Raw genomic sequence first — 57,313 nt, 5'->3', positions numbered from 1 at the left:
AAAGCATTGGGGGCGTCAGGCAGATTGCTTAAAGAACAGCGCTTAGCGCGCCATGATCATTCCCACCAGCTCATCAGCTAAGTCATCGGGGGTTCGCGACCCGTTAGGGTCATACCAGCGTACAGTCCAGTTCAGAGCGCCTAGAATAAATCGTGAAACGAGAAAGCGATCACCGTGAATCAGCCCGGCTTGTAGGGCCCCATCAATTACTTCTACCCATAAAGCCTCATAGGCGTCGCGCAAATGGCTAAGATGTGCGCTAGCAGCCGGATCCAGCCGGCGCCATTCAAAAAGTGCCACCACATGAGCGTTACGGTCAGCAAACAGGGTTTCCAGATGGGCACGAGCCATTGCCCGCAATCGTGCCTCGGGTTCGGCAGGGCATTGCTCTATCGATCGACGGGCGATGACCAGGGCATTGTGTGTGCCCTCTTCAATGACAGCCGCAAGAATTTCCTGTTTATCTTTAAAATGGTGAAACAGGCTGCCTGACTTGATGCCCATCTCTTGTGCCAGCATGCGCACGGTAGTGCGATCAAACCCTTCCTGAACGAATAGCTGGGCAGCCAGCCGTGTCAGCTCCTTGCGGCGAGGTGATTCATTCATTACATTCATATCATTCACACTAGCGCTTGCTTGGTTATTCAGGAGAAAACCACAGCCTTTGCAGTGGGTCAACGCATCGCTGGTCACTTCACACGATAATCACAATAAATCTGAGGAGTTAGTCCATGAGCACCGCAACCGACATCGTGTTTCTCGCCGCCACGCGCACACCAATGGGGGGCATGATGGGCAGCTTATCCACCATGAGCGCCCCTGAGCTTGGTGCGGCTGCCATTAAGGAAGCCATTAAGCGAGCGGCCATCGAACCCGGCGTTATTGATGAAGGCATAATGGGCTGCGTTCTACCAGCCGGTGCCAAACAGGGGCCTGCTCGCCAAGCCATGCGCCAGGCGGGCATTCCGGATGCGTGCGGCGCCACCACTATCAACAAGCTATGCGGTTCAGGCATGAAAGCAGCCATGCTCGCCCATGACCTGATTAAAGCGGGCAGCGGTGAGATTCTTCTAGCCGGCGGCATGGAGTCGATGTCGAATGCGCCCCATGTACTTACCAAGGCACGTGGCGGCTATCGGCTGGGACATGGCGAACTCAAGGACCATATGTTTCTGGATGGCCTGGAAGACGCTGAAACAGGCAAGCTGATGGGCGTATTTGCCCAGGATATTGCAACCCAGCGCGACTACACACGCGAGCGACTGGATGATTTCGCGATTGCTTCGCTTGAGCGCGCTATGGCGGCTACTAATGCCGGCCACCTAGCGGCTGAAATGGCCCCTGTCACGGTATCCACGCGCCAGGGCGAAACGCTGGTTGAGCACGACGAGCAGCCGTTTCAGGCAAAGCCGGACAAAATCCGCCAGCTGCGACCAGCGTTTGCTAAAGACGGCACGATTACCGCCGCCAATGCCAGCTCGATTTCCGATGGCGCCTCGGCACTTATTCTGGCAAGCCAGGCCGCGGCAGAACGGCATGGCCTGAAACCGCTAGCCAAGATGCTGGGGCACGCCACCCACTCACGTCATCCCAGCGAGTTTACCATTGCCCCCGTAGGCGCCATTGAAAAGCTGATGAAAAAGCTTAACTGGAGAGTAAGCGACGTTGATCTCTTCGAAATCAATGAAGCCTTTGCCGTGGTTACCCTGATAGCAATGGATGACCTGGGGCTACCCCATGACAAGGTTAACGTCTTTGGCGGCGCCTGCGCCCAGGGACATCCAATTGGCTCAACCGGCTCGCGCATTATTGCTACGCTGATTCACGCATTGCGCACTAAAGGCGGTAAACGGGGCATCGCCAGCCTGTGTATTGGGGGCGGAGAAGCCACCGCGGTTGCCATAGAGCTCGTTGACTGAACCGCACCGCGCATCTATCAGCGCCTCTTTAAGGAGGCGCTGATAGATACTTGCTTACCCAAACCGTCCGGTAATGTAGTCGTGGGTGCGCTGGTCCTGAGGGTTGGTAAATATCTGGTCTGTTGTATCGACCTCAACCAGATCTCCCATATGGAAGAACGCGGTGCGGTCAGCCACCCGGGCGGCCTGCTGCATGTTGTGAGTAACCATTACGATGGTATAGCTCTCACTCAGCTCATCAATCAATTGCTCCACCTTGGCAGTGGCAATAGGATCAAGTGCCGAGCACGGCTCATCCATCAGGATAATATCGGGGCTTACCGCGACCGTACGCGCAATACACAAGCGCTGCTGCTGGCCCCCCGACAGTCCCGTACCGGGCTTATCCAGACGATCTTTCACTTCCTCCCAGAGCCCCGCGCGACGCAGACTACTCTCGACGATATCATCAAGCTCCGCCTTGCGCCGGGCCAAGCCGTGCAGACGTGGTCCGTAGGCGATGTTTTCGTAGATCGACTTCGGGAACGGGTTGGGCTTCTGGAACACGATGCCTACCTGAGCGCGGAGCAATACTACGTCGCGGTCCGGGGCATAGATATCGTTTTGATCCAGCGTGATCTTGCCCTCGACCCGGCAGATATCGATGGTGTCGTTCATGCGGTTCAGGCAGCGTAGAAAGGTCGATTTACCGCAGCCGGACGGGCCGATAAACGCCAGCACCTCGTTTTCATAGATATCCAGATCAATGCCGTTGATGGCTTGCGCATCACCGTAGAAGACTTTGACGTCCTGGGCATTCATCTTCACCTTGTCCTTGGCTTTGCTTACACGGCTCTCGCCACTGCCAACGCTTACTGAAGATGTTGCCATGGGCTGTGCAGGAATATTCACTTACCACCTCGTCTCGAATTTTTTACGCAACCAGATCGCCAACGCATTGAGGCTTAGCATCAAGCCTAGCAGCACAATAATGGCCGCTGAAGTGCGCGCTTCAAAGAAATTACGCAGCTCGTTACCCTGCCACAGGTAGATCTGAACCGGCAGTGCGGTTGACTGTTCAAGCGGCGTGCCCGGCACGTTAGCCACAAACGCATTCATGCCAATCAGCAACAGTGGCGCGGTCTCGCCCAACGCCTGGGCAACGCCCAGAATGGAGCCGGTTAAGATACCGGGCAGCGCCAATGGCAGTACATGATGAAATACCGTTTGCACCCTTGATGCACCAATCCCCAGTGCCGCCTGACGAATGGAGGGCGGAATGGAGCGCAGCGACGCCCGGGTCGCAATAATAATGGTCGGCAGAGTCATTAGCGTCAGCACCAGGCCACCTACTAACGGCGCCGACAGGGGCAGCCGTAAATAGCCGATAAAGATCGACGCGCCTAGCAAGCCAAACACGATAGAAGGCACCGCCGCCAGGTTGTTGATGTTGATTTCAATCAGGTCGGTCAGGCGGTTTTTAGGCGCAAACTCTTCCAGGTAAATCGCGCTTGAGACACCCAGCGGCACCGATAACCCAATCACCACCACCATCATGAACAGCGACCCCATAAACGCCCCGGCAAGACCGGCCGATGCCTGCGAGCTGCGCGAGTCGGTGTTCAAAAACAGCGAGGTGCTGAACGCGTTACTAATAACGCCCTGCTCTTCAAGCTGGTCTGCCCAGGTACGCGTTTGCGCGCTTAACTGCTGGCGGGCATCCGGTAGGTCGCGATCAATATTGCCCTTGATCCATACGTCTACGTTGGCACTGGCCAGCATCTTGAGTTCGACTGTTTGACCAAGTAGCGCAGGATCTTCGACAAACCGGTCGCGTAGCGCATAGCGTTCACCTGACGTTACCAGCGCTCGCAAGTCTCTTAACTGGCGCGGCTCAACCTCTTCACCCAGAGCCTCTTCCAACGCGTTATCAATCAGCGTTTGCCAATTGACCAGCCCGGCACGGGTCAGCCACTGAGAGTAGCGCTCGTTAAAGGCAAACTGGCTCTCGCCGCTTTCACGTTCAGGCTTTGGCTCTAGCTGAACCACCTCAGGATCAAAATAGACATCCATGTAGAACGTTGCTTGCCAGAACGCGGGCACCCCGCGCATTAAAATGCTTACAAACAGGATAGCGACCAGCGTCATGCCGGTAACAACCGCCATCAACCCCATTCGCCGGAAGGCGTTTTCCTTGCGATGCCGCTTCGCCAGCGATTTTTCAATCGTCATAAGCCGATGCTGACGACGCTGCTCAATCGATATGGACATGGTCACTTACTCGTATTGCTGGCGATATTTGCGCACTACTACCAGTGCGATGACGTTTAACCCTAATGTGATGACAAAAAGGGTTAGACCGAGGGCAAATGCAACCAGCGACTGCGGACTCGCAAAATCCATATCCCCTGTCAATTGGTTGACGATGGTGACGGTAATGGTCGAAACGGCCTCAAAGGGATTGGCATGCAGCACGGGGTTATTACCGGCAGCCAGCACCACGATCATGGTTTCACCAATTGCTCGGCTCGCCGCCAGCAAAAAGGCGCCCACGATGCCAGGGAGTGCGGCTGGCAGCACTACCTGACGAATCGTTTCTGATTTGGTCGCCCCCAAGCCAAGCGCGCCGTCCCGAAGTGATTTAGGTACCTGGGTAATAATGTCGTCAGAGAGAGAGGAGACGAACGGAATGATCATAATCCCCATTACCAAGCCCGCCGTCAGTGCGCTGGTCGTGCGAATATTGATACCGATAAGATCGCCGACGCTCGACAGGAACGGCCCCACCACAATCAGCGCGAAAAAGCCGTAAACGATGGTTGGTATACCTGCCAGAATTTCGATCACAGGCTTGGCCACGTTACGCAGCCACGGGGGCGCGTATTCTGCCATGTAAATGGCGGTCATTAGGCCCACAGGAATGGCGACCAGGAGCGCGATGGTACTTACCATCATCGTTCCCCATAAAAGCGGCAACAAACCAAAATCACCCTGGCTTGAAGCACCCGCCGTGCTAAATCGGGGATTCCAGACCGTGCCAAAAAAGAACTCTGCGGGACTAATAAAGCTAAAAAAGCGGAGCGCCTCACCGAGCATGGAAAGCACAATACCAATGGTGGTAAAGATGGCTACTGCTGAGCTTGCCGCCAAGGCAAACATGATAACGCGCTCTACCTGGTTACGGGCACGCCAATTAGGTGAGATGCGACGTCGGGCGAAAATCAGACCGACTACTACCAGCACGGCCATCAAGGCAACCAGGCTAAAGTTCTCAATGGTCTGAAGCCTTGCCATGTGCCCCGCTGCGGCTAGCTCTTCAGGGCTCCCCCCACCGGAGACTCCCTGTTCGTTGGCCAGGGCGGTTACACGACGCAACAAGGTTTGTAACTCACGATCACTAAGCCCTGCCACCAGATCGGCTGGCAACTGCTGAGTGACCAGCATATCGATTAACTGCGGCGCCAAAAATGACCATAACAAGAATATGGCAAGCGCAGGTAATCCACACCAGAGGGCTACCAGCACGCCATAATAACCGGGCCGAGAATGCATCCGTACATCATGCTCTGCCGCAACCGCGCGACTGCGTGTCAAGCCCAGGTGGTATGCCAAGGCCATCATTACCAGCAGCGTGGCTATCAAGGCAAGGTTGCTCATTATTTCTCCGCCTTTGACTTCCTACGTTTAAACGCCAGCATCAACTATGCGATGCTGGCGCAAAAACAGACTTGATTAACTTAAAAACCTGAACCGTTCAGCTTACTCGCCAGTGGCTACCGTGCGAGACTGAAACTGCTCCAGCGCTTCGGCGCGCTCTTCTTCATCCATGGGAATCAAGCCAGCGTCTTCCAGCGGGCTGCCGTAGCCAGAAGTCATTTCGTTCAGGAAGAATTCAGTGTATTCAGCCAGACCAGGAATCACATCCAGGTGCTCGCCTTTCACGTAGAAGAACAGCGGACGAGAAACCGGGTACTCGCCAGAACCGATGGTTTCCAAGCTCGGCGTTACGCCATCAACGGTTGCAACTTGCAGACGGTCACGGTTCTGGTCGTAGAAGCTCAGACCGAAAACACCTACCGCGTCTTCCTGAGCATCCAGGCGAGCCAGCGTTTCAGTGTAGTCGCCAGCGATCTCTACGATACGGCCGTCGCCACGCAGGTTGTTACAGGCGTCGTCTTCCACTTCGGCTACGGTATCGCAGCCTGGGTGTACGACTTTCTCTTCGAATACTTCACGGGTACCGTGGTTGGAAGCCGGGATGACCAGTACGATTTCCTGATCCGGCAGGCTGCTATCGATTTCAGACCAACGGGTGTAGGGGTTAGCAACTAGCTCGCCATCCTGCGGCAACTGGGCAGCGGCTGCCTTGAATACGTGCTCAGGTGTCAGGGCAAACTCGGCACGATCAAGACGCGAGGCAAATACAATGCCGTCATAGCCGAATTTCACTTCAAGAATTTCGTTAACGCCGTTCTCACCACAGCTTTCGATTTCGCCGCTGCGGATAGGGCGCGAGGCATTAGCGATATCGATAGTGTTTTCGCCAACGCCTTGGCAGAACTGACGAAGACCGCCGCTTGAACCACCAGAACCAACGACCGGCGTGTTGAACTCAGAGTAAGTATTACCGAACTCTTCCGCTACGATACTTGCAAACGGCAGCACGGTAGAGGAGCCAGCAATCTGGATAGTGTCACGAGCCATGGCGGCGGTTGAGACACTGGCGGCGAGACCGGCTACTACTGCAACACTTAGCATCTGCTTTTTCACGTCGTGTTCCCCTTTGGTTTGATATTCGGTTAGCCACTGCTTACCGAAAATTTGGCCGTCTGGCCTTCCACAAAGAGGAGTTTGCACACAAACGATTGCAGAAATATGACAGTCGAAAAAATCTTGCTGTAAGGCCCTAACGGTCTACAGCAACAGTGCAATAGCTGCCGCTGAACATAGCCCAAGGGAGGCATATTGAAGCATGCGCCTATCAAGACGATGGGCAATTTTATCAGCGACCAGGTTACCGAGTAACACGGCGGGCAGCAGGGTAAGTGCCACCTGAAAGTGCCATAGATGCACCTGTTCGGCGATCGCCAGCGTGGCCAAGGTGAGCAATGAAGTCACAATAAAGAAGGCAGCGAGACTACCCCGCATGCGATCGGGTGGGAAGCCATGCATCAAAAGCACCATGGGTGGACCCCCAATGGCCGCTACAGTGCCAAAAATCCCCGACAGCACTCCCGCCATCAAAAGCGTTATGCGGTTCACCGGCAGTTTGAAACGACATAGCGTTACCAGCACGGCAAACAGCACGATAGCCGCAATCAGCTTTTCAAGTATTACCATGGGCGCGGCCAACAGCAGCCAAACGCCCAGCGCATTGCCGGGTAGCCGCCCGATCAACGCCACTCCTATCGCATCAAAGCGGATTTCATGCCAGTAGTGGCGCACCATTAAAAGTGAAATGGTCAGCCCGAAAAGAACTAGGACCACCGGCACCAGCCGCGGCTCCAGCATCAATAAGAGCGGCGCGCCCACCACAGCCAGACCGAAACCGGTAGCTCGCTGTACAAAAGCGCCCAGCGCCAGCACGGCTGCGCACCCTGCCCAGGTAGCTGGCGGCATATCAAGCCAAGTAAAAACGCTATGCATAGCCTGTAGGTTTTACCGTCAGTAGGCGCACGCCGACATTACCCAGCACAGATGCTCCCAGCATGGTCAGCACCATGGGCCACAGGTGCGCCACTTCAAACGCCCCAACCAGAAAGCCTGCCAGCGCCCCACAGCTGAATTGAATTCCTCCCAGCAGCGCTGTTGCGGTAGCACTGATATGCCCAAAGTGGTCAAGCAGCGAGGAGATTGCATTAGGGGTAATAAGGCCAATCATCCCGGTAAACAGCATAATCAGCGGCACCACCGTATACAGCGTCGCCATATTCAGCGAGGTAACCAGTACAAGGCCTAGCGCGGCCACAAGCTGTACGGTTAATCCCAATCGCAGATTCTGCTGCGGTGTGCGCTTGCGCAACAGGTGAATGTTGACCCGGTTGGAGAGTGCAATCACCACAACGTTGACGCCAAACACCAGCGGATAGATGCCGGGTGATAGCCCAAAGTAATCTAGGTAAATAAAGGGTGACGCCGTCACAAAAGCGAAAAGCCCGGCAAACGAAGCGGCAACAGCACAGATATACCCCATTCCCTCCCGATGGCGCAGTACGCTGGCGTAATTTCTGATCACCTGCCGAGGTGAAGCCGCGGGCAGCGTCATATCACGGGTTTCTGGCAGTCGTGTGCCCAAGAGCCAGAGTAAAAAACCGGCATATACGGCAAGGAACACAAAAATCAGCCACCAGCCAGCAATATGCAACAGTACACTTCCCACCGCTGGAGCTACCAAAGGCGCCAACATCATGATCATAGCCATAGTGGACATCACCTTGGCAGCTTCACGGCCACTAAAGCAGTCTCGCACGATAGCGGCAGAGTTAACGACGCAGGCGCCGCCCCCCAGAGCCTGAAGAAAACGCCAGACTAGCAGCGTAGCCAGGCTATCGGCGGTCGTGATCATCAGGCTGGTCAGCATAAATACCGCCAATCCTCCCAACAGTACCGGCTTGCGCCCTACCCGATCAGAAAGCGGGCCAAAGCAGAGCTGGCCAATCGCGAAGCCCAGCAAAAATATGCTGATGGAAAGCTCGGTATGATGAATGCTGGCATTAATGGAGTCCGCTAGCACGCCAATGGCGGGCAGATAGGCATCAATCGCAAACGGGGCAAGCGCCGTATTGGCTGCAACCAACAAGGCGACCCGGCGAGGGCTGAGTTCCATGAGGTTCCTTGAGTTATTCGGCAATCATCAAGCGAAGCTAATGATAGATAGGCCGCTAATAATACAGTTACTGCATAAATTTAGCACTGCACACGCTAAAAACTGCAACATAACCTGCTTAACCTTTGCCTCATAAGCCCTTTCTAATACTGATCCTTGGGGGACATTTATGAGCGTTAACGCATTGAAAAATTTCTCATTACGCTGGTTAAGTCTATCGGCGCTAGTGTTGGTCGCGCTATGCGTGCTGATGTTTGCATTTTTAACCTGGAAAGTAATGCAACAAAGCCAACATGACTTGACTGCGCTTGAGCAGGTTAACGTTCAACAGTCATCATCGCTCAACCGGCTGCATATTGCAGGGCTTGAAGGACTACATCGTCTGGATCGAGCGTTGGAGCGGCAGTTACGCCCTTCTCTAGGCGACCCCGCAGAGGCGCTTCAGGCGGTTGAAAACGAGCTTTCTGAAATGGCGATGTCACTGACCAGTTTCCTTGAGGCAACTGCCAATACTTCCTATGAAACGCGGCGCGACGCTATTGAACAGCAGGCACAATCACTTATCACCACCATGCATGAACAACTAAAAGCCGTACAGACGGGTGATCGCGGCGGTTATCGACAGTTAACGCTGGATGCATTGGCACATAGCCAGGCATTTAGCGAGGAAGCCCGTACCTTTTACCAACTGGCCGACCGCCAGGGTATCGATCTAATGACCCGGGCAGAAAACCGAGCGCAATCTATCGGGCAATTGCTGTTGCTGGGGATAGGCCTGGCTTTTGGGTTCCTTGGTTTGATGGCCTGGATAGGACAGCGTCATATTTTGCTGCCTATTAATCGTTTGATCAGCCATTTTCGCACCATGGCCGGGGGCGATTTAAGCGTTGCGGTCCCCCAGCAGGGAAATAATGAAATAGGCCAGCTCTATCAGGCGCTTGACCATATGCAGCGGGCATTAATTGACACCGTTTCAGAGCTGCACGGCAATAGCCGCCATATTTTCGATAGCGCTCAACGTCTGGCGTTAGGCAATGAAGATTTGGCCATTCGTACCCGCCAGCAAAATGCGTCTCACGAAGCGACCGCCGCCAACCTGGATGAATTGACCGAGAACGTGGCCACCACGGCGGGTTACGCCGCAGATGCTACTCAGTTGACCTCAATGGCTGCCGCGCAGTCGAAGGAAGGCAGCCAGACCATGGCCGACTTTCTCACGACCATGCAAGAAATCCATACGCGGTCCAAAAAGGTTGACGAAATTGTCAACGTTATCGATGCCATCGCGTTTCAAACCAATATTCTAGCCTTGAATGCCTCCGTTGAGGCCGCACGCGCGGGTGAGCAAGGTAAGGGCTTTGCGGTAGTGGCCGGTGAAGTGCGCGGGCTCGCCTCACGTAGCGCAGAAGCTGCACGTCAGATTCAAACCCTGCTAGCCACGTCAGCCAGCAGTATTGAACGCGGTCACACACTATCGAATCAGGCAAGCCAGGGCATGCAAGCCATTGTGGCATCAACCGAACAAGCCAATAGCCTCATGCTACAGATTGCCGATGCTGCCATGGAGCAGCATCAGCATATAGAGCACCTGAATAAGACCCTGCACGAACAGACGCAGGTGAACCGGGCCAATGCTTGCCAGGTTGAAACGACAGCAAAAGATGCGATGTCACTTGAAGCCGCCGCGGAACGCATGCGTGAACAGGCAGCACGCTTTAAGGTCGCCAACACTATGGCCTGCGACGATTTTGTTTGGCAGGCGGCACCGGAGGAACATCCATCGGATAATATTCAGCACGCTCAAGCCTTGCTACAGTAAGAGACCATTTACGCAAGGAGCACTGCATGGCCACTAGCTTACTGACCCAACTTAAAGAAATGACGTCGGTTGTCGCTGACACCGGCGACCTTGAAGCCATTCGTCGTTTTGCGCCTCAGGATGCAACCACCAACCCTTCACTGATACTCCAGGCAGCTCAACAGGAGCAGCGCCGGGCACGCCTTGCCGTTATTGCCAAGGAAAGCACCGATATTGATGATGCAGCTGACCGGGTGGCCGTTGAGATCGGTAGTGAAATCAGTGAACTGGTGCCAGGTTATGTGTCAACGGAAGTCAGTGCCCGCCTCTCTTTTGATCGTGATGCCACCATCGCGCGTGCGCATTCGCTAATTGAACGCTATGCCCAGAAAGGCGTTGGTGCAGAACGTATTCTGATCAAGATGGCGTCCACCTGGGAAGGCATTCAGGCGGCACAACAGCTTGAGCGTGAAGGCATCCGCACCAACCTTACGCTGCTGTTCGGTTTTGCCCAGGCGCAGGCATGTGCCGATGCCGGGGTGACCCTGATCTCCCCCTTTGTCGGCCGCATTCTGGATTGGCATAAGGCGCGCAAGCCCGACGCCGACTTTTCCGGTGACAACGACCCGGGCGTGCAGTCGGTGAAGCAGATCTACAACTACTACAAGGGGCATGGCTACGCCACCATTGTGATGGGCGCAAGCTTTCGCAATATTGGTGAGATTCAGGCACTGGCCGGTTGTGATAGGCTAACCATTTCCCCGGCGCTGCTTAACGAGCTTGATGAGCAGCAAGGCGAACTGCCACGCAAGCTGACCCCCATGGGGGCTAGCAGTTCAAAAGCCGAAACGCTGACGCAGGGCGATTTTCGCTGGGCCATGAACGAAGATGAAATGGCATCTGACAAGCTGGCGGAAGGTATCCGCAAGTTCATGGCAGATCAGCGCCAGCTGGAAACGCTCCTAGAGACGTTACGCAAAGCGTGATGTGCTATCAAAGAGACAGGATATAAAGACGTAAAGATGCGAAAGCCCTAGTAAGGGCTTTCGTGTTGAGGTTCGATGTTTTGTGCTTCCAGCATTTCCACCAGCGGTTGAAACTGCTCGCGATTATGCTCATTCATATGCATCAGGATACGGTGCGCTTCAAGAATACGCTCGCGCAGCCCTACTTCGTCTGCGGGCTCCTCGGGTAGCTCAATCAGTGCATCATTGAGTACCGAGCTTTGCTGAAGCGGTGCTTCCATTAGCGTAAAAAAACGCGCAAACCCCATCACATCAAGCATTTTTCGAACATCGGGGTTATCAGCAATAATCGTGGGTGGATGTACCAACCGCCCTCTCACCGCCATGGCGACCTTAGCCAGAAAACCCAGCGCGGTTGAGTCAACGTTCGTTGCTTCCCGCAGGTCAATCATGACGGCACGCAACCCCGGCGTTTCGGCAAGACGCTGCGCCTGGGAATCAAGCGTTGTGCAAAGCGTTAGGCGCACATCACCACACAATTTTAGGACAAAAACACCAGAGTCGAACGCCGCCTTGATACGGCCTTCTTCAATCAGCATGACCAAATCCGCTCACCATCATGATTGTCAGATCATCGGGTAAAGCATCGCGGTCTTGGTTCGCCTCATCAATTGCGCCTCCTTCTGCCAGGAGCGCATTTGTTTTGGCTAGCCGGTCGCGCAACTGCTCAAGCGTGACACTTTCGCTTACTAATTGCTCAAGTTCCTTGAGCCGCGTGTCGAGCGTTTTACCCGGCAAGCATTCCAATACACCGTCTGAACACAGCCATAAACGAAATTCAGCCGGTAAAGCACAGCTGAGCGAAGGATACTCTATATCCGGGAAAAGACCTACCGGCATTCCCTCTCCTTCAAGCCGAACGAGCTTGCCGTTGGCGGCCAATAAAGGCATCGGCAGCTGTGCGCCGAGCGAATAGTGAAGGGTATACGACTGATGGTCAATAACCCCGACAAACAGGGTTGCATGTTTACCGATGTCAGTTCCCTGCAACTCTCGGTTCATGGCGGCCAGCCAATTAGGCGCCAACTGCTCTGGCTGCTGACCATCCCACTCATGAAGCCAGCGGTTACACAGGTACTTCAAGAGCACTGTCACAAATGCTGAAGACGCTCCATGCCCCGAAACGTCGGCAAAGTAGAAAGTACTGTAACGCTCGTTATAGCGCTGGTAGTCAAGAAAATCACCGGACAAATAAAGCGAGGGTGCAAACCAGTAATCATAATAGACGTTATTGATTACCTTGGGGCGTGCTGGCAATAGTCGCCTTTGAATATGCCCTCCGCTCTGCTGATCCATACGCAATAACGCAAGATGTGTCTCCAAGCTCTCATTCAACTCCGCAAGCCGTTCATGGTCACGGTCGCGCTCAATTGCCAGCGCATTTAACTCGATAGCTTTACGGATCATTCGCCGCAGCAGTTCAGCATGGCGCAGTGGATGCACAATGTAGTCGACAAGGCCTACATCAATCGCCTTGATCAGATCAGCATCTTCACGGGAATCGCTGACCACCAAGGTAGGCAGGCGGCCAGCCAACTGTGACCACTGCTGACGCGGTACCGAATGCGCATGGGCTACAATCAGAGCGGTTTCTGCAGGCAGGTGGTCAATATCAGCTGCCGCGAATACCCACATGTCATCACAGGTGATCGCTTCTGCCAACGCGTTACGCTCCGGACCCGGCTCGTCGATCACCGCAATCAGCTGCTTGGAATGATCCATGTTACGCCTCAATCGGCAAAATCGTCGTCACTAAAGTCGCTATCGTCGAAGTCAAAGCTGTCCATTGCAAATGGATCATCGCCTAACTGGCCATCGTTAATTTCAAACTGGCGGCGCTGCAGGAAAGCATCGCGTATAAACCGGTACCGATCCCCCTGAATCAGGTCTTCCTGGTCGAGCAGGCCTGCACGAATATCAACGACATTGAGTGCCATCAGCCCCAGCCGGGTAGCATCATCTTCAATATAAAACGTTGGGTAAGAAGCCATATCCGCGGGCAACCCGGTGGTATCACGCAACGTACTGGGTCCTAACAAGGGCAAGACCAGGTAACGCGAGTCCTCCCATCCCCAAGCGGCCAGCGTTTGCCCGAAATCTTCATCGTCTGCGGTGATTTCCATCAGCGTTGCGTAATCGAGCAGTCCGCCAATACCCACCGTTGTGTTGATCAGAAACCGAGAGGTGGCAAGTCCCGCATTGGCAGGTTTGCCCTGAAGCAGGCTATTGATGACCGTGCGTATTTCCCCCAAGTTGGAAAAGAAATTGCCAATGCCGGTTTGCACGGGGTCAGGTGTCACGGTGCGATAGCCTTTTGCCACAGGCTTTAATGCATAACGGTCCAGCACATCGTTAAATACAAACACCCGGCGGTTAAAGCCTTCCCAGGGATCTTCCGGGTGCGCCTCTTGCGCCATTTGCGTACTGGCACAGCCGCTAGCTGCCAGCGTGGTAAGCAGCATGACAGGCAGCGCTGCCTTAGGCATGGAGATAGTGTGCTTCTGCCTGGCTAGTAACCGCAGCATGATCTTTCCTCTTGTAAAACCTGAATGCTATAACTGGCGCCGAACTACGACGCTACCAGCGCTGTAACCTGCGCCGAAAGAACAGATCACGCCGATATCGCCTTTCTCCAACCCACTGCGGCGCAGGTGAAAGGCAATAATGGAACCTGCCGAACTGGTATTAGCGTAGCGGTCCAGAATAATCGGCGCTTGCGCTTCGCTCGGCTCAAAGCCCAGCACCTTGCGCGCGATAAGATCGTTCATATGACGATTTGCCTGGTGCAGCCACATTGTCTTGAGATCGCTTCCCGATAGCTCAAGCGATGCCAGATGCTCGACAATCAGCTTGGCGACCATGGGGCACACTTCCTTGAAAACCCGACGCCCTTCCTGCACAAACAACTTGTCGAGCGCCAACGGATCGCTGTCCGTCACGCGGTTTAAAAACCCGGCATTATTACGAATGGCGTTGGAAAACTGGGTAATCAGGCGTGTGCCTAGAATTTCAAAGCGTTCATCACTAACGGCTTCTGCGCTATTTTCTAATACCACTGCAGTACAAGCATCGCCGAAAATAAAGTGGCTGTCACGGTCTTGAAAGTTTAAATGTGCCGAACAGATCTCGGGATTGACCACCAGCGCACGTTTTATACGGCCAGATGCAATCGCATTGGCAGCCGTTTCCAGAGCAAAAGTAGCGGAGCTGCAGGCAACGTTCATATCAAACCCGTAGCCGCTCGTGCCCAACGCCTGCTGCACTTCCACGGCCACCGCCGGGTAGGCTCTTTCCAGATTGGAACAGCCCACGATTACCAGGTCGATATCTTTAGCCGCAACCTTGGCATTATCCAGCGCCTGGCGAGCAGCGGCAGTGGCCATTTCACACTGGATGGAAGGTTCGTCATTTTGCCGTTGAGGTAGCCGGGGCCGCATACGCTCGGGGTCAAGAATCCCTTCAGCGTCCAATACATAACGGCTTTTAATACCCGAGGCTTTTTCAATGAACTCGCTGCTTGAATGGGCTAATGGCTCACGTTCGCCCCTGGCGATTTCAGCGCTATATCGCGCATTCTGGTTATCCACCCATGTATTAAATGCGCCGACCAGCGCCGCATTATCGATGGCGTGCTCCGGCGTATAAAGCCCCGTGCCGGTTATCACCACATCATTCATGCCTATCTCCTCTAAGCGGCTTACTGCCCATTATCGCTATTGGGACCCAGGACCCGGCTTATGGTTACTGTGTGCGTTATTGGAATGTTTTACCAGTCGCTGTCTAAACGCTAATTATCTCTTGCCAACGTTTTTCAAGACGTTTAGCCGATACCGGCATCAGCGTGCCCAACTGCTGAGCAAACAGCGATACGCGAAGCTCCTGCAACCACCAGCCAAATTCCACCAGTTCAGGATCTTCTACACGGCCGCGTCGTTCGCTTTTACGCCTTGCATCAAAGCGCGCTTCAAGCGCTTGAACGTCATGCATCATCATTTGGTCGCGCCCCCGCTCTCGGGCGGCTTTTTCAAGTCGAATAAGCGCGGCTTCCGTGTAACGGGGATACTCCGTCAGCCATTTCCCGGCATCGCGAATGAAGCCAGGATAGACCAACCGCTGCATCTGTGCGCTGATATCGCTATAGGCCAAAGCAAGCGCAAAGTTGAGCTTGCCTTTGAGTACTTTGCTGACTGCCAGATGCCCTTTTAATGCTGCTTCAACCTTTTTTAAAAGTGACGTGGCATGTTCAACAAGCTCTGCCTTAGTGGTTTCCAGACGCGTGACAAGCTCAGCAGAAGAACGCGGTAGCGGATGCTGGGCCACCACCTGGGTAAATACGGCCAGCAGCAAGTCATCTATCAGTTCCTGCTTGCTGCCTACCTTGGCAAATAGAAGTGCGCACTTCTCCACCCCAGGCAAGCGCTTGATCAGCTTCACCTGGTCGGGCTGTTTAGCGATAGCCAGGCGGGCGACGCCCTCCTGGTGCGCCGCCAAGGCTTTCGCAGGATGATCAAACAGCGCTACCTTGAACTCATTGGCATCAGCCACCAGGGCAGGATACGCCTCGACACGAATCCCTGCCTGGGTAGTCACACGAGATTCCGGCAGCGGCTCGTCTGGCAAGCCTTCAAGCGCCGGCGCCTGGTTTGCCTGCTCGGCCAATGCCTGGGCGCCGGCGCTGGCGGCGGCTTCAAAGCGTTTTTCAAGGGCTCTTACATCACGCCCTTGGCCAAGTAGTTTTCCAGCATGGTCAACCACGCGAACGTTCATTGTCAGATGCGGTTCAAGCAAATCCAGTCGCCAATCATCGGGGTGTACCCGCGTGCCGGTTCGTCGGCGAATGAACTCGCCCAGCGCTTCGGTTAACGGCCGCTGGTCAGGTACCAACGTTTCCAGCGCAGCGTCCACCCAGTCGGGGATGGGGACCACCTGACGACGAATGCTTTTAGGCAACGATTTTAATAGCGCAATACACTTTTCGCGTAAAAGCCCTGGGACCACCCATTCCAGGGCATGCACCGGCAGTTGCGGCAGCATGGCTGCTGGCACGGTCAGCGTCACACCATCATCTTCCGCATTGGGATCAAAATGATAACTCACCGGATACGCGACGCCAGCAAGCGTTAGATGATCAGGGTATTGCGCCTGGGTAACGTCGGCGGCATCGCGTGCTTTGAGCGCTTCAATATCGAAGTGCAAAAGCGTGGGCGTTTGACGCTCCGCCTGTTTGCGCCAGTGCTCGAAACCTGTGCCGTTGACAATATCGTGAGGAACTCGCTCATCGTAAAACGCATACAGGGTTTCTTCATCGACCAGAATATCGCGCCGACGGGCACGATCTTCCAGCGCCTCTACTTCATCAATCAGCGCACGGTTATGGGCGAAGAAAGTGCCCTGAGTCGTGAACTCGCCCTCCACCAGAGCGCGGCGAATAAACAGCTCGCGTGATTCTTGCGGGGCAATCGGCCCGTAGTGCACGCGGCGACGTGCGACAATCGGCAACCCAAACAGTGTCACCTGTTCAAACGCCACTACTTGCGCACGCTTTTGCTCCCAGTGGGGTTCGCTATAGCTACGTTTAACCAGATGCTGAGCTTGGGGTTCTATCCATTGCGGGTCGATCTTGGCGACGGTGCGCGCGTAAAGCTTGGTGGTTTCAATCAGCTCAAACGCCATGACCCACTTGGGGGATTTCTTGGCAAGCCCTGAGCCTGGGTGAATCATGAACTTGCGATTGCGCGCGCCCAGATACTCGCGGTTTTCCAGCAGCGTGCCAAGGTTCGATAACAGTCCTGATAGCAGCGCCTGATGTAACTTTCCAGAGGTTTTGCGCCGCGCTTGGCGCGCTTGTTCCTCGCTCTGCTCATCATCTTTCGGCAGCGGCGCAGGAACTTCTATGTCCATGTCACGTAGCAACTGTCTGAGCTGACGGAAGGTATCGTGCCACTCGCGCATGCGCAGGTAGTTAATATAATGTTCGCGGCACCAGCGGCGCAGCTGATTGCCCGATAGCGCTTCGCGGGCATTCTCAATACCGTGCCATAAATTGAGTAACGCCACAAAATCAGAATCAGGGTCATGCCAGCGCTGGTGCGCTTGATCAGCTGCCTGGCGTTTGTCTGCCGGGCGGTCACGCGGGTCCTGAATGGCCAGCGCTGAAACCACTACCAGCACATCGCGCAAGCTACCACGCTCGGCACCGGCCAGTACCATGCGCGCCAAACGCGGGTCAATGGGAAGCTTGGCCAGCTTGCGGCCAAGCGGACTCAGGCGGTAACCTTCATCCACCGCCCCCAGTTCAAACAGCAGTCGGAAACCATCTTTTACAAACCGGCTATCCGGTGGATCAACGAACGGAAACGCCTCGATATCGCCAAGTTTAAGCGCCAGCATGGAGAGAATGACCGACGCTAGGTTGGTACGCTGAATCTCGGGGTCGGTAAACCCAGGCCGGGAAAGAAAATCCTCTTCATCGTAAAGGCGAATGCATACGCCTTCTGCCACCCGTCCACAGCGCCCCTTACGCTGGTTGGCGCTTGCCTGGCTAACCGGCTCGATAGGCAGACGCTGAATCTTGGCCCGATAGCTGTAACGGCTGATACGCACCAGGCCTGGATCAATAACATAGCGAATGCCTGGTACCGTCAGCGAGGTTTCCGCCACGTTAGTGGCCAGTACAATGCGCCGGCCGCGATGGGCGGTGAATACTCGGTTTTGCTCCTCATTGGAGAGCCGTGCGTAAAGCGGCAGAATTTCCGTGCCCTTCAAGTCCGCCCGGCGCAGAGTATCGGCCGTTTCTCGAATTTCGCGCTCGCCAGGTAGAAACACCAGCACGTCACGCGGGCCATGCAGCCAACCCTTTTCACGCTCGATGGCTTCGATCTCGTGAACCGCATGCAGGATCCCCTCTTGTAACGTGCGGTCCTCTTCGTCGTCTTCAGCACGTACCAGAGGCCGATAGTGCACCTCCACCGGATAAGTACGCCCTGACACCTCGACAACCGGGGCTGGCACGTCTGGCGTGCCAAAATGTGCAGCAAAGCGCTCCACATCAATCGTGGCAGAAGTGATAATGACTTTCAGATCAGGACGCCGAGGTAGCAGCCGCTTAAGGTAGCCCAGCAGAAAGTCGATATTCAGGCTGCGCTCGTGCGCCTCATCAATAATGATGGTGTCATAGCGCAGCAGCAGCGGGTCGTGCTGGGTTTCGGCCAGCAAGATACCATCGGTCATCAACTTGATCAGCGTGGTGGGACTACTCTGGTCAGTAAAACGCACCTGATAGCCCACCTGATCGCCCAACGGCACTTCAAGCTCTTCGGCCAGGCGCGAAGCCACACTACGCGCTGCCAGCCGGCGGGGCTGGGTATGGCCAATCAGGCCTTTACGTCCTCGGCCTAGTTCCAGGCACATCTTGGGCAGCTGGGTAGTTTTACCCGAGCCGGTTTCACCGGCGACAACCACTACCTGATGGTCACGAATGGCGGCCAGAATATCCTCACGGCGTTCAACGACTGGCAGCTCGGCAGGATAGTTGAACGTGACCTTCAGCGCTTCACGCTGATTGAACACCTGTTGAGCACGCTGGATCTCGCGCTGCACCTCGTTGACACCATGATCAATAGGCTTTGCATCGCGCACGCGCCGCGCAAGCCCTGCTACACGCCGCTCCAACCTTTGAGCGTCGCGCAGCATGACATTGCCCAATGCTTCTTTTAGGGAAGCAAGGCGTTGGCGGTCGTTGAGATCGGAAGGCGTATCAGTGGTCACGTTAGGCTCGGTTTCCATTGGTTATTTAAAAAAGCAGGGATGCCAATCGCAGAACAGCAGAACCCATAAACAGTCGGCCCGCTACGTGAGCGGGCCGAATATTATAACGCTTTCACTAACGCGACGCCTAACCAGCGATGAGCTCGCTAGCCATGGCTATCCTGTGAGGGCTTTTTCTCATCACGCAGTTCGCGACGTAAAACCTTGCCCACGTTGGTTTTGGGCAGCTCATCGCGAAACTCGATGTACTTGGGCACCTTGTAGCCGGTCAGCTCTTTCTTGCACCAGCTGCGCAGGGTTTCAGCATCCAGCTGACTATTTTTAGAAACAACAAACAGCTTGATGACCTCGCCCGCATCTTCATCGGGCACACCCACCACCGCGGCCTCGATAATATCCGGATGTGCCGCTACCACATCTTCGACTTCATTGGGGTAAACGTTGAAGCCCGAGACCAGGATCATATCCTTCTTGCGATCAACAATACGGATATAGCCATCTTCCTGGAGCACAGCGATATCACCGGTATGAAACCAGCCTTCGCTATCAATGGAGTTACGCGTCTCATCTTCACGCTGCCAGTAGCCTTTCATCACCTGAGGGCCTTGCACACACATCTCGCCCGGCTCCCCCAGGGCCACGTCATTACCATCGGCATCTACCACTTTAACGGCTGTACCAGCCACCGGCTTGCCAATCGTGCCCAGTTGGATGGCATCGGTCGGATTAAAGCTCACAATGGGGGACGTTTCCGTTAAACCATAGCCTTCGGCAATCGGGCAGCCGGTGGTCTGCTCCCAGCGCTGGGCGGCCGCCTTGGTAAGCGCCATACCGCCGGAAATGGTGAGTTTTAGATGGGAAAAATCAAGCTGTTTGAAATCATCGCGATTGCATAGCGCATTGAACAGAGTATTCAGGCCTATGAATGCGGTGAACTTTACCTTTTTAAGCTCCTTGATAAAGCCATCCAGGTCACGAGGGTTGGTAATCAGCAGCGAGTGATTTCCTGACTCCATCAAAAATAGACAGTTAACGGTAAACGTATAGATGTGATAAACCGGTAGCGGAGCCACCACTACCTCTTCACCCGCTTTGAGGTGTGTTCCAATCGCCGCGCGCGCTTGCAACATATTGGCGATTAGATTGCAGTGCGTCAGCATGGCGCCCTTGGGCATGCCCGTGGTGCCGCCGGTGTACTGAAGCGCAGCCAAATCATCCTGCCGGCGACTGACTTCTGTATGCGTCATAGAGGCGCCTTTCTTCATTGCCTCAAAAAAGCTTATTGCCCCAGGCAGTGAGTAGGCAGGCACCATCTTTTTCACGTGCTTGACCACAGCGTTAATTAGCCACCGCTTGGGCAGCCCATGCAGATCGCCAAGCTCGGTTACCAGCACGTGCTGGATATCGGTCTTACCAAGCACATTTTCCAGCTTTTTGGCCATGTTAGCCAAGATTAGAATGGCCTTGGCACCTGAATCCTTGAACTGGTGGGTCATTTCCCGCTCGGTATAAAGCGGGTTGGTATTAACGACCACCAGACCTGCGCGCAGGGCGCCAAACACGGCGACCGGAAACTGCAAAACGTTGGGTAGTTGGATGGCTATGCGATCACCAGGTTGAAGATCGGTTTCGTGCTGCAACCAGGCTGCAAAATCGGCTGAAAGGCGATCCAGGTCGGCAAAGGTAAGGGTTTTACCCATACAGCTAAAAGCGGGCCTCTCCTTATACCGAGTGACGGCACTGTGAAAAACTTCTGTGACCGAGTCGTACTGGTCCAGTCCTTCAAGCACCGGACCGCGTAGAATAGAAGCTGTGGCGTGTTCGCTCATGGGCAATCTCCGCTATCCATGTCGATGATATTACCGACCTTGTTATTGTCGCGAGGCAAGAGAACCAACGATATACGACGCGTCACGCGCTGTAAAACGATCGATTGAAACTTGTGTTTCAACTTTAGGCCATAGCCGTTTGTAGCGCATACCCCCAGTTCACTCTACTTAACCTTCTGCTACTTATAATGTAGCGACTCTCAGCCTTATGGACAGTAACGCGCCTGAATTTCTCCAGCACACCAAACGATAAGCTCCCCTGGTACCATTGTGTACCATGCCTCGTTATGGGTTAGCGGCTCTGTGGCGATAACTGATACCACATCATCAGGCGTGGTGTGCTCGGCAAAATTAACTGTTATTTCTGCATCAGAAAGCTCGGCGTCCCCAAACGGCGCACGCCGGGTAATATGGGCAAGCTTTGTCGAACAGTAGGTATACAGATACTGGCCGTCGGACAACAGCAAGTTGAATACCCCCAATGCGCGTAAACGTTCACATAGAGCGTGAAGCTTCGTCCACAGCGCGCCCGGCGATTCAGGTGGCACAGGAAACGCCTGACGAAGCTCATCCATTAGCCAGCAAAAGGCGTGCTCGCTATCGGTGTTGCCCACCGGCGTATATACCCCAAGAGGCAGACCCTTCCAATCACTGAGCTGGCCGTTATGTGCATAGCACCAGGGTCGGCCCCACATTTCCCGCGTAAAGGGGTGCGTATTGGCCAGACGCACACCGCCAACGTTTGCCTGGCGAATATGGCTGATCACCACATTGGACTTGATCGGGTAGTCACAGATTAGCCGAGCGATGGGCGAATCAACCGAGGGATGCGGGTCGCGAAACTCACGATAGCCGCCCTCTTCATAAAAGGCGATTCCCCAACCATCGCGGTGTGGGCCGGTGCCACCTCCGCGATGTAAAAAACCCGAAAAGCTAAAACAGATATCGGTCGGGACATTGGCACTCATGCCGAGCAATTCACACATACTGTTCACACATGCAAGTCACCCATGGCAACGCCCCTTTTTCGATTCTAACCATTAATTGATAACCGGTTCACGACGGCGTATCGGCTGCGGATCCTCTTCAACCTCTTTCACGCGTTTAGCTGGCGGCGCACTTGTCGGCCGGCGCCACCACCATAGCGCAACGCCAATCACAGCACCGATCGCGATACCTGCCACCAGACACAGCAAGCTACCGCGCAAGGCACCAACGTCATGCTCAAGAAAGCCTACGGCAGCAACCATCGCCGCCGGTGCCCATCCGGTATAGAATTCACCCTCTTCTATCAGGGGCAGGCGGAACATGGCAGGTGCCCACATAGCGCCCGCCACACCCCAGGTCACCACCAGGCGCGGCAAACGTGGTAGAAACGTCAGTGCAAAATAGATCGCCACCACGACCAGTAGTGAAATACCGTAATAAGCTAGCCACAGCAGTGACATTGAATTTGCAAACAGCATAATACCTCTCATGTGGGTCTAAGCACCCGACGTTGATTTCCCGTTATGGTACCTATCAATTTATGAAAGCACAGCCAGATACGCGCTCAGGCTCTCCCGTCGCGCGCTATTATCGCGCTAATGATCCCAAATGGCACTGGTTGGAAGCGCGTGAAGCGCCTGAGGTCAGCGAATTCCTGGAAACCGCCAATCAACAGCAGGCAGAGTGGTTTGCGCCCCTTACGCCGCTGGCCGAGACATTATATGAAAGCCATCTGGCGCGCCGCGAACTTGCCATTACCAGCCTTGAGACACCGCTTGACCATTTTACGTTCTGGAGTGAAACCGGCGCCGAGGACGACTACCCGCGCTGGTGGCGCTACCCTAATGGGCAACCAAGCCTGCGTGAGTGCTTCTTCGACGTACAGGCCCGCGCGGCCGATGAAGACTTTTATGACATGGGTGACATGGCGCTCTCGCCTGATGAGCAGTGGTTGGCCTGGACCGAAGATACCCAGGGCGACGAACGCTATACACTGTGGATCAAGTCGTTGCCAAACGGCGAGCCACTGGCATTAATCAGCGATATCGGTGCCGGCCTGTGCTGGGCCGAGGATCAGACGGCGGCCTCAGCCACGCTGTTTTTCACTCGATTTGATGATACTCAGCGCCCCGACAGCCTGTGGCGCGTATCTCTCCCTTTTGACGCGCCTGCCCAGCACGCCGACCCCATTCTGGTATTGCGTGAAGAAGACCCTGAATTCTGGCTTGGAATCGGGAAAACACGCTCGCGGGAGTGGCTGCTGATTGAAAGTGGCTCTAAAGACACTAGCGAAATTCACGCTCTGCCAGCGCATCAGCCAGCGGCTATGATGCTGTGTATTCAGCCTCGCCAGTCAGGCGTTGAATACAGCATTGATCACCGCCCAGGGGCTTTCTATCGTTTGCACAATCAGGCAAGCGCCCATTTCCAATTGGATTATATGGCAGAGACAGCCTTGGGCAATCCAGACGCCCAATGGCAGCCGCTCATCGCCCCGCGTGAAGACGTTACCTTGGAGGGAATCGACGCTTTCTCCTGGGGGCTTGTGATTGGCGAGCGCAACCATACCCAGGCACAGGTAACGCTGCGTCGTTGGGAGCTGGATCACCAGCACCACCGCACCCTCGATGAGTATCTGGTACTGCCCGAACAGCCTTGCTCGCAGCTACTTGAAGATGCGGCCCATTTTGATACCCGGGTGTTGCGTCTACGTGAAGAGTCATTTACTCAACCACCCAGCTGGTTTGCGCTTGATCTTGCAACCGGCGAGCGCACACTGCTCAAGCGTGCGCCGGTGTATGGCAGCTTAACCCCCGAACAGCTGGTGAGCCGTCGCCTATGGGCCACCAGCCAGGATGGCGAGCAGGTGCCGGTATCCGTTGTCATGCGCGCCGATCTGGCTCACCAGCCGCTGCCGACGCTGCTGTATGGCTATGGCGCTTACGGCGAGGCACTCGACCCCTGGTTCTCGATTTCCCGCCTGGAGCTATTAGAGCGTGGCGCGGCCTTTGCCGTTGCCCATGTGCGTGGTGGTGGCGAGCGCGGTGAGCCCTGGTACCTGCAGGGCAAGCTGGCTCATAAAGAGAATAGTTTTCACGACTTTCTGGCCGCGCGTGATGCCTTGGTGGAAAGCGGGGTCAGCCATCCACAGCGAATTGCCGCTTACGGGGCCAGCGCAGGCGGATTGCTGGTAGGCACCTGTGTCAATCGGGCGCCAGAGGCTTTTTGTGCAGCCTTGCTGGACGTACCTTTCCTGGATGTCCTGCGTACCATGCAAAACCCCGATCTGCCGCTGACAACCGCTGAATATAGCGAATGGGGCAACCCTGACATACCCGAGGTTGCTGAGCGGATTCGCGGCTACTCACCCATGGATAACATTACCGCACAATCCTACCCGGCGCTGTGGATTGAGGGCAGCTGGTTCGATACCCGGGTAAGTTACTGGGAGCCGGCTAAATATTACGCACAGGTTACCCAGCACCAGCAAGGTGACGCCCCTGTACTTTTGCATACCGACATGAGCAGTGGTCACGGCGGCGCGTCAGGACGATTCAAGGCCTGGCGGGACACTGCCCGTCAGGATGCCTTTATCCTCTGGGCGTTGGGTCTGGCGGCTACCTCATCAGCCAGCGCCGACTAGAAAGTTTCTGAGCTTTCCGGCTAGACGCTTTTGAGCACCTATTTAGGCAGCGCCTGGCGCTGCCTATTTTTTTGAAAATACTTTCCACAAAAATATATTTGCGTCATACTAGACGTTAGTCGCATAAACTTACGTCTACTTGATGGAGCTTTTCATGAAATATCAGGAACACTTCCCGACTATTTGGGATACACCGCTAAAGCAACCTGCCAGCCAACCCGCCCCCAAGGTGAGCACTCAAAAGCCCTCCCCGATCAAGGAAGCGTTTTTGACTATTTGGGATAACGCAAAGCGCAAGCCTGTTGCCTAACCATTGCGCCAGGGAGGGCCTGGTTTTTTTAAAAGGCAAGCAACCGGTTTATCAGGCAGAAAGCCGTAGCCCTACATGGGAAGTACGGCAATAATGTGGGATTCCAACGCTCGTTCAGGCACGTCTTCTTCAGAGACCGCAAAATTTCGCACGCTAATGCCCTTACGGTGCACGCGCTCTGCATCGTTACTCAGCAGCGGATGCCAGCCCGCCAGCTTGCGCCCTTCCGCTACTCGACGATAGCCACAGGTGGGCGGCAGCCAGGTAAACTCTTTTACCAATGCAGGCGTCAGCTGCGTGCAGTCGGGTACGCTATCAAAACGATTGGCGTAATCACTGCACTGGCAGGTTTTAATATCCAATAGCCGACAGGCAACGTTTAATATCGCAAGTTCTTGGGTATCATCGTCATGCAACTTGAGCAGGCAACACTGCCCACAGCCGTCACATAGCGCCTCCCACTCCTCAGAAGTCAGCTCTTCCAGCGGGTAGCGTTCCCAAAAGCGCTCGCGCATTCCGGTATCCGTCATTTTCTCTCTCATTATCGCTGTGTTGAGGCATCAAAGCCTGAACTGCTTAAGGCAGCGCTGAGTGCGGGCCATAAGATCTGAAAATCCGCTTCCAGTCGCGGGTAGTCGCTGTGCAGCCAGGGAATGAGCTCCGCCAAACGGTTAGGCCCGGTTAACCGCCGGCCTATACCTGCTACTGCCTGACAGGTGAAGTCGAAATCCGCATAGCTTCTCAGCCAATCATGTTCGACCAGGTACGGCACCATCGTGGCCAGCCTATCAGGCGCTGATCTCGCCGTTAGAAGACGATAACAGCGTGCTACCAATTGCTGCTGCTCCCACTGGTTGGCTTTCTCACGCGCTAAAAAGTGATCCCAGACGATATCCAGCGCGATACCGGCATAGCGGCGCTTGCCCTGAGGCGCGCGACTTTTCGCATCCAGTACGCTAGGGTGATGATCCACCCAGGCATCCACCTTGCGGTGATGGCGAACGCCTGCAGCGACGCTACCTGGCCAAGCGCTTAAGTCACTTCCCTTAATGCCATCGGCAATCAGGTTGCCATAGAGAAAATCGTCGTTTCCCTCACAGGCAAGCCAGGCATGGGCCAGAAAGTTCATGGCCAGCCGTTACTCTGCAGCGTCGCGCGCGTTTAACTGCGACCGGTGAACATCGAGTAAATCATCTTCTTTGGCAGGCGGCATCTGCAGGTAAAAGCCCTGCTCCTCAATCCCTTTGATAACGTCTTCAGCGTTAACCCGCGCCAACTTTTTATCGGCGGTCAGGATCATCGTCAACACCGCTATGGGCTTGCCAAAGGTTGCCATTAAAGGTTCGGGAACGCTTTTAAAACCCTGGCGCTTATCGACGTACAGGTACATCTCTTCCTTGCGCGAGCTTTTAAATATCTCGCAAAGCAGCTTGTCACTCATTTTGAAAACTCCTCCAGCGCCTGAACAAACCCATCGGCTAAACAATCACCCCGCCATCCTTCGGGCAGCGTCAGGGGGTTATCCGCCATATCCTGCATGACCAGCTCTTCGATATCACGACGACGCATTAATACTTCTGATGCAATTCCCAGCTCGCCCGCCTTTTCAGTTACCACGTGCTTGAGCGCTTTAAAACGACGTTTGAAAGCGGGCTGCATCGGGTCTGGCCAGCAGACGGGCAAGACATCTTCATCGGCATGCTGCGCCTGCTTGATAAGTGCCAGCAGGGTATCGCCTTCCTTCTTGATCAGCACTGGCTTGAAACCTTCCACTTCCGACAACTCATAGCGGTTTTTGGGCATGGCTTCGGCGGCAGCAAACAACAGTTTATCGCTAATCAGCCAGTTGCGCGGCAGATTGCGCCGTCGGGTTTCCCCTTCTCGCCAGATCGTCATCAGCCGATATGCCTCTAGCTGGCGAGGATTGAGCCGCCATAGCTGGCGCTGGCGGGCAAACCACTGGCCATCAGCCTCAACGCTACGTCCAGCTTGCTCGATCAGGCTAGCACATTCTTGTCTCAGCCATTCACAGCGTCCCAAGTCAGACAATCGTTCGGCCTGGAGTGCCCATACTTTCAGCAGGTAGATAACATCCAGCGCTGCGTAATCACACTGCGAAGGCGTTAACGGTCGCTCAAGCCAGTTGGAACGTGTCTCCTCTTTGGGTAATGTTTCGCCCATCCAGAACTCAACCAGTTTTTGATAGCCCATGGAGGGCGTCTCGCCAAGCAACCCCTGGGCAACCTGCGTATCAACCAGCGGCGTGGGCAGCGCTCCTGCCCAATGCTGCAACACTTCTAAGTCTTCACTGCAGGCATGCAGCAGCTTGATCGCCCTGCTCTGAAGCAGTTGACGAAAGGCAGATGTGCAGGGCGTGGCCAGCGGGTCAATTAGATACGCTAGATCACCGGCAGCAAACTGAATCAACGCCGGCACCGGGAAGAAAGTGTTTTCACGAAAGAATTCGGTATCCAGCGCGATAACATCAGCGCCAGCCACGCTTTCGCAAGCGGCATCAAGCGCTTCCGGGCTGTCAATCCATTGATATACGGGGGAGGCTAGAGAAGACAAAGCATACGTCCAGGTTGTTACAACCGCGATTGCGCTTGCAATATAGAGTGTGGTTAATCGCTGGTGAAGGGCTGACGACCGTTAAACGCACGGCTTAACGTACCGCCATCGACATATTCAAGCTCTCCCCCCATGGGAACACCATAGGCTAGACGCGAAAACCTGACCCCGTGGTGAGCAAGCTGGGCAGCAATATAGTGCGCCGTTGCCTCGCCCTCGACGGTCGGGTTGGTGGCCAGAACAATTTCTTCAATATGACCTTCCGCCACCCGCACTTCCAACTGGTCAATGCCAATTGCATCAGGGCCGATGCCATCCAAGGGCGATAAATGCCCATGAAGTACAAAATAGCGCCCCTGAAAGCCGCCCGCTTCTTCGATGGCCAGCTGATCTGCCGGAGACTCTACCACGCATAGCAGCGCGTCATCACGACGCGGCGTTTCGCATATGGCGCAGATATGGGCTTCCGTCAGCGTACGGCAGCGCTGGCAATAACCCACTTCTTCGATCGCTTTCTGAATAACGCAGGCGAGCCGCTCACCGCCCGCCCGCTCGCGCTCAAGCAGGTGCATTGCCATGCGCTGGGCCGTTTTAGGCCCAACGCCGGGTAGCACGCGAAATGCATCCATCAATTGCTCGATAAGAGGAGAAAATCGCATTATTTAGAACGGCATCTTAAAGCCAGGCGGAAGGTTCAGGCCTGCCGTTGCTTCTTCCATCTTGGCCTTGGAATTGGCTTCGACCTTGCGCACGGCGTCGTTGACAGCCGCTGCCAGCAGATCTTCCAGCAGCTCCTTATCTTCTTCCATCACGCTTGGGTCGATAGTCACTTGGCTAACGTCATGACGACCGTTCATGGTGATCTTGACCATGCCCGCGCCCGCTTCGCCATAAACTTCAGACTGAGCGACCTCTTCCTGAACGCGCTGCATTTTTTCCTGCATCTCTTGGGCTTGCTTCATCAAGTTGCCCATTCCACCTTTAAACATGGTGTGCTCTCCTAGCGGGTTAAAACTGGCTGGTTAAAACAGTCATCATAGATGCTAACGCTTTGCAGTGGCGGGCTTGACGGTAGATTCAATCAACGTCGCACCAAAGGCCTGCTGTAGCTTCTGTATATTGGGATCGTGATTCAAGAGATCAACAGCCTGTACGTGACGCTCCTGATTCAACCGCGCTTCGCGTTGACGAGGCGTTTCGCTCTCGGCTGGAAGCTCCGCTACCACAAACACGACCCGGCGTGGCATTCCCTGTTCACCCAACGCTCGTTCAATACGGGTCTGGTGTATATCAGCCTGCATGGCGGCCTGACTTGGGTCCAGGCGCAGCGTCAGGGTATTGCCATCGTCGCTTTCCAGAAGACAGTTGGCAGCCAAACTGCGTGTCAGCCCGCCAAGTCCTAGAGAGTCAAAGCATAGCAGCCATTTCGCATGATCGAGCAATCCATTGAGCTTGTCCTCCGGCGCTTGGGCCGGTGCTGGCACCTCCTGCTGCGCGGCCGGTGCTTCCGCCATCGGAGCAGGCGTCGCTGATGGAACGGGCTCTGGCTCTGGCTCTGGCTCTGGCTCTGGCTCTGGCTCTGGCTCTGGCTCTGGCTCTGGCTCTGGCTCTGGCAAAGATTCAGCGGCCGGTGCTGCTTGTGCTATCTCATCAAGTGCCCAGGGCGGCGGCACTTGGCTATCATTGGCTGTTGCAGATGCCACTGACTCATTATGACGCGGCGCATCGAAGGCTGGATTGCTGGCCCTGGGGCCTTCAGGTTCACTGGGCTCAGCCTCCCCGTCAATACTCGGTTGAGCATTCAGCTCCTGGGTGGCGCTACGCTCAACTTCTGCCGGCGGCGCGCTGGGCGTTGCTGGCGTCGCACTGGACTGATCTGCACTCGCTTGAACGGCGCTGGCTTGCGCAACACTACGCGGCTTGTCACTAATCTGCTCACCACTAGCAGCGGAAGGCTCGGCGCGAAGCGGTAGCGGCGTACGCGGCGGCTTGGGCACCCCCTGAGGGCGAAACGCCAGCATGCGTAACAGGGTCATTTCCAGGGCGCTGCGCAAATCAGGCGCGTGAACCATGTCGCCCCGCCCCTGAATGCCAATCTGGTAATAGAGCTGAATATCTTCTGCGGTAAAGCGGCTGGCCAATTGCACAATGGCTTCCCGGTCGCCGTGGCTGTTATCCACCGCATCGGGTACCATTTGCGCCACGGCCAGGCGGTGCAGAATCGCCGATAGCTCATCCAGCACGGCGGCAAAATCAGGCCCCTGCTCGGCCAATTGGCTCACTTCGGCAAGCAGGCGCTGGACATCCACATCGGCCAGGGCTTCCACCAGGGCCAGAATATGCCGATGATCCAGCGTTCCCAGCATGGCGGCCACATCAGCGTGGCGTACCGCACCTTGACCAAAGGCAATTGCCTGATCGGTCAGGCTCATGGCATCACGCATTGAGCCTTCAGCTGCCTTACCTAATAGCCATAGTGCACTTTCATCAAATGCCACGCCCTCTTCACCCAACACGTAGGTCAGATGCTCAACGACACGCTCAGGCGGCATATGTTTAAGCGTGAACTGCAGGCAGCGTGAAAGCACCGTAGCTGGCAGCTTTTGCGGGTCGGTCGTGGCAAGCAGGAATTTGACGTGGGGAGGCGGCTCTTCCAGCGTTTTCAACAGCGCGTTGAAACTGCTGGTAGACAGCATGTGCACCTCATCAATCAGGTACACCTTATAACGCCCCTGAGTGGGCGCATACTGAACGTTATCCAGCAGCTCGCGGGTATCCTCCACCTTGGTACGCGAGGCCGCGTCGACTTCGATCAAGTCAACAAAACGCCCCTCGTCAATTGCCTGGCAACTATCGCACTGACCGCAGGGAGTTGAGGTAATGCCTTCATCACCGCGCCCGTTTGCTGTGCAGTTCAAGCACTTGGCAAGTATCCTCGCAAGCGTAGTTTTACCTACCCCACGAGTACCGGTAAATAGATAGGCATGGTGAAGGCGTCCCTGATCAAGTGCATTCACCAGAGCACGCTGAACATGGGCCTGGCCCACGAGCTCGTGGAATGTACGTGGCCGCCATTTGCGGGCCAGAACCTGATAGCTCATTGAGCAATGTTTCCTTCAGCGGGCTGCATGGTAATGCATTACTTCAACACCAAGTGCCCGCAATGCATGATAAAACGCCATTCTAGCGGTTACGTTGCAACCCGCCAACCGGCCGGGCCGCTAGCCCGGCCATTACTGTCAGGCGTTGTCATCGCCCTGTTCTGCATTGGCACGCTGAGCGGCTTCTTTAACCAGTTTCTCAAGCTCGCCGTTCTGGTGCATTTCCATCACGATATCGCAGCCGCCGACCAGCTCGCCTTCTACCCACAGCTGCGGGAAGGTTGGCCAGTTAGCGATTTTTGGCAGCTCAGCGCGAATATCGGGGTTGTCCAGAATGTTGACGAAGGCAAAGCGCTCACCGCAGCTCATCAGCGCCTGAACGGTCTGAGCAGAAAAACCGCACTGGGGCAGCTGGGGCGTGCCTTTCATGTAGATCAGGATGGGGTTTTCGCCAATCTGACGCTGAATGTTTTCGGCTGTTGTGCTCATGTGAGTACTCCTAGAATAAGAATTAACACGACCAAGATGAGTATATGTGAGGGCAGGTATTTCACTATCAATACCTGAGCGTACTACTCAACCTTCATCTTTGAACGCCATTCTACGCATGCCGCTTGCGTTGCGCATCCCCTGCCGCCTCGCTAGGATGGTGTTTTTGCGTGGAGAGAAGCAACCATGGCGACACGCCATTTCCTTACCTTGCTGGATTTGACGCCCGATGAACTGGATTATCTGATTCAACGTGCCATCAAGATCAAGACGGATCTGAAAGCCAATGGGCCGGTCTACACGCCGCTCCCCAACCGCACGCTGGCCATGATTTTCGAAAAGTCGTCTACACGCACGCGCGTCTCCTTTGAAACCGGCATGGCGCAGTTTGGCGGACACGCTCTATTTCTTTCCCCGCGTGACACCCAGCTGGGTCGTGGCGAACCTATCGAAGACACCGCGCGCGTGCTTTCCGAAATGGTTGATGCGGTCATGATTCGCACGTTTTCGCATGCCGGGCTTGAGACTTATGCAAATGCCAGCAGCGTCCCTGTAATCAACGCTTTGAGCGATGACTACCACCCCTGTCAGCTGCTAGCCGATGTCATGACCTGGACGGAGCTACGTGGCAGCGTAAAAGGCCGCACGGCAGTATGGATTGGCGATGGCAATAATATGTGCCACTCCTGGATCAACGCTGCACGCCAGTTTGATTTCAATTTGCGCATTTGCTGTCCGAAAGGCTACGAACCGCGTGCCGATATCATGGAAGCAGCGGGCGAGCGCGTTACCTTACTCCATGATCCCCAAGCCGCCGTTCAGGATGTCGACCTGATTACCACGGATGTATGGGCCTCCATGGGCCAAGAAGAGGAGCAGGCTAAGCGCGAAGCAGACTTTGCAGGCTTCCAGGTGAGTGAGGCCATGCTGGATAAGGCGAAAAAAGATGTGCTGTTCCTACACTGCCTGCCCGCCCACCGCGGCGAAGAAATCAGCCATACCCTGCTCGATGACCCACGTGCCGTCGTGTGGCAGGAAGCTGGCAATCGTCTGCACGCGCAAAAGGCGCTGATCGAGTTTCTCCTGCTTGGCCGCATCAGCGAGTAATCGCTTACACATACGGCTTGGTTGATCCTTTGGCCGCCCGGCAAACCTGGCTGGCGGCTAAAACATAACGGGTCAACCCGAAAGTTACAGCGCACGAAAAAGCCTCGCTACTTGTAGCGAGGCTTTTTCATTTAAACTTGGTGGAGCCTAGCGGGATCGAACCGCTGACCTCAACACTGCCAGTGTTGCGCTCTCCCAGCTGAGCTAAGGCCCCTTGACTGTCTTTGCCGACAGCGAGGCGCATACTATTATGAATTTGACCTGCGGTCAATGTCCTATCCAAATAAGTGTTTACTAATTCTCCTTTATTGTCAGTTGTGGCACTCTATAGGTTAGCGCCAACGGCAATCACCTGAGCCCACTATGTTTTCATGCAGGAGCCAGTCCATTGATCAACGTTCTAATCGCCGATGATCACCACCTGGTGAGAACCAGCATTGCTCACCTGCTAAACGAAGAGAGTGATATAAAAATCATCGGCGAGGTCGACGACGGCGAAAGCGCTGTCACCCAGTGCCGTCATTTAAAGCCTGATATTGTGCTGATGGACATTCGAATGCCGGGCATTGGCGGGCTGGAAGCCACCCGTCGCATTCACCGCACCATGGTAGACATTAAAGTACTGATTTTAACTGCACACATGGAAGATAGCGTGCTGCGACGCATGCTAGAAGCGGGTGCCTCAGGCTTTTTGAGTAAAGGTGCCAATGCAGCTGAAATGACCGAAGCCATTCGCCAGGTTTTCCACGGTAGGCGTTATGTTAGCCAGGAAATCGCTCAGCGCCTGGCCCTGGCTCATTTCACCAATGAAGACAACCCGTTTAGCCATCTTTCCCATCGTGAACTGCAAATTGCCCTGATGATCGTCAACTGCCAACGCGTTCAGGATATTTCTGACCGCCTGCATTTGAGCCCTAAAACTGTTAACACCTATCGTTATCGGCTATTTGATAAACTTCAGGTAGCGACCGATGTCGAACTTACTCACCTGGCATTGCGTCACGGTCTGGTGGAAGGCTTTGACGGCAGTCAGGGTTGAACCTAACATCCTTAGCCACTCCTTGGTGCTTGATACGGTGCAATGACATTTAATGCAAAGCAGTTTTTAAGCACGGTAAGCACCTCCCCCGGCGTTTACCGGATGCTTGATGAACATAGCAACACTCTTTATGTGGGCAAAGCAAAACGCTTGAAAGCGCGCCTTGCCAGCTATTTCCGCGGCCAGTTGAATACCAAGACACAGGCCATGGTAGCGCGGATTGCGGATATCCAGATCACGGTAACCCGCAGCGAAACCGAGGCGCTGTTGCTTGAGCAGACGCTTATCAAGAAGCTGCGTCCGCCTTACAATATCCTTTTACGAGACGACAAGTCTTATCCGTTTGTCTTCGTGACCGACCGACATCCCTATCCCAAGCTTGAGTACAAGCGCGCCAGGCAACGCCGCGATGATGGCCGCTACCTGGGGCCTTATCCAAGCAGTGGTGCCGTGCGCGAAAGCCTCTCGCTCATGCAGAAAATCTTTCGTATCCGCAACTGCGAAGATAGCGTGTTTGCTCACCGCTCAAGGCCTTGCTTGCAACACCAGATTCAGCGCTGCAGCGCTCCTTGTGTGGACTATATTACCGAGGAAGATTACCGGCTCGACGTAGAGCACGCGGTAATGTGCCTGGAAGGCAAGAGCGAGCATGTTACCCAAGCGCTCACTGAGGCGATGGAAGCGGCAAGCCAGAACCTGGATTTTGAAGAAGCCGCCCGCCTTCGCGACCAGATACAGCAGTTGCGTCAACTCCAGCAGCGTCAGTTTGTGGATAATGACAGTGGCGATGCGGATATTTTCGCCCTGGCCCAACGCCCCGGCGCGATGGGCGTTTCGATATTAAGCGTTCGCGATGGTCGCATGCTGGGTGCCCGACACCACGCCCCTAAAAACGGCCTGGATTTGACGCCGGAAGCCCTGCTGACAGAAGTCGTCAGCCAATACTATTTTGGCCAGCCGCATAACATCCCAAGCGAAGTGATCACCAGCCACACGCTGGATGACAGCGAGCTGATTGCCGACGCTCTGACTGAACAGGCGGGCAAGCGTATCCGGGTTACCAGTCAGGTGCGGGGCCATCGCGCCCAATGGCAGCAGCTTGCCATGACCAATGCCGAGCAGCAGTTGGCTTCGCAGCTAGCCAATCATACCCAGCTTAACCAACGCTTTGTAGCGCTTCAAAAAGCGCTGGGCCTTGAGACGATACCCGAGCGGCTAGAGTGTTTTGACATTAGCCACAGCCACGGCGAGGCCACGGTCGCTTCCTGCGTTGTGTTTGACCATCAGGGCCCTCGAAAAAGCGACTATCGGCATTTTCGCATTGAAGGGGTGGCTGCGGGTGATGATTACGCGGCCATGCAGCAAGCGCTTACGCGAAGACTAAAACGCGTCAAGAGCGGTGAGGCGATTGCGCCCGATATTCTGATTGTCGACGGTGGCAAGGGCCAGCTCAACATGGCTCGCGAGGTGCTTAATGAACTGGCGATTACCGACATTCTGCTGCTGGGCGTCGCCAAAGGCACAACGCGCAAGGCAGGCCTTGAAACGCTGTTTCTGGAAACTTCCAACAACCCGCTGCCGTTAGACCCGGCCTCCCCTGCTCTGCACCTGATCCAGCACATTCGAGACGAATCACACCGCTTTGCCATTGCCGGCCATCGGGCGCAGCGTGATAAAGCCAGACGGACTTCCACTCTGCAGGAAATCCCCGGCATCGGTCCTAAACGGCGCCGTGAACTCTTACGCTTTTTTGGCGGCCTGCAGGGGGTACAAAAGGCAAGCCGCGCGGAACTGGAACGGGTGCCTGGCATCAATGCCGCGCTTGCAGAGAGTATTTATCTGGCCCTTAACGGATAAACCCGCTTTGGGCATGGATGCTGCTCGCCAAGGGGGATAGAATAACCCCACTACATTTCGAATCTTATGACTCTCCGGTAAGGATCGCCGCTCGCGATGAATATACCCAACCTACTTACGCTGGCAAGAGTTGCCTTTATTCCTCTGCTTGTCGTGCTGTTTTACCTGCCGTATAACTGGAGCTTGCCGCTTGCCGCTGCCCTTTTTGCTCTAGCTTCAGTGACCGACTGGCTGGATGGTTACCTGGCCCGCCGCTGGAATCAGTCAACTCCTTTTGGCGCCTTTCTGGACCCAGTGGCTGACAAACTTATGGTGGCGGTTGCGCTGGCGCTGCTCATTGAGCGTTACGATACGTTAGTATTAACCTTGCCTGCCCTGGTCATTATAGGTCGCGAAATCGTGATTTCCGCCCTGCGTGAATGGATGGCCGAAATGGGCAAGCGTGGCTTGGTCGCGGTATCCTGGATAGGCAAGCTTAAAACCACGCTTCAGATGATCGCCCTGCTTATCCTCTTAGCCTTGCCACCGACTCATGAAATTGCGCTGCTTGGCGTTGTGGTGCTTTACGCAGCGGCGGCCTTGACGCTCTGGTCAATGATTCAATATTTGAAGGCGGCCTGGCCGCACCTAAGCCGCTCAATGTAAGCAATTGATTAATCGGGCGTGATGTTTACGACATTGTTGATTGACAACCTCGAAACGATGCGTATAATTCGCCCTCGAGTCGAGCGGGAATAGCTCAGTGGTAGAGCATCGCCTTGCCAAGGCGAGGGTCGAGAGTTCGAATCTCTTTTCCCGCTCCAACTTGGATTGTGTGGTAAAGCAGGTAGGGTCGAGAGCTGGAACGCCAGCCCGGTCGAATCTCCTTCCCCGTTCCAATGACTCTTAAGGCTGGATGGCAGAGTGGTTATGCAGCGGACTGCAACTCCGTGTACGCCGGTTCGATTCCGACTCCAGCCTCCATTTTATGTAGTGTGCAACGTTCTTCCAAGCTGCACTGCCCGGATGGCGAAATTGGTAGACGCAAGAGACTTAAAATCTCTCGGAGGTAACTCCGTGCCGGTTCAAGTCCGGCTCCGGGCACCATTGTTTAGATTACCTCTTATTCTTTTTTATTATCTGCGAGATCACTTAGATCGCCGCGGATTTTTTGCGTCTGTATATCACCAAGCACTAATTGTCAGATAACAAGAAGAAGGAGCGCGCCACATGAGCACGCCAACAACCGATATTTTAGTTATTGGCGGCGGTGTCGCAGGTCTGACGCTTGCTCTTGAAGCAGCCGATCATCTCTCAGTGACACTGGTACGCCCCCTTCAAGATGACAAGGGCGCTAGCAAATGGGCTCAGGGTGGCATTGCCGCCGCCCTCTCCCCGGATGACAGCCTAGAAGCACACGTTCAGGATACCCTGGTGGCGGGTGATGGCCTATGTGATGAACAGTCCGTTCGCTTTACCGTGAACCACGGCCCCGCCGCTATTCAATGGCTGATCGACAACGGAGTCCCTTTCACAACGGATACTGCTATCGATGCGCGCTACCCCTACCACCTTACTCGTGAAGGTGGGCATAACGCGCGGCGTATTATTCATGCCGACGATGCGACAGGACGCGCGGTGGTGGATACGCTGATGCGCAAAGTGGCCTTGCATCCCAATATTAGCCAACGCAGCGACCTTACCATCCTCGAATTATTGCAAGACGACGAAGGGCGCTGTCGAGGCGCCTATGGGGTTAACGAACAACATCAGCGGCAGACGCTGCCAGCACTTAACACCGTATTGGCAACCGGTGGGGCCAGCGGCCTTTATCGACACACCACGACCCCCTCCCCCAGCAGCGGTGAAGGCATGATGATGGCCGCCGAGCTGGGCGCTCAATTAATGAACCTGGAGTTTCAGCAGTTTCATCCCACCAGTCTGTATGACCCTGACGGGCCGGCCTTTTTAATCAGCGAAGCAGTACGCGGCGAAGGCGGTTACCTGCTTGATGAGGCGGGCGAACGGTTTATGCCCGCACTCGACCCTCGTGCTGAGCTTGCGCCCCGCGATGTGGTTGCCCGGGCTATTGACTCTCAGATACAGCAGGGCCACCAGGGCCATGTATGGCTGGATATTCGCCATCTAGGTGAGCGCGCCATTCATCATCACTTCCCAACGATTTATGCCCACTGCCTCTCCCGGGGGATTGATATCACACAGCAGCCAATCCCCGTGGTACCGGCCGCGCACTACAGCTGCGGCGGTGTGGCCACAGATGAGCGAGGAGCTACTCGCGTACCGGGCCTTTATGCGATTGGTGAAGTTGCCTGTACCGGCTTGCATGGCGCCAACCGAATGGCGAGCAACTCGCTGTTGGAGTGCTTGGTATATGCACGCAGCTGTGCAGGCGCGCTGCGTGAGCAAATAACACAGGCGTGGTCAGAACCGGCGTTTTCGTTAACCCAGCGCTCTATCAGCCCATTAACGGCTGATCGCCAAGCCATTTTTGCCGAGCTACGCAATCGCCTGCGCGGCGTAATGAGTCAGCATGTTTCCATTGTACGCAGCAACGCCGGGCTAACTGCTGCTCAACAGCAGCTAACTCAGTTATATGCACACTTAGAAAGCCTTGAAGACAGCCAGAACCAGCTTGAAGGGATACAGCTTCACCAAACCCTCAGGTTGGCGCAGTTAACCGTGGCGGCCGCCATGAAGCGACATGAGTCGCGCGGCCTGCACTACTCAACTGACTGGCCTTCACATCAACCTCACACTACGGCCTCTTGCCTGATGCTTGCCGACTTAATGCCCGGCCCGGTGACATAAACGGCGCAGCAAGCGGTGGCTGTCACGGGGTAAACTGTCGGGCCATAGCCATAGCCGCTGCGGGCCCACCCATAGACCCACCAGCCAAGGCCCCAGATAATCACAGCGGACCAGCTGCTCATCCCCTAGCTCACCATAGGGCAACCGCCAGCGGCCAATCATGGCGCTGTCAGCATTTGTCAGGTAAAGCACGCCTTTAGGCTGGACGTATACGCTACGCCAAAGCAGCAGGGCCGCTACAATGCTCATGCCACTACCCACCCAGCTCCCCAATACGTAAAAACTTAGCAAGCAAAGCCCGAGCGCCAAGCCTGCCTGAAGCAGGCTTGCATATTTAGAGGGTGCGATAGGCAGAATTATCGGTGTTTTCTGCATGCTCAACGATCATTTTGACAATGCGCCGCAGTGCCGGGTCATCAGGCCACTCACGGTGCATCAGCCAGATAAATAGATCCTGATCCTCTTCCTTGATAAGCCGCTCATAAGCAAGCCGATCTTCTTCATCCAGGGTCTCAAACCGTTTTTCCAGGAACGGGATCAACAGTAGATCCAGCTCCCACATACCGCGCCGCGAGTGCCAGTAAAGACGTTTACGCAGTATGGCTGCTGGGGATGTGTCGTCGCTCAAGGACAGCCTCTTTGATAATGAAAATGAAGCGCCAGTATACCTAAGCTAAAGGGTCGCGCCAGCGTCAAGCTTCGCCTATGCTGTTATTCAGTCTAGTACCTTGTTTTATCTGCATTGTTTAATATCGTTTTGCACAGTATGCTGAATCGAGTTATCGAGATCAGTAGCCAGCTACGACCTTCACAGTTTGCAGGGAGCCAACCGATGACAAAATCAGAATTAATCGAACAAATCGCGATGCGTCAACCGGAGCTATCCGCCAAGGAAGTGGAAACGGCGGTGCGTATTATCCTGGACGATATGACCGAAGCGCTTTCCAGCGGCGGGCGCGTTGAAATACGTGGCTTTGGCAGCTTCTCGCTTCACTTTCGTGAACCCCGTACTGGCCGCAACCCGAAAACGGGTGATCCGGTCGAGCTGGATGGCAAGTATGTACCCCACTTCAAGCCGGGCAAGGAGCTACGCGAACAGGTGGACGCCAGCCGCGCGCTGGGTTACTAGCGCGGCGCCTGAATTGCCTTAACACGGTAATCGGTGCCTGTGGGATGACGTCGTGCCAAGACTCATACACAATAGGACCACTCTGCGACCGTAACTGATTAGGAAACTCTCATGCGTTGGATCAAAGGGCTGATTCTAGCCGTTGTTTTACTGGTTGTTCTACTTATAGGTATTCTGTTTGCCGTCAACAACCAGCAAGCGATTGCCTTGAATCTGATTTGGGTCGAGCTGCCCGCCGTCTCGTTCTCTGTCTGGCTTCTTGCCACGCTAACCTTTGGCGTGATACTCGGTATGCTGGCCATGCTGGGTGTGTATGCACGGTTAAAGGCACGCCTTGCACGCAGCGAGCGTCACAATAAGCAGCAGCGCAAAGAGCTTGACCAGTTACGTACCCAGGAGTTCAAGGAACTAGCCTAAATGCATGATGCCATGCTGCTAGGATTACTGTTGGCGGCCATTGCCATTGGTTTTGGATTGGGTATTCGTCATGCCACCCGACGATCCCGGCAAGCGCCAACAGCCTCTTCCTCTTCTCTATCCAAAGAGTATTTCATAGGGCTGAATTACCTGCTCAACGAGCAGCCCGATGAAGCAATCAATACCTTTATTAACGCCCTTGATGTCAATAGCGATACGGTGGATACACACATTGCCCTGGGCAAGCTTTTCCGCACGCGTGGTGAAGCTGACAAGGCGGTCAGCATTCATCAGAACCTGCTAGCCCGCCCGGCACTATCGCGCAGCACCAATCAGAACGTTCAGCTGGAGCTCGCGCGTGATTTCATGGCGCTGGGCGTTCATGACCGTGCCCAACGCCTCTTGCATTCACTGCTGGAACAGTCATCGGGTGAAGAGTATCGCTACGCGGCTAAACAGCTGTTGGTGGATATTCTTGAGCGCGAAAAAGAGTGGCAGAACGCCTTTGATGTCATTCAACCGCTTCTCAAACAGCATCCTGGCATGCGCCGCCCCGCTTCCCATTGGCTGTGTGAGCTGGCACAAGAAGAGATACAGCAGTCTAGCCGCGCCCTGGCCAGAAAGCATCTTAAAAAAGCGCTACAGCTGGATGAGCGCTGCATTCGTGCAACGCTACTACTGGCAGAGCTTGAGATGGACAACGGCCATTATGATCGCGCCATTGAGCGACTTGACCATATTCCAACGCAGGACCCCGCTCACATTCCCACCATGCTGCCCGCCCTGAAGCGCGCGTATGTTCGCAACGATGACATTGCAGGTCTTGAAAAACATCTATATCGGTTATTGAATCAGGCGCCCTACACAAGCGTTATCGTTATGCTGGGAGAGCTCGTGCATCAACGCGATGGCGTTGATGCAGCGATTGAGCGAACGGGCGAGTGGTTGCGTGAAGCCCCAAGCCTCGGGGGATTGGACTACCTGCTAGACCTGTATGTTGAAAGCCAGCGGTTAAGCGGTAGAACATCACCTGATACGCGCTTATTACTGCTCAAGTACCACACGCAAGCCCTGTTAAAAGACCGCCCACGACACCGTTGCAGGCGCTGCGGGTTTTCCAGTGATGCGCTGGCATGGCAGTGCCCCAGCTGCCGGCGCTGGGGCACCATCAAACCCATTACGGGTGTCGAAGGGGAGTAATCCGCTTATGCGAGCTCAGCTTCTATGGCAGCGAGTGCTTCCATGGGGTCTACTGCCTGGGTAACCGGACGTCCAATCACCAGGTGCGTGCTGCCTGCCTGCATAGCTTCATTGGGTGTCATGATACGCTGCTGATCGTTCACGGCGGCAAAGCTTGGGCGAATACCCGGCGTTACCTTTAAAAACCGATCGCCGCACACGGTTTTAAGGTGAGCGGCCTCTTGGGCCGAACAAACAACGCCCTGCAAGCCACTTTGCTGAGTTAGTCGCGCCAGGCGTTCCACCTGCCCTGCAAGATTATCGCTTAAGCCTACTTCCTGCAGATCGCTGTCTTGTAGGCTGGTCAAAACGGTTACCGCAATAAGATGGGTGGCCAACCCGTTTTTCTCCAGGCGTTCGGCGGCCGCTTCCATCATCTTGCGGCCACCGCTCGCGTGCACGTTTACCATCCATACCCCCTGCTCAGCGGCCGCTTGCACGGCACCCGCCACCGTATTTGGGATATCGTGAAATTTAAGATCCAGAAACACTTCAAACCCCCGTCCGTGTAAGGCTTCCAACACGGCCGGACCGCTGCGGGTATAAAGCTCCTTGCCGACTTTCAAGCGGCATCGTGCGGGATCGAGCTGGTCAGCCATGCAAAGGGCCGCGTCAAGGGACGGGTAATCAAGCGCAATAATCAGCGGGGATTCAGACACAACACTACTCCATACTCATTTAAGCGCATTATAACAGTCTCGCTCGGCTTACTTGTAAGCGATTTGCCACGCATTGGTAGCGAAACGCTTACAAACTGTGTCATATATCACTGACAACAACACTCAGGCGAACACGTTAAGTTAACTGAGCGCACCGTTAAGAATAATTCGGCAGCGCTACTTATCTTTGATCTACAAGAAGGAACAGTTCACCTGATGAATATGACACTGAAAAGCCTATTTGCCGCCCTGTTACTAAGCCTTAGCCTAGGTCTCTCAAGTAGCGTACTGGCACAGGAAGTAGCGCCCATCAATATCAATACCGCCGGCGAAGAACTCCTGGCAGAGCTGCCGGGGATTGGCCCAAGCCGGGCGGCGGCCATTATCGAAGAGCGGGACACCAACGGCGAGTTTGAAAGCATTGATGATTTAACGCGGGTCAGCGGCATTGGTGCCGCCACCGTTGACCGCATGCGTGACCAGGTAGTGCTTGAAGATTAAGCGCAAGCCTTAAGTATTGCCCGGTACGCCGTATACCGCGTACCGGGCAATCATTCACCTGTAAGCCTTGATCAATTTTCCCTTAGCTTAATTAACGCCTGGCTATCGCATGACGTAGCTAAAAGCTGTCACCGGGAATGCGCACGGCGCCTTCCATCAGTACCCGAGCGCTGCGACTCATTATCGCCTTTTCAATATGCCAACGCCCTTCCACCAGATTGGCTTCCGCGCCCACCCGCAGGCTGCCGGAAGGATGCCCAAACGTGACCGCGCTACGCTTCTCACCACCGTATTTTTCATCACCAGGCTTTTCACCACTCGCTGCCAGATTGACAAGCGTCCCTTCAATGGCCGCAGCTGCCGCAATGGCCACCGCGGCGGTTCCCATCATGGCATGATGCAACTTGCCCATGGAGAGCGCGCGCACCAGTAGATCAATATCCGATCCACGCACCTCACGACCACTAGACGCCGTGTAATCAGCCGGGGGTGCTACAAAAGCCACTTTGGGCGTATGTTGACGGCTGGCAGCCTCATCAATATGGCTGACCAGCCCCATCCGCAAAGCGCCGTGAGCGCGAATGGCTTCAAACATGGCAAGCGCCTTGATGTCGCTATTGATGGCATCCTGAAGCTCAGTACCGGTGTAACCTATATCAGCGGCATTAACGAACACCGTGGGAATACCTGCATTGATCAGAGTAGCCTTGAGCCTGCCCACTCCCGGCACATCAAGCTCGTCAATAAGATTCCCGGTCGGGAAAATCGCGCCTTCGCCGTCGGCTGGGTCCATAAAGGCAACCGGAATCTCGGCGGCGGGAAAGGTGACACCATCAAGCTCAAAATCTCCGGTTTCCTGCACGAGCCCATTGACGATAGGCACTTGGGAGACAATGGTTTTCTGAATATTCATCTGCCAGATGCGTACCTCGACCACACCATTTTCCGGGATACGTGCCGAGTCAACGAGACCATTGGCAATTGCAAAGGGGCCCACTGCGGCAGAGAGGTTGCCACAGTTGCCACTCCAGTCCACATAGGGCTTGTCGATGGCGACCTGGCCAAACAGATAGTCCACGTCATGCTCCGCTGACGCGCTTTTCGATAGAATCACCGCCTTGCTGGTGCTTGAGGTCGCGCCCCCCATACCATCAATCTGCTTTTCGTAAGGGTCAGGACTACCGATTACGCGCAACAGAAGTTGATCTCGCTCAGCGCCCGGCTGCTGGGCAGCGTCAGGTAAATCGCTGAGCTTAAAAAACACGCCCTTACTGGTACCGCCGCGCATATAGGTCGCCGGGATTTTTATTTGCGGCGCGCGGTTAGCTTGCGCTGAGTGGGTCATTCGGTTTACTCCAATAGGCCGCGTGATCTAGGCTGCCGATGATTCGAGAAAATCCTGAGCGAAGCGCTGCAACACACCACCAGCCGTATAAATGGAGACTTCTTCGGCGGTATCCAGGCGGCACTTCATCACCACGCGCTCGTTGTCACCATTTCGGCGGTGAATTATCAGAGTGAGCATCGCACCTGGCGAAACGGCACCTTCCACGTCAAAGGTTTCGGTTCCATCCAAGGCGAGCGTCATGCGCGTAGTGCCCGGCTCAAACTCCAGCGGCATCACGCCCATACCTATCAAGTTAGTTCGGTGGATACGTTCAAAGCCTTCAGCAGCAATCGCTTCCACTCCAGCCAATGCCACGCCTTTGGCCGCCCAATCCCGGGATGAACCCTGGCCGTAATCGGCGCCTGCGATAATGATCAGTGGCTGCTTGCGTGCCATATAGGTTTCGATGGCTTCCCACATGCGCATCACCTCGCCCTCGGGCTCTACCCGGGCCAGCGACCCCTGCTTCACTACCCCGTTAGCGTCGCGGACCATTTCATTGAACAGCTTCGGGTTGGCAAACGTAGCGCGCTGCGCGGTGAGGTGATCGCCACGGTGCGTCGCATAGGAGTTGAAGTCCTCTTCCGGCAGGCCCATCTTGGCAAGATACTCGCCCGCGGCGCTGCTGCGCTGAATAGCGTTGGAAGGTGATAGATGGTCGGTAGTGATATTGTCCGGCAGAATGGCCAGCGGCCGCATGCCCTTGAGCGTGCGCTCCTTGGCCATCGTGCCCTCCCAATACGGTGGGCGGCGGATATAGGTGCTCTGAGGCCGCCAGTCGTACAGCGGGCTTACCTGGGTACCCGCGCTCTTGTCCAGGTCGAACATGGGAATGTAAGTCTGGCGGAACTGCTCGGGCTTCACCGCGGTTTTCACGATGGCGTCAATCTCCTCATCGGCGGGCCAAATATCCTTCAGGGTGACCGGGTTACCCGCCTGATCGACACCCAGCACGTCCTTTTCGATATCAAAACGAATCGTGCCGGCAATGGCGTAGGCGACCACCAGCGGCGGCGAGGCCAGAAAGGCCTGCTGGGCATTGGGGTGGATTCGCCCATCAAAGTTGCGGTTACCCGAAAGCACGGCGGTGGCGTAAAGGTCGCGCTGGGTAATCTCCTGCTCGATTTTCGGGTCCAGTGCTCCCGACATGCCGTTGCAAGTCGTGCAGGCGTAAGCCACCACACCAAAACCGAGGTTTTCAAGCTCGCTCATAAGCCCAGCTTCTTCCAGATACATCTTGACGGTTTTGGAACCTGGCGCCAGCGACGACTTCACCCAAGGCTTGCGGATAAGCCCCAAGCGGTTGGCGTTGCGAGCAATCAACCCGGCGGCCACCATATTGCGTGGATTGGATGTGTTGGTGCAGCTGGTAATGGCAGCAATAATCACCGCGCCGTCGGGAATTCTGCCGGAAAGCTCCTCCTCGCGCGCCGCATCAAGCCCCACCGCGATACCGCGAGCGACAAGCTCCGATGTCGGCAGATGCGCATGGGGATTGGAAGGCCCGGCAAGAGTGCGAGTCACCGACGAGAGATCAAAGGTCAGTACACGCTCGTAGTCCACCTCGGTCAAGCTATCCGCCCAAAGGCCGGTATGCTTGGCGTAGGTTTCGACCAGCGCCACCTGATCATCCTCACGTCCGGTGAGTTTCAGGTAATCGATGGTTTGGCCGTCGATATAGAACATCGCCGCCGTGGCGCCGTATTCGGGCGTCATGTTGGAAATGGTAGCCCGATCGCCGATCGTCAGCGCATCAGCCCCTTCGCCGTAAAATTCCAGGTAGGCGCCTACGACGCGCTCTTTGCGCAGAAACTCGGTAATGGCCAGCACCATATCCGTGCCGGTAATGCCCGGCTGTAGCTTGCCAGTCAGCTCGACCCCAACGATATCCGGCAAGCGCATCATGGAAGCGCGACCCAGCATCACGCTTTCCGCCTCAAGGCCGCCCACCCCCACCGAGAGCACACCTAGGGCATCCACCATCGGCGTGTGGCTATCGGTGCCCACACAGGTATCCGGGTAGGCAATGCCGTCACGGTTTTGCACCACCGGCGACATCTTTTCCAGATTGATCTGGTGCATGATGCCGTTGCCGGGCGGAATTACATCGACATTCTCAAACGCCGTCTTGGTCCAGTTGATAAAGTGAAAGCGGTCATCATTGCGACGATCTTCAATGGCACGGTTTTTCTCAAAGGCCCCCTCTTCAAAACCGGGGTGCTCCACGGCAAGCGAATGATCAACAATCAGCTGGGTAGGCACCACAGGGTTGACCTTTGCAGGGTCGCCGCCCTTTTCGGCAATCGCATCACGCAGCCCGGCCAGATCCACCAGTGCGGTCTGACCCAAGATGTCGTGGCACACGACCCGCGCCGGGTACCAAGGAAAATCCAGGTCACTCCTGCGTTCAATGAGCTGCGTTAAGGCAGCGGTGAGCAGCTCAGGATCGCAGCGGCGTACCAGCTGTTCAGCCAGGACACGCGAGGTATAAGGTAGCCGTGCATAAGCACCAGGCGTTATATCTTCCACTGCCTCGCGAGCATCAAAGAATTCAAGCTCGGTGCCAGGCAGTGGTTTACGGTAGTGGGTATTCATAGCGGATGCCTTCTATGTAATAACGCGTTGCAAGGCTATTACCAAGCGGAACAAAGTCGGGATACCGGCAGCCGTGACTGACGGGGAATGCCGTTAGCTGCGCGCCTCAATCGGCACCCACTCGCTCTTCTCGGGACCAATGTAGTCCGCACTGGGGCGAATAATGCGATTGTTGGCGCGCTGTTCAAACACATGGGCCGCCCAGCCGGTTAACCGCGACATGACGAAAATCGGTGTGAACAGTTTGGTAGGAATATCCATGAAGTGATACGCGCTTGCGTGGAAGAAATCCGCGTTGCAGAACAATTTCTTCTCACGCCACATGACCTCTTCGACACGCTCGGAAACCGGATAGAGCACGCTGTCGCCGACATCTTCAGAGAGTTTCTTTGACCACTGCTTGATGATCTCGTTGCGTGGGTCAGACTCACGGTAGATGGCGTGCCCAAAGCCCATAATTTTATCCTTGCGCTCCAGCATGCCCATGATCTGGCTTTCCGCTTCTTCCGGCGATTTCCAATTCTCGATCATCGCCATGGCGGCTTCATTAGCGCCGCCATGCAGCGGGCCGCGCAGCGACCCAATCGCCCCGGTCACGCAGGAGTGCATGTCAGAAAGCGTTGAAGCACACACCCGCGCAGTGAAGGTGGAAGCGTTAAATTCGTGCTCGGCGTAAAGAATCAGCGATACGTTCATTACCTGTGCATGCAGTTCAGATGCCGGTTCGCCGCGCAACATATTGAGGAAGTGACCACCTATCGTGCTATCGTCGGTTTGGGTATCAATACGCACGCCATCGTGAGAAAAGCGATACCAGTAGCAAATGATCGAAGGCAAAACGGCCAGCAGCCGGTCGGCAACATCCTTCTGCTGATCAAAATTCTCCTCGGTTTCAAGATTGCCCAACATTGAGGTACCAGTACGCATCACGTCCATCGGATGCGCATCTTTAGGAATCTGCTCAAGCACTGTTTTTAGCGCATCGGGCAGACCGCGCAGGCTTTTCAGCTTGTTGATGTAGTGGTCAAGCTCGGCCTGATTGGGCAACTTACCCTTTAACAACAGGTACGCGACCTCTTCAAATTTGGCTTTCTCAGCCAGCTCCTTGATATCAAAGCCCCGGTAGGTCAGGCCGGAGCCTGTTTTACCTACCGTACACAGCGCGGTGGAACCGGCGCTCTGGCCACGTAGTCCTGCACCTGCAACGGGTTTGTCGGCCATGGGATTACTCCTTTCATTACTTTTATTTTTAGGTAGCTTTAATCATAAGCGGGCGTCTGGCTTACTGGTCGTCACCTTTTTCAGCAAACAGCACGTCCAGCTTCTGCTCGAAGTCGTGGTAGTTCAAAAAATCGTAGAGGTCATCACGGGTCTGCATTAGCGGCACCACGTCTTTCTGGTGGCCGTTATCTAGAATGCTTTGATAGACCTGAAGTGCTGCGGCATTCATGGCGCGAAACGCTGAGAGCGGATACAGCACCATGCGGCAACCGACATCACCAAGCTCTGACTGGGTAAATAGTGGCGTTGCGCCAAACTCGGTGATGTTGGCCAGAATCGGCGCGTTAACCCGCTCGGAAAAAGCCCGGTAATCGTCCAACGTATGGACAGCTTCAGCAAAAATAGCGTCAGCGCCCGCTTCCACACAGGCATTGGCGCGCTCAATGGCCGCATCCAGGCCCTCTTTTTGAAACGCATCGGTGCGGGCAATCAGGTAGAAATCGGGGTCCATGCGGGCATCCGCTGCTGCCTTGATGCGATCGACCATTTCTTGTTGAGAGACAATCGCCTTGTTGGGGCGATGACCGCAGCGCTTCTGGGCGACCTGATCTTCCATATGCACCGCAGCCACGCCTGCACGCTGCATCTCTTTCACCGTGCGGGCAATATTGAAGGCGCCGCCCCAACCGGTATCAATATCCACCAGCAGAGGCAGTTCAGTCGCGCCGCAGATACGGTGGGCATCTTCAACGACGTCGTTCATCGTCGTCATGCCCAGATCCGGTAAGCCGAACGAGGCGTTGGCCACCCCACCACCCGACAGATAAATAGCCTGATGGCCCACCCGCTCGGCCATGAGCGCGGTATATGCATTGATCGTGCCTAGAATGGGCAACGGGCGATTGGCGTCCAACGCGGCTCTGAAACGGGCACCGGGGCTGAGTGATGGCATGGGGATTGACTCCTGACAGATAAATAGCCGGCCGCTTTACTCGGCCTGCGCTGAAGACTGCTGTGTGAGAATGGCCGCGTAGCGGTCTGCGACGTTGGCGCGCGATGCGCTGACATGGCGGCGCATCAGAAGCTCGGCAAGCTCCGCATCACCCGCCTCAATGGCATCGACAATACGGTGGTGCTCAACAAAGGCGCGCTGCGGGCGCGTACCGCTGGCACTGAACTGAGTGCGATAAAGGCGTACCAGGTAGTAAAGGTCGTTGCACAAAAGGCTCATCAGCATCTTGTTGTGGCTGCCCTGAACGATACGGTAGTGAAAGTCGAGATCCCCTTCGCGCTGGTAATAGGCCTCGCCGCGCTGCAGATCAGCCTGACTTTCATGCAGGGCCAATACATCCCGCAAGCCCTGAATTTCCTCGGTGGACATATGCTCGGCGGCAAGCCTGGCCGCCATGCTTTCCAACGCTTCACGCACGTCAAACAGCTCAATCAGTTCTTTCATTGAGAGCTTGACCACTCGAGCGCCCACATGGGGCACGCGCTCGATCAGTCGGTGAGACTCCAGCCGGCGCATGGCCTCGCGCAGCGGTCCGCGGGAAATACCGTAGGTCTTGGAAAGCCCCGGCTCGGTAATTTTGCTGCCCGGCGCCAATACGCCGCGTACAATATCGCTTTGCAGCTGATGAAATACCCGCTCGGCGAGCGTACGCACTTCAGGTGTCGCCATTTCAAGCGGCGAATCAGCGGAGTGAGGTGAAAATACGGGTAAGCTCATGGCAAATTGTCGACAATTAAAAAAGTAGTGAAACTTTAGCCCCGCAAGTTTGAACCGTCAACCCTGTTATATAGCGGTTTTATGCATCTTTCGTTGTAGACAAAAAGTCTATCCATACAAACACTGTCAACAATCTCTTGTAAAGCGTGAGAAGTGCGTCAATCACGCTACTGGCGCCCCTGCTCAACGCTCTCTAAGATAAGCGGCCCTTTCACCGGCTAGGCGTTTGCTCCATGACCACGGCATTGTCGATCTCTACTCTGCCCTACTCTTCTGATCCGTTAGATTTGTTTACTAAGCTTCGCCAACGCCCTGGCGCCGTATTGCTGGATAGCGGCCGCCCTGTCGCCAACGGCCGCTTTGATATTATGAGCAGCGACCCGCTGGCCACGCTTGAAGTCGATGCCGACGGGAATCCCGGGCTGGTTTCGACGCAGCCCGATTTCCCGCCTTTACCGCCTGGTGATACCTTTATCCAGCAACAGTGGCTGCTTGAACAGCTCCCCCATCAGCATGTTGAGGATAGTGAGCTTCCCTTTATGGGCGGCTTGATCGGCTATTGGGGCTATGATCTCGGCCGCCAGCGTCTGACAGATACCCATCAGCCTGACGTCACTCAGCTCCCCCAGGCACGCCTGTGCCTCTACGACTGGTGCATCACCCTTGATCATGTGGCTGGCAAGGCATGGCTGGTAGCCACCGAGCAGTGCCGCGAGCAGGTTTTGAAGTGGCTTGCGACACCGACTAAACCCGCAGCATTCAAACTGACCGAGGCGTTTGAAGGAGAGCTTGAGCGCCGTGATTATGCCGAGCGTTTTGCAGCCGTTCAGCGCTATATAAAAGCCGGCGATTGCTATCAGATCAACCTCGCCCAACGCTTTTCAGCAGCCTATGAAGGCGATGAATGGCAAGCCTATTTACGCTTGCGAAAAGCCACGCCTACGCCCTTTTCAGGGTTCATGGCCTGGGGAGATCAGGCCGTACTGTCTCTTTCGCCGGAACGTTTTATCCAAAGCCGCAATGGCGCGGTGGAAACACGCCCGATCAAAGGGACAAGGCCCAGGGGCGCCACGCCAGAGGAGGACCTTGCTCTGGCCGATCAGTTACTTAACAGCACCAAAGATCGGGCGGAAAACGTAATGATTGTTGACCTTCTGCGCAACGATCTGGGTCGCGTATGCCGGCCCGGAACGATTAATGTCCCTCAGCTCTGTCAGTTGGAAAGCTACCCTAACGTTCATCATCTGGTGAGCGTGGTACAGGGCCAGCTAACCCCTGACACTTCACCCTTGGCATTATTGGCTGCGGCGTTTCCTGGTGGCTCGATCACCGGCGCCCCTAAAATTCGCGCAATGCAGATCATCGCCGAGTTGGAACCCTGCCAGCGCAGCGTTTATTGCGGAAGCTTAGGATACGTTGATGTACGCGGCAGCATGGATACTTCCATCACTATTCGCACCTTCGTGGCAAGTAGAGGCAGGCTGCATGTATGGGGCGGCGGCGGGCTGGTGGCTGACTCGACACTAGACGAAGAGTACGTCGAGACGCAGGACAAAATTCGCCACCTTATTAAAGCATTGGAATAAGCAAGTCAGCATTTAAATCAAAAAGGAATATAAAAGCCAAACCAAACGGTATTGGGGCACTGCAGGTGCAGTTTGGTAGCCTAGTCGTATGGTTTATTAACATGACAAGGAGGCAACATGTCCTCATCGCTTGATGAAATCAATCGCGACCTAGGCAATAACCCCCAGGCGTTAGTCGAGTGGGCGTTGACGCAGGGCGAGCGCCCTATTTGTACCACCAACTTTCGGCCCTTTGAAGCGGTCATCCTGCACATGGTGACCCAGGTGCACCCGGGTATGCCGATTGTATGGATGGATAGCGGTTACAATACCGAGGCAACCTATCAATTCGCCGATGAAGTGATCAAGCAGCTTAACCTGAACATCGTAAGCTTCGTGCCCCGGCGCACGCGCGCCCACCGCGAAGCGTTGGAAGGCCCCATGCCCGGTATCGACAACCCACGCCATGCGGCGTTTACCCAGGAGGTCAAGATTGAACCGTTCGAGCGCGCTTTAAGCGAAATGCGCCCCGATATCTGGTTTACGGCACTGCGGGCGGAAGACACCCCTGAGCGCGCTAAAATGCAGCCCGTTAGCCGTAATAACGATGGTCTGGTGAAAGTGGCACCGCTGCTTCACTGGAGCGCTAAGGATATGTACCAGTACCTGCAGGCGCACGGTTTGCCCAATAATTTCGACTACTTTGACCCCACCAAGGTAGAAGAAAAACGTGAATGCGGTCTGCATTTGCAGCACTAGAAACCGTTTGTTCGCGTTACCGTCTACTCACCAATCCATTCTTGATCGTTTTATCGCCAGCATGCTACCTACACGGCTGGCGATAAGATGGGGTAACGCCAGCTTTTCGTCGGAATCAATGATTAGGCAGTTCTACACCGTCAAACAGAGTTTGCTCGAAGCGCGGGCCAGCGGTCAGAGCCTCATCAACAAGATCGCGCGTTAGATGGGGCGCAAACCGAGTCAGGAAGTCGTACATATACCCACGCATGAAAGTGCCTCGCCGAATCCCGATCTTGGTCGTTGAACTTGCAAACAGATGGCTTGCCTCCAAAGCGACCAGATCCTCATCCAGCGCTGGATCAACCGCCATATGAGCAACGATCCCCACCCCCATTCCCAGACGCACATAGGTTTTAATCACGTCAGCATCGGCGGCGGTCAGAACCACATTAGGCGTCAGGCCTTCTGCCTTGAATGCGTCATCAAGCTGCGAGCGGCCGGTAAAGCCAAACACATATGTCACCAGCGGATGTTCCGCCAGGGCCGGCAGTGTTAAAGGCCCATCCAGCGCGGCTAACGGATGATCCTTGGGGACGAGCACACAACGGTTCCAGCGATAGCAAGGTAACAGTACCAGATCCGTAAACAGCTCCAGCGATTCAGTCGCAATGGCAAAATCTGCCTGACCATCGCTTACCATCTGGGCGATCTGCTTGGGCGTTCCCTGCTGCATGTGCAGGGCAACTTCCGGATACTTTAGGGTAAATTCACTAATTATAGGCGGTAGCGCATAGCGCGCCTGCGTATGAGTGGTGGCAATCGACAGGCTACCCCGCCGCTCATCGCTATGCTCTTGGGCTACCTGTTTGATATTTTCAGTGAGCTTGAGCACCTGACCGGCCAGTTCAATAATCGATTGGCCGGCAGGAGTGACGCGTGTCAGATGTTTTCCGCTTCGCGCGAAAATCTCCACCCCCAGCTCGTCCTCCAACAGCCGTATCTGCTTTGAAATACCGGGCTGCGAGGTAAACAGGCTTTGGGCGGTTGCCGACACATTAAGGTTATGTCGGTTAACTTCCCAAATATAGCGAAGTTGTTGCAGCTTCATATCGTCACCTCATCATCTATACTCATAGCAGGCTGGCGGTCTCCTCACGCCAGGCTAACTATTCTTCACCGATTGTAAAGCACCATTTAGAATAAAAAAATGCCTTGTAATTCACTTATATTATAAAAAAATAGACCTTTTAGCATCTATTAATTTTTTCTATCAACCAACAAATCAACCATCGGTATTTGCCAGCAAACGCCACGCCCGCTAACATCTGCCGACTTGGTGTAATATAAGTGCGCTAGTTACCGCGTAATGACCGTTGCTCCATTTGAGGCAACGAAACTGTAAGAGCAACGCAAACGGGAGAAGCAAATGGCTAATAATGTTGATGTTACCAATGCCAATTTTGAGCAAGAAGTCCTCAATGCCGAACAGCCTGTCCTGCTGAAGTTTTGGGCACCCTGGTGTGGCCCGTGTAAAGTCATGGCCCCTGTTGTTGATGAAGTAGCTGCCGAGCGCGGCGATAACCTGAAGGTGGTTAGCGTAAACGTGGATGACGCACCGGAAATTGCCGCTGAGCAAGGCGTACGCGGTGTACCTACCGTTATGCTGTTCAAGTCAGGTACCAAGGTCGCTTCACTGGTTGGCGCTCAATCCAAGTCTCAATTGACCCAATTCATCGATCAAAACGCTTGATGAATACGACAACCGCCGGCAGAGCCGGCGGTTGTCGCCTGTCTAGTTATCCTCTTCCTTAAAACGCTCAGTCTGGTCTTCATTTTTACGCTTCCATGGCGCACGCCCGGCATCTCGTTTGTTTAAATAGCGGCCAGTGCGGTGCTTTCCCGGGCCTAGAAAATGAGCAATCCAGCGCGTTTGCGGGTGGCTATCCAGCGCAATCTTGAGCGTCATGGTCAATACCACCGATAACAGCATCCCGGCGGCACCAAAGATCCAACCCCATACCACCAGGGACAAAAAAGCCACAAACGTGGAAAGCCCCAGCGCCTGCCCCATTACCCGCGGTTCAATCAGATTGCCCAGTACAAAGTTGATGGCCAGATAGGCTGAAGCCAATAGCAGCGCCTGAAACACGCCTCCATCCTGAGCCACCAGCAATAGCAATACGGGGGGGATAGCTGCCAGGGCTGAGCCAATATTGGGGATAAAATTAAGACCAAAGGCCAACACCCCCCACAGCAGCGGAAAATCCACGCCCACAATAACGCAAGAGAGCCAGATCAATCCCCCGGTCGCCAGACTGATGACCGTTTTAACAGCCAGGTAGCGTTTTAAGGTTAAACTGAATTCGCTAAATCGCTTTAAGCTGGGCGCCGGGTTTTCCAAGGCACGCGAAACCTTCTGGCGAAAATTAAGCGTTTCAAACAGCATGAAGATGACCAGCAATCCCACAATGATGCTTTGCATCACCAGGTTGCCAATCTCCCCCAGCAGAGTCGCGACCCAGGAAGAGCCCTCCTCATCCATTTCAAAGGCGGCGCTAAGCTCATCAGGGTCAACGGCAAAACCATGCATAGCTAGCGTATTGAGTAAATCCCAGTAGTGTTCGTACAGCCGCTCCTGAATGTCCGGTAGCGCTGCTACAAAAGTACTGAAGCTATTAACCACCAGAACACCGATCAACGATAAAAAGACCAGTAAAAAAACCAGCGTAAACAGAGCCGATGTCCGCATGCTCAAGCCACAGCGATGCAGCCACTGCACGGGAGCCGTACAGACCACAGCGATAAATACCGCCAGCAAAAGAGGCACAAGAAGATCCGCGCCAGCCTTCATTCCCGCTACGATAATCACCAAGGCCGCGAGCGCCAAGGTAGAATTCAAGGGAATACTTCGATAATCCTCGTCCGACAGTTTTGCCATAGCCCCATCCTTCGCCAGTTATCGGTACATAATGGCTGCAATATACACATTGCACAAACCGTGCAAGCAATAAGCAACTGTTTTACGTCGCCTCTTTGGTAATGAACTTTCCTTTACGTGGCTATTCCAAGCAACGTCTACACTGGTTGACGCACGTCTTCATTTACCAAGGAAATCCTCTATGAGCTCAACACCAGCACGCTTACCGCGCTTTCGTTATGGCATATTGAGTGGCGCTCTGTTGGCGCTTCTCAGCACTCCGCTTGCCTTTGCGGCACCGCCTACCCCGCCAAGCCTGAGTGTTCAGGCTCAGTCTTGGGTGGAGGTCGAGCCAGACCAGGCCACGCTGACCGCTCGCCTGTGGGAAAACACGCCAGCGGTATCATCGCTGGAAGACACCGACAGCCAAGCGCTGGGTGAGGCGCGTGAGCGTCTTGAAAACCGTGCCAGCGAGCTTATTGAGGCCATCGAGGCTCTGGGTATAGAACGCCGCGCCATCAATGCAGGCTCTTTAAACGTATACCCTGACCATGTCCCTGCACCACGCAGTGAAAATGGTGACCAGGAGATGATGCAGCGCACCCGCCTTGAGCACCCATTCAGCGTTGAGCTGACCAACCTTGATCAATTAGGCGATGTGCTAAACGCCCTTATCGGGGTCGGCGTGAATGCTTTGGATGGCGTGCAGTTTGATTTACAGGACAGAGATGCGGCAACGGATGAAGCACTGGTGAAAGCACTAGAGAAGGCGCGCCATAAGGCCAACCTCATGGCAAGCACTCTGGAAGCCGAGCTGGGTCACGTCCAGCGTATTGAAGAGACTCAGTCGCCTATTTTCCAGCCCCGCATGATGGCTATGCGCGCTGAAAGCGATGCAGCAGGTAACGGTGCACAGAGCGATTACAGCCCCGGCACCATTCGTATTGATGCCGGGGTTAACATCGAATGGACCCTTAAAGGGCCAGACGCTCCAGACCACCAAGATAGGGACGTAGCGGCGCAGGAATAACCACCGAGCCATCCGCCTGCTGGTGGTTTTCCATCACTGCCAGCAGGCAACGGCCTACAGCCAGGCCAGAACCGTTCAAGGTATGAAGAAGCTGTGGCTTCTTTAATTCTGGATGACGGTAACGAGCCTGCATGCGCCGCGCCTGAAAATCTTCACAATTGGAGACGGAAGAGATTTCCCGGTAGGTATCCTGGCTTGGCAGCCAGACTTCCAGATCGTAGGTTTTCGCCGCGCCAAAACCCATATCGCCTGTACACAGCGTGACCACACGGTATGGCAGCTCTAACGCTTGCAAGATTGCTTCGGCATGGCCACGCATCTCATCAAGCGCTGCATAGCTCTTCTCAGGCTCCACGATCTGAACCATTTCTACTTTGTCGAACTGATGCTGGCGAATCATGCCGCGAGTATCGCGCCCGTGCGAACCCGCCTCGCTACGAAAACAGGGCGTATGCGCAGTCAGCTTCATGGGCAGCGCGGCCAGGTCGACAATTTCATCGCGGACGAAATTGGTTAGCGGTACTTCTGAGGTGGGAATCAGGTGATACTCACGCTCATCATTGAGCTTGAACAGATCTTCGCCAAATTTTGGCAGCTGGCCTGTGCCCATTAGCGAATCGCGGTTCACCATATATGGGACATAGCACTCTTCATAGCCATGCTGCTCGGTTTGGGTATCCAGCATAAACTGTGCAAGTGCGCGATGCAGGCGAGCAATCGGGCCACGCATGACGGCAAAACGTGCGCCGGTAAGCTTGGTCGCAAGCTCAAAATCCAGATAACCTGAGCGCTTGCCCAGATCAACGTGATCAAGCACGTCAAAATCAAACTCGCGGGGCGTTCCCCAGCGGTGCAGTTCAACATTGTCGTCTTCGTTTTTACCTTCCGGCACGCTCTCATGAGGCAAGTTGGGTATACCGCTAATCGCGTCATCCCATGCTTCCTGCACCTCGGCCAGCTCGCGCTTGGCGCTATCCAAGCGGTCGCCCAGATCGCTAACGGTATCCAGCAGCGGCTGAATATCCTCTCCACTGGCTTTGGCCTTGCCAATGGCTTTGGAGCGCGAATTGCGCTCACTCTGCAGCTGCTCGGTCTGCGTTTGCAAGTCACGGCGGCGCGACTCCAGCACCTGAAGCCCCTCTTTATCCAGTACAAAGCCGCGACGCGCCAGTTGTTGCGCTAGCGCGTCCAGATCACCGCGCAGCAGTTTCGGATCGAGCATGAGTTATTCCTTGGCCTGAATTCAGTTAAACACGGCGCCAAGCGCCAGTCTCAAAGGCGTCTATTGTAGGCAAAAGCACGCCGTGGGGCCATGGGGTTAGCACCACGGGCTCCTCTGCGGCTTCACCAAAAGGTGATAAAGTGCGCGCCGAGTTGTAATCCAAGGTTTCTTTTTCGCTTAATCAGCATGACAAGGAGGATATGCCCGTGAGCACATCACAAGGCGCATTCGGATGGTGGCGTCGTATTGCGTTATGGAAAAAAATTCTTGCCGGCTTGGCGCTAGGCATACTAGTCGGGGCTTTGCTGAGTGAGAATGCCAGCATATTCAGGCCGCTGGGCGATATTTTCATCAATGCGATCATGATGCTGATTGTGCCGCTGGTGTTTTCAACACTGGTGGTGGGAATTACCTCTATGCGCGACCCGCAAAAAATGGGCCGCATTGGCGCACGCACCATTGGCCTTTATCTGCTGACCACCGCCTTTGCGATCAGTATTGGTCTGCTGCTTTCCACGCTGCTACAACCCGGCGCCGGTGTTGATATAAGCTTTGACGGCAGTGTCGATGCAAACGAGGCGCCTACGCTTGCGTCTATCTTGATTAACTTGGTGCCGCGCAACCCGATTGATGCGCTCGCCAACGGCAATATCCTGCAGATTATCGTGTTCGCAATTGGCCTGGGCATTTCGCTTACTCTGGTGGGCGAGAAAGGCGAGCCGCTGGTTATTGTTTTCGACAGCTTTGCCGAAGCGATGTACAAGCTTACCGGTATCGTAATGGCGTTTGCGCCCTTTGGGGTGTTTGGCCTGATGGCGCATGTTTCCGGCCAATACGGCCTGGAAATACTTCTGCCGCTCGCCAAGCTGATTGGCGTGGTGTATCTCGCCTGCACGCTGCACGTG

53 protein-coding genes and 4 tRNA genes (1 of these 57 running past the window's edge) are annotated in these 57,313 nt (G+C 55.0%); 22 read left to right on the top strand and 35 right to left on the bottom strand.

Annotated elements, in window-relative coordinates; all coding sequences use genetic code 11:
- Window positions 1–42 precede the first annotated feature (42 nt).
- Window positions 43–606 carry a TetR/AcrR family transcriptional regulator gene (locus ELY25_RS14575; RefSeq protein WP_126951992.1) on the bottom strand — a complete coding sequence of 188 codons (564 nt, stop codon included), beginning with the start codon at window positions 604–606 and terminating at the stop codon, window positions 43–45.
- Between the two features lie 125 nt (window positions 607–731).
- Here ELY25_RS14575 and ELY25_RS14570 point away from each other — a divergent pair, with 125 nt between their 5' ends.
- Window positions 732–1,919: an acetyl-CoA C-acyltransferase gene (locus ELY25_RS14570; RefSeq protein ID WP_126951991.1), complete on the top strand. Its 1,188-nt coding sequence runs from the start codon at window positions 732–734 to the stop codon at window positions 1,917–1,919.
- Between the two features lie 54 nt (window positions 1,920–1,973).
- On the opposite strand, the gene pstB is transcribed toward ELY25_RS14570, so the two are convergent.
- From pstB to ELY25_RS14540, 6 genes are all read right to left on the bottom strand, one after another.
- The gene (gene pstB, locus ELY25_RS14565) at window positions 1,974–2,789 is read right to left on the bottom strand and encodes a phosphate ABC transporter ATP-binding protein PstB (RefSeq protein WP_126952000.1); all 816 of its coding nucleotides are present in this window, start codon (window positions 2,787–2,789) and stop codon (window positions 1,974–1,976) included.
- A 21-nt stretch (window positions 2,790–2,810) separates the two neighbouring features.
- The gene (pstA, locus tag ELY25_RS14560) at window positions 2,811–4,169 is read right to left on the bottom strand and encodes a phosphate ABC transporter permease PstA (protein WP_126951990.1); all 1,359 of its coding nucleotides are present in this window, start codon (window positions 4,167–4,169) and stop codon (window positions 2,811–2,813) included.
- Between the two features lie 6 nt (window positions 4,170–4,175).
- On the bottom strand, window positions 4,176–5,555 hold the full coding sequence (pstC, locus tag ELY25_RS14555) for a phosphate ABC transporter permease subunit PstC (RefSeq protein ID WP_126951989.1): 1,380 nt from the start codon (window positions 5,553–5,555) through the stop codon (window positions 4,176–4,178).
- 102 nt (window positions 5,556–5,657) lie between these two features.
- On the bottom strand, window positions 5,658–6,668 hold the full coding sequence (locus tag ELY25_RS14550; RefSeq protein ID WP_126951988.1) for a substrate-binding domain-containing protein: 1,011 nt from the start codon (window positions 6,666–6,668) through the stop codon (window positions 5,658–5,660).
- A gap of 144 nt (window positions 6,669–6,812) precedes the next feature.
- Window positions 6,813–7,517: a sulfite exporter TauE/SafE family protein gene (locus ELY25_RS14545; RefSeq protein WP_422822388.1), complete on the bottom strand. Its 705-nt coding sequence runs from the start codon at window positions 7,515–7,517 to the stop codon at window positions 6,813–6,815.
- Window positions 7,518–7,536: 19 nt separating this feature from the next.
- Entirely contained in the window at window positions 7,537–8,724 is a 1,188-nt protein-coding gene (locus ELY25_RS14540; RefSeq protein ID WP_126951986.1) for a multidrug effflux MFS transporter, read from the bottom strand.
- A 169-nt stretch (window positions 8,725–8,893) separates the two neighbouring features.
- Between ELY25_RS14540 and ELY25_RS14535 the strand changes: the two genes are divergently transcribed.
- A complete protein-coding gene (locus tag ELY25_RS14535; RefSeq protein ID WP_126951985.1) occupies window positions 8,894–10,543 on the top strand; it encodes a methyl-accepting chemotaxis protein in 1,650 nt (549 codons plus the stop codon).
- 26 nt (window positions 10,544–10,569) lie between these two features.
- The gene (gene tal / locus ELY25_RS14530; RefSeq protein ID WP_126951984.1) at window positions 10,570–11,508 is read left to right on the top strand and encodes a transaldolase; all 939 of its coding nucleotides are present in this window, start codon (window positions 10,570–10,572) and stop codon (window positions 11,506–11,508) included.
- A 47-nt stretch (window positions 11,509–11,555) separates the two neighbouring features.
- Here tal and ELY25_RS14525 read toward each other — a convergent pair whose 3' ends face one another.
- From ELY25_RS14525 to ELY25_RS14490, 8 genes are all read right to left on the bottom strand, one after another.
- Window positions 11,556–12,086 (bottom strand): STAS domain-containing protein, encoded by a 531-nt coding sequence (locus ELY25_RS14525; RefSeq protein ID WP_126951983.1) that lies wholly within the window; start codon window positions 12,084–12,086, stop codon window positions 11,556–11,558.
- A complete protein-coding gene (locus ELY25_RS14520; protein WP_126951982.1) occupies window positions 12,076–13,269 on the bottom strand; it encodes a PP2C family protein-serine/threonine phosphatase in 1,194 nt (397 codons plus the stop codon). The genes ELY25_RS14525 and ELY25_RS14520 overlap by 11 nt, the downstream gene beginning before the upstream one ends.
- Window positions 13,270–13,277: 8 nt before the next feature.
- Window positions 13,278–14,072 (bottom strand): MlaA family lipoprotein, encoded by a 795-nt coding sequence (locus ELY25_RS14515; protein WP_126951981.1) that lies wholly within the window; start codon window positions 14,070–14,072, stop codon window positions 13,278–13,280.
- Window positions 14,073–14,099: 27 nt separating this feature from the next.
- Window positions 14,100–15,224, bottom strand: coding sequence for a beta-ketoacyl-ACP synthase III (locus tag ELY25_RS14510; protein ID WP_126951980.1), 1,125 nt, complete (start codon window positions 15,222–15,224; stop codon window positions 14,100–14,102).
- A gap of 103 nt (window positions 15,225–15,327) precedes the next feature.
- Window positions 15,328–19,332, bottom strand: coding sequence for an ATP-dependent RNA helicase HrpA (hrpA, locus tag ELY25_RS14505; protein WP_126951979.1), 4,005 nt, complete (start codon window positions 19,330–19,332; stop codon window positions 15,328–15,330).
- Between the two features lie 128 nt (window positions 19,333–19,460).
- Window positions 19,461–21,143, bottom strand: coding sequence for an AMP-binding protein (locus ELY25_RS14500; RefSeq protein ID WP_126951978.1), 1,683 nt, complete (start codon window positions 21,141–21,143; stop codon window positions 19,461–19,463).
- 206 nt (window positions 21,144–21,349) lie between these two features.
- Window positions 21,350–22,129, bottom strand: coding sequence for a class II glutamine amidotransferase (locus ELY25_RS14495; protein ID WP_126951977.1), 780 nt, complete (start codon window positions 22,127–22,129; stop codon window positions 21,350–21,352).
- Between the two features lie 54 nt (window positions 22,130–22,183).
- Window positions 22,184–22,609 carry a hypothetical protein gene (locus ELY25_RS14490; protein ID WP_126951976.1) on the bottom strand — a complete coding sequence of 142 codons (426 nt, stop codon included), beginning with the start codon at window positions 22,607–22,609 and terminating at the stop codon, window positions 22,184–22,186.
- A gap of 62 nt (window positions 22,610–22,671) precedes the next feature.
- Between ELY25_RS14490 and ELY25_RS14485 the strand changes: the two genes are divergently transcribed.
- Together ELY25_RS14485 and ELY25_RS17840 are read left to right on the top strand one after the other, a co-directional pair.
- Window positions 22,672–24,774, top strand: a complete 2,103-nt coding sequence (locus tag ELY25_RS14485; RefSeq protein WP_126951975.1) for a S9 family peptidase — start codon at window positions 22,672–22,674, stop codon at window positions 24,772–24,774.
- A 154-nt stretch (window positions 24,775–24,928) separates the two neighbouring features.
- Window positions 24,929–25,084, top strand: coding sequence for a hypothetical protein (locus ELY25_RS17840; protein ID WP_185856349.1), 156 nt, complete (start codon window positions 24,929–24,931; stop codon window positions 25,082–25,084).
- 71 nt (window positions 25,085–25,155) lie between these two features.
- Here the strand turns inward: ELY25_RS17840 and ELY25_RS14480 are convergent, their stop codons facing one another.
- From ELY25_RS14480 to grxD, 8 genes are all read right to left on the bottom strand, one after another.
- The gene (locus tag ELY25_RS14480; protein WP_126951974.1) at window positions 25,156–25,614 is read right to left on the bottom strand and encodes a YcgN family cysteine cluster protein; all 459 of its coding nucleotides are present in this window, start codon (window positions 25,612–25,614) and stop codon (window positions 25,156–25,158) included.
- A gap of 11 nt (window positions 25,615–25,625) precedes the next feature.
- Window positions 25,626–26,213, bottom strand: coding sequence for an acyl carrier protein phosphodiesterase (locus ELY25_RS14475; RefSeq protein ID WP_126951973.1), 588 nt, complete (start codon window positions 26,211–26,213; stop codon window positions 25,626–25,628).
- A 9-nt stretch (window positions 26,214–26,222) separates the two neighbouring features.
- A complete protein-coding gene (locus tag ELY25_RS14470) occupies window positions 26,223–26,525 on the bottom strand; it encodes a YcgL domain-containing protein (protein ID WP_126951972.1) in 303 nt (100 codons plus the stop codon).
- Window positions 26,522–27,655: a ribonuclease D gene (gene rnd, locus ELY25_RS14465; protein ID WP_126951971.1), complete on the bottom strand. Its 1,134-nt coding sequence runs from the start codon at window positions 27,653–27,655 to the stop codon at window positions 26,522–26,524. The genes ELY25_RS14470 and rnd overlap by 4 nt, the downstream gene beginning before the upstream one ends.
- 53 nt (window positions 27,656–27,708) lie before the next feature.
- Complete coding sequence (recR, locus tag ELY25_RS14460) at window positions 27,709–28,314, bottom strand: recombination mediator RecR (protein WP_126951970.1); 606 nt, start codon at window positions 28,312–28,314, stop codon at window positions 27,709–27,711.
- 3 nt (window positions 28,315–28,317) lie between these two features.
- A complete protein-coding gene (locus tag ELY25_RS14455) occupies window positions 28,318–28,644 on the bottom strand; it encodes a YbaB/EbfC family nucleoid-associated protein (protein ID WP_126951969.1) in 327 nt (108 codons plus the stop codon).
- Window positions 28,645–28,698: 54 nt separating this feature from the next.
- On the bottom strand, window positions 28,699–30,756 hold the full coding sequence (gene dnaX, locus ELY25_RS14450; RefSeq protein ID WP_126951968.1) for a DNA polymerase III subunit gamma/tau: 2,058 nt from the start codon (window positions 30,754–30,756) through the stop codon (window positions 28,699–28,701).
- Between the two features lie 138 nt (window positions 30,757–30,894).
- Window positions 30,895–31,245 (bottom strand): Grx4 family monothiol glutaredoxin, encoded by a 351-nt coding sequence (gene grxD, locus ELY25_RS14445; protein ID WP_126951967.1) that lies wholly within the window; start codon window positions 31,243–31,245, stop codon window positions 30,895–30,897.
- Window positions 31,246–31,431: 186 nt separating this feature from the next.
- On the opposite strand from grxD, the gene argF reads away from it, so the two are divergent.
- Complete coding sequence (gene argF, locus ELY25_RS14440) at window positions 31,432–32,352, top strand: ornithine carbamoyltransferase (RefSeq protein ID WP_126951966.1); 921 nt, start codon at window positions 31,432–31,434, stop codon at window positions 32,350–32,352.
- Between the two features lie 138 nt (window positions 32,353–32,490).
- Here argF and ELY25_RS14435 read toward each other — a convergent pair.
- A tRNA-Ala gene (locus ELY25_RS14435) sits at window positions 32,491–32,566 on the bottom strand.
- 174 nt (window positions 32,567–32,740) lie between these two features.
- Between ELY25_RS14435 and uvrY the strand changes: the two genes are divergently transcribed.
- The 7 genes from uvrY (at window position 32,741) to nadB (ending at window position 38,056) form a co-directional block, all read left to right on the top strand.
- Entirely contained in the window at window positions 32,741–33,391 is a 651-nt protein-coding gene (gene uvrY / locus ELY25_RS14430; protein WP_126951965.1) for a UvrY/SirA/GacA family response regulator transcription factor, read from the top strand.
- A 42-nt stretch (window positions 33,392–33,433) separates the two neighbouring features.
- A complete protein-coding gene (uvrC, locus tag ELY25_RS14425; protein ID WP_126951964.1) occupies window positions 33,434–35,248 on the top strand; it encodes an excinuclease ABC subunit UvrC in 1,815 nt (604 codons plus the stop codon).
- 96 nt (window positions 35,249–35,344) lie between these two features.
- Window positions 35,345–35,893, top strand: coding sequence for a CDP-diacylglycerol--glycerol-3-phosphate 3-phosphatidyltransferase (pgsA, locus tag ELY25_RS14420; RefSeq protein WP_126951963.1), 549 nt, complete (start codon window positions 35,345–35,347; stop codon window positions 35,891–35,893).
- 83 nt (window positions 35,894–35,976) lie between these two features.
- Window positions 35,977–36,051, top strand: a tRNA-Gly gene (locus tag ELY25_RS14415).
- 86 nt (window positions 36,052–36,137) lie between these two features.
- A tRNA-Cys gene (locus tag ELY25_RS14410) sits at window positions 36,138–36,211 on the top strand.
- Window positions 36,212–36,247: 36 nt separating this feature from the next.
- Window positions 36,248–36,334: transfer RNA gene (locus ELY25_RS14405), tRNA-Leu, on the top strand.
- A 123-nt stretch (window positions 36,335–36,457) separates the two neighbouring features.
- A complete protein-coding gene (gene nadB / locus ELY25_RS14400; RefSeq protein WP_126951962.1) occupies window positions 36,458–38,056 on the top strand; it encodes an L-aspartate oxidase in 1,599 nt (532 codons plus the stop codon).
- Here nadB and ELY25_RS14395 read toward each other — a convergent pair.
- Window positions 38,033–38,431 carry a hypothetical protein gene (locus ELY25_RS14395; protein WP_236995745.1) on the bottom strand — a complete coding sequence of 133 codons (399 nt, stop codon included), beginning with the start codon at window positions 38,429–38,431 and terminating at the stop codon, window positions 38,033–38,035. The genes nadB and ELY25_RS14395 overlap by 24 nt on opposite strands.
- Entirely contained in the window at window positions 38,391–38,684 is a 294-nt protein-coding gene (locus ELY25_RS14390) for an FAD assembly factor SdhE (protein WP_126951961.1), read from the bottom strand. The genes ELY25_RS14395 and ELY25_RS14390 overlap by 41 nt, the downstream gene beginning before the upstream one ends.
- Window positions 38,685–38,888: 204 nt before the next feature.
- Between ELY25_RS14390 and ELY25_RS14385 the strand changes: the two genes are divergently transcribed.
- The 3 genes from ELY25_RS14385 to lapB all read left to right on the top strand — a co-directional run bounded on the left by ELY25_RS14385 (window position 38,889) and on the right by lapB (window position 40,802).
- A complete protein-coding gene (locus tag ELY25_RS14385) occupies window positions 38,889–39,185 on the top strand; it encodes an integration host factor subunit beta (protein ID WP_106376073.1) in 297 nt (98 codons plus the stop codon).
- A gap of 111 nt (window positions 39,186–39,296) precedes the next feature.
- Entirely contained in the window at window positions 39,297–39,602 is a 306-nt protein-coding gene (locus ELY25_RS14380) for a lipopolysaccharide assembly protein LapA domain-containing protein (RefSeq protein ID WP_126951960.1), read from the top strand.
- Entirely contained in the window at window positions 39,603–40,802 is a 1,200-nt protein-coding gene (lapB, locus tag ELY25_RS14375) for a lipopolysaccharide assembly protein LapB (protein ID WP_126951959.1), read from the top strand.
- A gap of 5 nt (window positions 40,803–40,807) precedes the next feature.
- Here the strand turns inward: lapB and pyrF are convergent, their stop codons facing one another.
- Window positions 40,808–41,500: an orotidine-5'-phosphate decarboxylase gene (pyrF, locus tag ELY25_RS14370; RefSeq protein ID WP_126951958.1), complete on the bottom strand. Its 693-nt coding sequence runs from the start codon at window positions 41,498–41,500 to the stop codon at window positions 40,808–40,810.
- Between the two features lie 216 nt (window positions 41,501–41,716).
- Here pyrF and ELY25_RS14365 point away from each other — a divergent pair, with 216 nt between their 5' ends.
- On the top strand, window positions 41,717–42,001 hold the full coding sequence (locus tag ELY25_RS14365; RefSeq protein WP_126951957.1) for a ComEA family DNA-binding protein: 285 nt from the start codon (window positions 41,717–41,719) through the stop codon (window positions 41,999–42,001).
- Window positions 42,002–42,119: 118 nt separating this feature from the next.
- Here ELY25_RS14365 and prpF read toward each other — a convergent pair whose 3' ends face one another.
- The 5 genes from prpF to ELY25_RS14340 form a co-directional block, all read right to left on the bottom strand.
- Window positions 42,120–43,346 carry a 2-methylaconitate cis-trans isomerase PrpF gene (prpF, locus tag ELY25_RS14360; RefSeq protein ID WP_126951956.1) on the bottom strand — a complete coding sequence of 409 codons (1,227 nt, stop codon included), beginning with the start codon at window positions 43,344–43,346 and terminating at the stop codon, window positions 42,120–42,122.
- A 27-nt stretch (window positions 43,347–43,373) separates the two neighbouring features.
- Window positions 43,374–45,983, bottom strand: coding sequence for a Fe/S-dependent 2-methylisocitrate dehydratase AcnD (gene acnD / locus ELY25_RS14355; protein WP_126951955.1), 2,610 nt, complete (start codon window positions 45,981–45,983; stop codon window positions 43,374–43,376).
- A gap of 93 nt (window positions 45,984–46,076) precedes the next feature.
- Window positions 46,077–47,204 (bottom strand): bifunctional 2-methylcitrate synthase/citrate synthase, encoded by a 1,128-nt coding sequence (prpC, locus tag ELY25_RS14350; RefSeq protein WP_126951954.1) that lies wholly within the window; start codon window positions 47,202–47,204, stop codon window positions 46,077–46,079.
- Between the two features lie 61 nt (window positions 47,205–47,265).
- Window positions 47,266–48,156 (bottom strand): methylisocitrate lyase, encoded by an 891-nt coding sequence (prpB, locus tag ELY25_RS14345; protein ID WP_126951953.1) that lies wholly within the window; start codon window positions 48,154–48,156, stop codon window positions 47,266–47,268.
- A 36-nt stretch (window positions 48,157–48,192) separates the two neighbouring features.
- On the bottom strand, window positions 48,193–48,933 hold the full coding sequence (locus tag ELY25_RS14340; RefSeq protein WP_126951952.1) for a GntR family transcriptional regulator: 741 nt from the start codon (window positions 48,931–48,933) through the stop codon (window positions 48,193–48,195).
- 233 nt (window positions 48,934–49,166) lie between these two features.
- On the opposite strand from ELY25_RS14340, the gene pabB reads away from it, so the two are divergent.
- Together pabB and ELY25_RS14330 are read left to right on the top strand one after the other, a co-directional pair.
- Entirely contained in the window at window positions 49,167–50,519 is a 1,353-nt protein-coding gene (gene pabB, locus ELY25_RS14335; RefSeq protein ID WP_126951951.1) for an aminodeoxychorismate synthase component I, read from the top strand.
- Between the two features lie 117 nt (window positions 50,520–50,636).
- Complete coding sequence (locus ELY25_RS14330) at window positions 50,637–51,257, top strand: phosphoadenosine phosphosulfate reductase domain-containing protein (RefSeq protein ID WP_126951950.1); 621 nt, start codon at window positions 50,637–50,639, stop codon at window positions 51,255–51,257.
- 115 nt (window positions 51,258–51,372) lie between these two features.
- Here ELY25_RS14330 and cysB read toward each other — a convergent pair whose 3' ends face one another.
- A complete protein-coding gene (gene cysB, locus ELY25_RS14325; protein ID WP_126951949.1) occupies window positions 51,373–52,347 on the bottom strand; it encodes an HTH-type transcriptional regulator CysB in 975 nt (324 codons plus the stop codon).
- A 318-nt stretch (window positions 52,348–52,665) separates the two neighbouring features.
- On the opposite strand from cysB, the gene trxA reads away from it, so the two are divergent.
- A complete protein-coding gene (gene trxA, locus ELY25_RS14320) occupies window positions 52,666–52,989 on the top strand; it encodes a thioredoxin (RefSeq protein ID WP_016914369.1) in 324 nt (107 codons plus the stop codon).
- A 42-nt stretch (window positions 52,990–53,031) separates the two neighbouring features.
- Here the strand turns inward: trxA and ELY25_RS14315 are convergent, their stop codons facing one another.
- Complete coding sequence (locus tag ELY25_RS14315; RefSeq protein WP_126951948.1) at window positions 53,032–54,177, bottom strand: AI-2E family transporter; 1,146 nt, start codon at window positions 54,175–54,177, stop codon at window positions 53,032–53,034.
- A 181-nt stretch (window positions 54,178–54,358) separates the two neighbouring features.
- Between ELY25_RS14315 and ELY25_RS14310 the strand changes: the two genes are divergently transcribed.
- A complete protein-coding gene (locus tag ELY25_RS14310) occupies window positions 54,359–55,186 on the top strand; it encodes an SIMPL domain-containing protein (protein WP_126951947.1) in 828 nt (275 codons plus the stop codon).
- Here the strand turns inward: ELY25_RS14310 and serS are convergent.
- Window positions 55,131–56,408, bottom strand: a complete 1,278-nt coding sequence (serS, locus tag ELY25_RS14305; RefSeq protein WP_126951946.1) for a serine--tRNA ligase — start codon at window positions 56,406–56,408, stop codon at window positions 55,131–55,133. The genes ELY25_RS14310 and serS overlap by 56 nt on opposite strands.
- A 200-nt stretch (window positions 56,409–56,608) precedes the next feature.
- Here serS and ELY25_RS14300 point away from each other — a divergent pair, with 200 nt between their 5' ends.
- Window positions 56,609–57,313: the 5' portion of a dicarboxylate/amino acid:cation symporter gene (locus ELY25_RS14300; protein WP_126951945.1), read on the top strand. Its footprint extends 552 nt past the window's final position; 705 of the gene's 1,257 nt are visible here — the first part of the coding sequence; it begins with the start codon at window positions 56,609–56,611; the stop codon falls past the right edge of the window.

This window comes from Vreelandella populi, from assembly GCF_003989825.1.
Taxonomy (GTDB): Bacteria; Pseudomonadota; Gammaproteobacteria; order Pseudomonadales; family Halomonadaceae; genus Vreelandella; species Vreelandella populi.
This window is presented reverse-complemented; position numbering and strand designations above follow the sequence as displayed.

Bases quoted from the DNA above. Each gene is read 5' to 3' on its own strand.
- pstA (WP_126951990.1), bottom strand. From the start codon at position 4,169: ATGTCCATATCGATTGAGCAGCGTCGTCAGCATCGGCTTATGACGATT.
- ELY25_RS14365 (WP_126951957.1), top strand. From the start codon at position 41,717: ATGAATATGACACTGAAAAGCCTATTTGCCGCCCTGTTACTAAGCCTT.
- ELY25_RS14515 (WP_126951981.1), bottom strand. From the start codon at position 14,072: ATGCTGCGGTTACTAGCCAGGCAGAAGCACACTATCTCCATGCCTAAG.
- dnaX (WP_126951968.1), bottom strand. From the start codon at position 30,756: ATGAGCTATCAGGTTCTGGCCCGCAAATGGCGGCCACGTACATTCCAC.
- ELY25_RS14480 (WP_126951974.1), bottom strand. From the start codon at position 25,614: ATGACGGATACCGGAATGCGCGAGCGCTTTTGGGAACGCTACCCGCTG.
- ELY25_RS14470 (WP_126951972.1), bottom strand. From the start codon at position 26,525: ATGAGTGACAAGCTGCTTTGCGAGATATTTAAAAGCTCGCGCAAGGAA.
- ELY25_RS14535 (WP_126951985.1), top strand. From the start codon at position 8,894: ATGAGCGTTAACGCATTGAAAAATTTCTCATTACGCTGGTTAAGTCTA.
- recR (WP_126951970.1), bottom strand. From the start codon at position 28,314: ATGCGATTTTCTCCTCTTATCGAGCAATTGATGGATGCATTTCGCGTG.
- pabB (WP_126951951.1), top strand. From the start codon at position 49,167: ATGACCACGGCATTGTCGATCTCTACTCTGCCCTACTCTTCTGATCCG.
- pstB (WP_126952000.1), bottom strand. From the start codon at position 2,789: ATGGCAACATCTTCAGTAAGCGTTGGCAGTGGCGAGAGCCGTGTAAGC.
- ELY25_RS14330 (WP_126951950.1), top strand. From the start codon at position 50,637: ATGTCCTCATCGCTTGATGAAATCAATCGCGACCTAGGCAATAACCCC.
- tal (WP_126951984.1), top strand. From the start codon at position 10,570: ATGGCCACTAGCTTACTGACCCAACTTAAAGAAATGACGTCGGTTGTC.
- ELY25_RS14475 (WP_126951973.1), bottom strand. From the start codon at position 26,213: ATGAACTTTCTGGCCCATGCCTGGCTTGCCTGTGAGGGAAACGACGAT.
- prpC (WP_126951954.1), bottom strand. From the start codon at position 47,204: ATGGCCGACAAACCCGTTGCAGGTGCAGGACTACGTGGCCAGAGCGCC.
- ELY25_RS14490 (WP_126951976.1), bottom strand. From the start codon at position 22,609: ATGCTGTTTGCAAATTCAATGTCACTGCTGTGGCTAGCTTATTACGGT.
- ELY25_RS14495 (WP_126951977.1), bottom strand. From the start codon at position 22,129: ATGTGTGAATTGCTCGGCATGAGTGCCAATGTCCCGACCGATATCTGT.
- ELY25_RS14575 (WP_126951992.1), bottom strand. From the start codon at position 606: ATGAATGAATCACCTCGCCGCAAGGAGCTGACACGGCTGGCTGCCCAG.
- ELY25_RS14455 (WP_126951969.1), bottom strand. From the start codon at position 28,644: ATGTTTAAAGGTGGAATGGGCAACTTGATGAAGCAAGCCCAAGAGATG.
- ELY25_RS14395 (WP_236995745.1), bottom strand. From the start codon at position 38,431: ATGCAGAAAACACCGATAATTCTGCCTATCGCACCCTCTAAATATGCA.
- ELY25_RS14385 (WP_106376073.1), top strand. From the start codon at position 38,889: ATGACAAAATCAGAATTAATCGAACAAATCGCGATGCGTCAACCGGAG.
- ELY25_RS14510 (WP_126951980.1), bottom strand. From the start codon at position 15,224: ATGAATGATGTGGTGATAACCGGCACGGGGCTTTATACGCCGGAGCAC.
- cysB (WP_126951949.1), bottom strand. From the start codon at position 52,347: ATGAAGCTGCAACAACTTCGCTATATTTGGGAAGTTAACCGACATAAC.
- ELY25_RS14485 (WP_126951975.1), top strand. From the start codon at position 22,672: ATGAAAGCACAGCCAGATACGCGCTCAGGCTCTCCCGTCGCGCGCTAT.
- ELY25_RS14340 (WP_126951952.1), bottom strand. From the start codon at position 48,933: ATGAGCTTACCCGTATTTTCACCTCACTCCGCTGATTCGCCGCTTGAA.
- trxA (WP_016914369.1), top strand. From the start codon at position 52,666: ATGGCTAATAATGTTGATGTTACCAATGCCAATTTTGAGCAAGAAGTC.
- ELY25_RS14570 (WP_126951991.1), top strand. From the start codon at position 732: ATGAGCACCGCAACCGACATCGTGTTTCTCGCCGCCACGCGCACACCA.
- ELY25_RS14380 (WP_126951960.1), top strand. From the start codon at position 39,297: ATGCGTTGGATCAAAGGGCTGATTCTAGCCGTTGTTTTACTGGTTGTT.
- ELY25_RS14310 (WP_126951947.1), top strand. From the start codon at position 54,359: ATGAGCTCAACACCAGCACGCTTACCGCGCTTTCGTTATGGCATATTG.
- ELY25_RS14545 (WP_422822388.1), bottom strand. From the start codon at position 7,517: ATGCCGCCAGCTACCTGGGCAGGGTGCGCAGCCGTGCTGGCGCTGGGC.
- ELY25_RS14315 (WP_126951948.1), bottom strand. From the start codon at position 54,177: ATGGCAAAACTGTCGGACGAGGATTATCGAAGTATTCCCTTGAATTCT.
- prpB (WP_126951953.1), bottom strand. From the start codon at position 48,156: ATGCCATCACTCAGCCCCGGTGCCCGTTTCAGAGCCGCGTTGGACGCC.
- argF (WP_126951966.1), top strand. From the start codon at position 31,432: ATGGCGACACGCCATTTCCTTACCTTGCTGGATTTGACGCCCGATGAA.
- ELY25_RS14525 (WP_126951983.1), bottom strand. From the start codon at position 12,086: ATGCTGATTGAAGAAGGCCGTATCAAGGCGGCGTTCGACTCTGGTGTT.
- serS (WP_126951946.1), bottom strand. From the start codon at position 56,408: ATGCTCGATCCGAAACTGCTGCGCGGTGATCTGGACGCGCTAGCGCAA.
- ELY25_RS17840 (WP_185856349.1), top strand. From the start codon at position 24,929: ATGAAATATCAGGAACACTTCCCGACTATTTGGGATACACCGCTAAAG.
- ELY25_RS14540 (WP_126951986.1), bottom strand. From the start codon at position 8,724: ATGGAACTCAGCCCTCGCCGGGTCGCCTTGTTGGTTGCAGCCAATACG.
- prpF (WP_126951956.1), bottom strand. From the start codon at position 43,346: ATGACCCACTCAGCGCAAGCTAACCGCGCGCCGCAAATAAAAATCCCG.
- pstC (WP_126951989.1), bottom strand. From the start codon at position 5,555: ATGAGCAACCTTGCCTTGATAGCCACGCTGCTGGTAATGATGGCCTTG.
- ELY25_RS14520 (WP_126951982.1), bottom strand. From the start codon at position 13,269: ATGGATCATTCCAAGCAGCTGATTGCGGTGATCGACGAGCCGGGTCCG.
- uvrC (WP_126951964.1), top strand. From the start codon at position 33,434: ATGACATTTAATGCAAAGCAGTTTTTAAGCACGGTAAGCACCTCCCCC.
- grxD (WP_126951967.1), bottom strand. From the start codon at position 31,245: ATGAGCACAACAGCCGAAAACATTCAGCGTCAGATTGGCGAAAACCCC.
- ELY25_RS14500 (WP_126951978.1), bottom strand. From the start codon at position 21,143: ATGAGCGAACACGCCACAGCTTCTATTCTACGCGGTCCGGTGCTTGAA.
- pgsA (WP_126951963.1), top strand. From the start codon at position 35,345: ATGAATATACCCAACCTACTTACGCTGGCAAGAGTTGCCTTTATTCCT.
- nadB (WP_126951962.1), top strand. From the start codon at position 36,458: ATGAGCACGCCAACAACCGATATTTTAGTTATTGGCGGCGGTGTCGCA.
- hrpA (WP_126951979.1), bottom strand. From the start codon at position 19,332: ATGGAAACCGAGCCTAACGTGACCACTGATACGCCTTCCGATCTCAAC.
- acnD (WP_126951955.1), bottom strand. From the start codon at position 45,983: ATGAATACCCACTACCGTAAACCACTGCCTGGCACCGAGCTTGAATTC.
- lapB (WP_126951959.1), top strand. From the start codon at position 39,603: ATGCATGATGCCATGCTGCTAGGATTACTGTTGGCGGCCATTGCCATT.